59 protein-coding genes and 1 pseudogene (1 of these 60 running past the window's edge) are annotated in these 57,671 nt (G+C 40.6%); 30 read left to right on the top strand and 30 right to left on the bottom strand.

Features of this window, described 5'->3' with window-relative positions:
• The 12 genes from BP861_RS10325 to BP861_RS10270 all read left to right on the top strand — a co-directional run.
• Window positions 1-819, top strand: the end of a protein-coding gene (locus BP861_RS10325) for a uroporphyrinogen decarboxylase family protein (protein WP_292375473.1). Its footprint begins 1,083 nt before the window's first position; only the last 819 of its 1,902 coding nucleotides appear in the window; the start codon falls outside the window, past its left edge; the stop codon is at window positions 817-819.
• 266 nt (window positions 820-1,085) lie between these two features.
• The gene (locus BP861_RS10320; RefSeq protein WP_292375122.1) at window positions 1,086-1,901 is read left to right on the top strand and encodes a DUF1638 domain-containing protein; all 816 of its coding nucleotides are present in this window, start codon (window positions 1,086-1,088) and stop codon (window positions 1,899-1,901) included.
• Between the two features lie 361 nt (window positions 1,902-2,262).
• Entirely contained in the window at window positions 2,263-3,072 is an 810-nt protein-coding gene (cofE, locus tag BP861_RS10315; protein ID WP_292375119.1) for a coenzyme F420-0:L-glutamate ligase, read from the top strand.
• A gap of 297 nt (window positions 3,073-3,369) precedes the next feature.
• The gene (gene trxA / locus BP861_RS16120; protein WP_011307280.1) at window positions 3,370-3,636 is read left to right on the top strand and encodes a thioredoxin; all 267 of its coding nucleotides are present in this window, start codon (window positions 3,370-3,372) and stop codon (window positions 3,634-3,636) included.
• Window positions 3,637-4,327: 691 nt separating this feature from the next.
• The gene (locus tag BP861_RS10305) at window positions 4,328-4,735 is read left to right on the top strand and encodes a DUF1699 family protein (RefSeq protein ID WP_292375116.1); all 408 of its coding nucleotides are present in this window, start codon (window positions 4,328-4,330) and stop codon (window positions 4,733-4,735) included.
• Window positions 4,736-5,146: 411 nt separating this feature from the next.
• Entirely contained in the window at window positions 5,147-6,166 is a 1,020-nt protein-coding gene (locus BP861_RS10300; RefSeq protein WP_292375114.1) for an MBL fold metallo-hydrolase, read from the top strand.
• 219 nt (window positions 6,167-6,385) lie between these two features.
• On the top strand, window positions 6,386-6,799 hold the full coding sequence (locus BP861_RS10295) for a hypothetical protein (RefSeq protein WP_292375112.1): 414 nt from the start codon (window positions 6,386-6,388) through the stop codon (window positions 6,797-6,799).
• A 413-nt stretch (window positions 6,800-7,212) separates the two neighbouring features.
• Window positions 7,213-8,979 (top strand): ribosome biogenesis/translation initiation ATPase RLI, encoded by a 1,767-nt coding sequence (locus BP861_RS10290; RefSeq protein WP_292375109.1) that lies wholly within the window; start codon window positions 7,213-7,215, stop codon window positions 8,977-8,979.
• A gap of 119 nt (window positions 8,980-9,098) precedes the next feature.
• On the top strand, window positions 9,099-11,288 hold the full coding sequence (locus BP861_RS10285) for an ATP-dependent DNA helicase (protein ID WP_292375106.1): 2,190 nt from the start codon (window positions 9,099-9,101) through the stop codon (window positions 11,286-11,288).
• Between the two features lie 263 nt (window positions 11,289-11,551).
• Window positions 11,552-12,853: a histidinol dehydrogenase gene (hisD, locus tag BP861_RS10280; RefSeq protein ID WP_292375104.1), complete on the top strand. Its 1,302-nt coding sequence runs from the start codon at window positions 11,552-11,554 to the stop codon at window positions 12,851-12,853.
• Window positions 12,854-12,955: 102 nt separating this feature from the next.
• Entirely contained in the window at window positions 12,956-13,363 is a 408-nt protein-coding gene (locus tag BP861_RS10275; protein WP_292375101.1) for a DUF1699 family protein, read from the top strand.
• 698 nt (window positions 13,364-14,061) lie between these two features.
• On the top strand, window positions 14,062-14,469 hold the full coding sequence (locus BP861_RS10270; protein ID WP_292375099.1) for a DUF1699 family protein: 408 nt from the start codon (window positions 14,062-14,064) through the stop codon (window positions 14,467-14,469).
• Between the two features lie 547 nt (window positions 14,470-15,016).
• Here the strand turns inward: BP861_RS10270 and BP861_RS10265 are convergent.
• Both BP861_RS10265 and thiD read right to left on the bottom strand, forming a co-directional pair.
• Entirely contained in the window at window positions 15,017-16,315 is a 1,299-nt protein-coding gene (locus BP861_RS10265; protein WP_292375096.1) for a TrpB-like pyridoxal phosphate-dependent enzyme, read from the bottom strand.
• A 382-nt stretch (window positions 16,316-16,697) separates the two neighbouring features.
• On the bottom strand, window positions 16,698-18,044 hold the full coding sequence (gene thiD / locus BP861_RS10260; RefSeq protein ID WP_292375093.1) for a bifunctional hydroxymethylpyrimidine kinase/phosphomethylpyrimidine kinase: 1,347 nt from the start codon (window positions 18,042-18,044) through the stop codon (window positions 16,698-16,700).
• 423 nt (window positions 18,045-18,467) lie between these two features.
• On the opposite strand from thiD, the gene BP861_RS10255 reads away from it, so the two are divergent.
• The 3 genes from BP861_RS10255 (at window position 18,468) to purF (ending at window position 20,492) form a co-directional block, all read left to right on the top strand.
• Window positions 18,468-18,686 carry an LSm family protein gene (locus tag BP861_RS10255; RefSeq protein ID WP_011032293.1) on the top strand — a complete coding sequence of 73 codons (219 nt, stop codon included), beginning with the start codon at window positions 18,468-18,470 and terminating at the stop codon, window positions 18,684-18,686.
• A gap of 152 nt (window positions 18,687-18,838) precedes the next feature.
• Window positions 18,839-19,009 (top strand): 50S ribosomal protein L37e, encoded by a 171-nt coding sequence (locus tag BP861_RS10250; protein WP_080942245.1) that lies wholly within the window; start codon window positions 18,839-18,841, stop codon window positions 19,007-19,009.
• 49 nt (window positions 19,010-19,058) lie between these two features.
• Window positions 19,059-20,492 (top strand): amidophosphoribosyltransferase, encoded by a 1,434-nt coding sequence (gene purF / locus BP861_RS10245; protein ID WP_292375013.1) that lies wholly within the window; start codon window positions 19,059-19,061, stop codon window positions 20,490-20,492.
• 140 nt (window positions 20,493-20,632) lie between these two features.
• Here the strand turns inward: purF and BP861_RS10240 are convergent, their stop codons facing one another.
• The 5 genes and pseudogenes from BP861_RS10240 to BP861_RS10220 all read right to left on the bottom strand — a co-directional run.
• A complete protein-coding gene (locus BP861_RS10240) occupies window positions 20,633-21,028 on the bottom strand; it encodes a secondary thiamine-phosphate synthase enzyme YjbQ (RefSeq protein ID WP_292375010.1) in 396 nt (131 codons plus the stop codon).
• A 432-nt stretch (window positions 21,029-21,460) separates the two neighbouring features.
• Window positions 21,461-23,818: a PKD domain-containing protein gene (locus BP861_RS10235; protein ID WP_292375007.1), complete on the bottom strand. Its 2,358-nt coding sequence runs from the start codon at window positions 23,816-23,818 to the stop codon at window positions 21,461-21,463.
• 622 nt (window positions 23,819-24,440) lie between these two features.
• Window positions 24,441-24,773 carry a TrmB family transcriptional regulator gene (locus BP861_RS10230; RefSeq protein ID WP_292375005.1) on the bottom strand — a complete coding sequence of 111 codons (333 nt, stop codon included), beginning with the start codon at window positions 24,771-24,773 and terminating at the stop codon, window positions 24,441-24,443.
• 24 nt (window positions 24,774-24,797) lie between these two features.
• Window positions 24,798-25,256, bottom strand: coding sequence for a MarR family winged helix-turn-helix transcriptional regulator (locus BP861_RS10225; protein ID WP_292375002.1), 459 nt, complete (start codon window positions 25,254-25,256; stop codon window positions 24,798-24,800).
• Between the two features lie 377 nt (window positions 25,257-25,633).
• Window positions 25,634-25,884 (bottom strand): annotated as a pseudogene (locus BP861_RS10220) (MATE family efflux transporter); the annotation flags it as partial.
• A gap of 440 nt (window positions 25,885-26,324) precedes the next feature.
• On the opposite strand from BP861_RS10220, the gene BP861_RS10215 reads away from it, so the two are divergent.
• The gene (locus BP861_RS10215; RefSeq protein ID WP_292374999.1) at window positions 26,325-28,097 is read left to right on the top strand and encodes a KUP/HAK/KT family potassium transporter; all 1,773 of its coding nucleotides are present in this window, start codon (window positions 26,325-26,327) and stop codon (window positions 28,095-28,097) included.
• An 84-nt stretch (window positions 28,098-28,181) separates the two neighbouring features.
• Entirely contained in the window at window positions 28,182-28,391 is a 210-nt protein-coding gene (locus tag BP861_RS10210; protein ID WP_292374997.1) for a hypothetical protein, read from the top strand.
• Window positions 28,392-28,498: 107 nt separating this feature from the next.
• Here the strand turns inward: BP861_RS10210 and BP861_RS10205 are convergent, their stop codons facing one another.
• From BP861_RS10205 to BP861_RS10165, 9 genes are all read right to left on the bottom strand, one after another.
• On the bottom strand, window positions 28,499-28,621 hold the full coding sequence (locus tag BP861_RS10205; protein WP_292374994.1) for a hypothetical protein: 123 nt from the start codon (window positions 28,619-28,621) through the stop codon (window positions 28,499-28,501).
• Between the two features lie 344 nt (window positions 28,622-28,965).
• Window positions 28,966-29,133, bottom strand: coding sequence for a hypothetical protein (locus BP861_RS10200; protein WP_292374992.1), 168 nt, complete (start codon window positions 29,131-29,133; stop codon window positions 28,966-28,968).
• A gap of 124 nt (window positions 29,134-29,257) precedes the next feature.
• Window positions 29,258-29,860 carry a hypothetical protein gene (locus tag BP861_RS10195; RefSeq protein ID WP_292374990.1) on the bottom strand — a complete coding sequence of 201 codons (603 nt, stop codon included), beginning with the start codon at window positions 29,858-29,860 and terminating at the stop codon, window positions 29,258-29,260.
• Between the two features lie 597 nt (window positions 29,861-30,457).
• A complete protein-coding gene (locus tag BP861_RS10190) occupies window positions 30,458-31,174 on the bottom strand; it encodes a class I SAM-dependent methyltransferase (protein ID WP_292374988.1) in 717 nt (238 codons plus the stop codon).
• A 289-nt stretch (window positions 31,175-31,463) separates the two neighbouring features.
• The gene (locus BP861_RS10185; RefSeq protein ID WP_292374986.1) at window positions 31,464-31,634 is read right to left on the bottom strand and encodes a hypothetical protein; all 171 of its coding nucleotides are present in this window, start codon (window positions 31,632-31,634) and stop codon (window positions 31,464-31,466) included.
• 165 nt (window positions 31,635-31,799) lie between these two features.
• Entirely contained in the window at window positions 31,800-32,366 is a 567-nt protein-coding gene (locus BP861_RS10180) for a hypothetical protein (RefSeq protein ID WP_292374984.1), read from the bottom strand.
• A 41-nt stretch (window positions 32,367-32,407) separates the two neighbouring features.
• Complete coding sequence (locus BP861_RS10175) at window positions 32,408-32,653, bottom strand: hypothetical protein (protein ID WP_292374982.1); 246 nt, start codon at window positions 32,651-32,653, stop codon at window positions 32,408-32,410.
• A gap of 461 nt (window positions 32,654-33,114) precedes the next feature.
• Window positions 33,115-33,471 (bottom strand): winged helix-turn-helix transcriptional regulator, encoded by a 357-nt coding sequence (locus BP861_RS10170; RefSeq protein ID WP_292374981.1) that lies wholly within the window; start codon window positions 33,469-33,471, stop codon window positions 33,115-33,117.
• Window positions 33,472-33,685: 214 nt separating this feature from the next.
• Window positions 33,686-33,898, bottom strand: a complete 213-nt coding sequence (locus BP861_RS10165; protein ID WP_292374979.1) for a hypothetical protein — start codon at window positions 33,896-33,898, stop codon at window positions 33,686-33,688.
• 40 nt (window positions 33,899-33,938) lie between these two features.
• Between BP861_RS10165 and BP861_RS10160 the strand changes: the two genes are divergently transcribed.
• From BP861_RS10160 to BP861_RS10135, 6 genes are all read left to right on the top strand, one after another.
• Window positions 33,939-34,598, top strand: coding sequence for an NAD(P)/FAD-dependent oxidoreductase (locus BP861_RS10160; RefSeq protein ID WP_292374977.1), 660 nt, complete (start codon window positions 33,939-33,941; stop codon window positions 34,596-34,598).
• A 382-nt stretch (window positions 34,599-34,980) separates the two neighbouring features.
• Window positions 34,981-35,322, top strand: coding sequence for a cupin domain-containing protein (locus BP861_RS10155; RefSeq protein WP_292374975.1), 342 nt, complete (start codon window positions 34,981-34,983; stop codon window positions 35,320-35,322).
• A gap of 48 nt (window positions 35,323-35,370) precedes the next feature.
• Window positions 35,371-35,712: a CGGC domain-containing protein gene (locus BP861_RS10150; protein ID WP_292374973.1), complete on the top strand. Its 342-nt coding sequence runs from the start codon at window positions 35,371-35,373 to the stop codon at window positions 35,710-35,712.
• 77 nt (window positions 35,713-35,789) lie between these two features.
• Window positions 35,790-36,209: an ester cyclase gene (locus tag BP861_RS10145; protein ID WP_292374970.1), complete on the top strand. Its 420-nt coding sequence runs from the start codon at window positions 35,790-35,792 to the stop codon at window positions 36,207-36,209.
• 101 nt (window positions 36,210-36,310) lie between these two features.
• The gene (locus BP861_RS10140; RefSeq protein WP_292374967.1) at window positions 36,311-36,739 is read left to right on the top strand and encodes a hypothetical protein; all 429 of its coding nucleotides are present in this window, start codon (window positions 36,311-36,313) and stop codon (window positions 36,737-36,739) included.
• Window positions 36,740-36,831: 92 nt separating this feature from the next.
• Entirely contained in the window at window positions 36,832-37,200 is a 369-nt protein-coding gene (locus BP861_RS10135; protein ID WP_292374965.1) for an ATP-binding protein, read from the top strand.
• Between the two features lie 128 nt (window positions 37,201-37,328).
• Here BP861_RS10135 and BP861_RS10130 read toward each other — a convergent pair whose 3' ends face one another.
• Window positions 37,329-37,880, bottom strand: coding sequence for a hemerythrin domain-containing protein (locus tag BP861_RS10130; RefSeq protein WP_292374962.1), 552 nt, complete (start codon window positions 37,878-37,880; stop codon window positions 37,329-37,331).
• A 179-nt stretch (window positions 37,881-38,059) separates the two neighbouring features.
• Here BP861_RS10130 and BP861_RS10125 point away from each other — a divergent pair, with 179 nt between their 5' ends.
• Together BP861_RS10125 and BP861_RS10120 are read left to right on the top strand one after the other, a co-directional pair.
• Window positions 38,060-38,425: a DUF7436 family protein gene (locus tag BP861_RS10125; RefSeq protein ID WP_292374959.1), complete on the top strand. Its 366-nt coding sequence runs from the start codon at window positions 38,060-38,062 to the stop codon at window positions 38,423-38,425.
• A gap of 95 nt (window positions 38,426-38,520) precedes the next feature.
• Entirely contained in the window at window positions 38,521-38,916 is a 396-nt protein-coding gene (locus BP861_RS10120) for a carboxymuconolactone decarboxylase family protein (RefSeq protein WP_292375467.1), read from the top strand.
• A gap of 375 nt (window positions 38,917-39,291) precedes the next feature.
• On the opposite strand, the gene BP861_RS10115 is transcribed toward BP861_RS10120, so the two are convergent.
• The 4 genes from BP861_RS10115 to BP861_RS10100 are packed head-to-tail and all read right to left on the bottom strand — an operon-like array spanning window position 39,292 to window position 42,858.
• The gene (locus tag BP861_RS10115; protein ID WP_292374956.1) at window positions 39,292-40,209 is read right to left on the bottom strand and encodes an ABC transporter ATP-binding protein; all 918 of its coding nucleotides are present in this window, start codon (window positions 40,207-40,209) and stop codon (window positions 39,292-39,294) included.
• Window positions 40,202-41,140: an ABC transporter ATP-binding protein gene (locus BP861_RS10110; protein WP_292374953.1), complete on the bottom strand. Its 939-nt coding sequence runs from the start codon at window positions 41,138-41,140 to the stop codon at window positions 40,202-40,204. The genes BP861_RS10115 and BP861_RS10110 overlap by 8 nt, the downstream gene beginning before the upstream one ends.
• A gap of 1 nt (window position 41,141) precedes the next feature.
• Entirely contained in the window at window positions 41,142-41,981 is an 840-nt protein-coding gene (nikC, locus tag BP861_RS10105) for a nickel transporter permease (RefSeq protein ID WP_292374951.1), read from the bottom strand.
• Window positions 41,965-42,858 (bottom strand): ABC transporter permease, encoded by an 894-nt coding sequence (locus BP861_RS10100; RefSeq protein ID WP_292375466.1) that lies wholly within the window; start codon window positions 42,856-42,858, stop codon window positions 41,965-41,967. The genes nikC and BP861_RS10100 overlap by 17 nt, the downstream gene beginning before the upstream one ends.
• Here BP861_RS10100 and BP861_RS10095 point away from each other — a divergent pair.
• Entirely contained in the window at window positions 42,833-42,955 is a 123-nt protein-coding gene (locus tag BP861_RS10095; protein ID WP_292375496.1) for a hypothetical protein, read from the top strand. The two genes, BP861_RS10100 and BP861_RS10095, sit on opposite strands and share 26 nt — an antisense overlap.
• A 97-nt stretch (window positions 42,956-43,052) precedes the next feature.
• Here the strand turns inward: BP861_RS10095 and BP861_RS10090 are convergent, their stop codons facing one another.
• The 3 genes from BP861_RS10090 to BP861_RS10080 all read right to left on the bottom strand — a co-directional run bounded on the left by BP861_RS10090 (window position 43,053) and on the right by BP861_RS10080 (window position 47,223).
• Window positions 43,053-43,745, bottom strand: a complete 693-nt coding sequence (locus BP861_RS10090; protein ID WP_292374950.1) for a class I SAM-dependent methyltransferase — start codon at window positions 43,743-43,745, stop codon at window positions 43,053-43,055.
• 11 nt (window positions 43,746-43,756) lie between these two features.
• On the bottom strand, window positions 43,757-45,319 hold the full coding sequence (locus tag BP861_RS10085; protein WP_292374947.1) for an ABC transporter substrate-binding protein: 1,563 nt from the start codon (window positions 45,317-45,319) through the stop codon (window positions 43,757-43,759).
• A 329-nt stretch (window positions 45,320-45,648) separates the two neighbouring features.
• Window positions 45,649-47,223: an ABC transporter substrate-binding protein gene (locus BP861_RS10080; RefSeq protein WP_292374946.1), complete on the bottom strand. Its 1,575-nt coding sequence runs from the start codon at window positions 47,221-47,223 to the stop codon at window positions 45,649-45,651.
• 707 nt (window positions 47,224-47,930) lie between these two features.
• Here BP861_RS10080 and BP861_RS10075 point away from each other — a divergent pair.
• The 4 genes from BP861_RS10075 (at window position 47,931) to BP861_RS10060 (ending at window position 51,844) form a co-directional block, all read left to right on the top strand.
• Entirely contained in the window at window positions 47,931-48,668 is a 738-nt protein-coding gene (locus BP861_RS10075) for a class I SAM-dependent methyltransferase (RefSeq protein ID WP_292374944.1), read from the top strand.
• Between the two features lie 129 nt (window positions 48,669-48,797).
• Window positions 48,798-48,920, top strand: a complete 123-nt coding sequence (locus BP861_RS10070) for a hypothetical protein (protein WP_292374941.1) — start codon at window positions 48,798-48,800, stop codon at window positions 48,918-48,920.
• Between the two features lie 72 nt (window positions 48,921-48,992).
• Window positions 48,993-50,207: an MFS transporter gene (locus BP861_RS10065; RefSeq protein ID WP_349681016.1), complete on the top strand. Its 1,215-nt coding sequence runs from the start codon at window positions 48,993-48,995 to the stop codon at window positions 50,205-50,207.
• A gap of 143 nt (window positions 50,208-50,350) precedes the next feature.
• Entirely contained in the window at window positions 50,351-51,844 is a 1,494-nt protein-coding gene (locus tag BP861_RS10060; RefSeq protein ID WP_292374938.1) for a DUF4139 domain-containing protein, read from the top strand.
• Between the two features lie 203 nt (window positions 51,845-52,047).
• Here the strand turns inward: BP861_RS10060 and BP861_RS10055 are convergent, their stop codons facing one another.
• From BP861_RS10055 to rpsJ, 6 genes are all read right to left on the bottom strand, one after another.
• Entirely contained in the window at window positions 52,048-53,346 is a 1,299-nt protein-coding gene (locus tag BP861_RS10055) for a YncE family protein (RefSeq protein ID WP_292374935.1), read from the bottom strand.
• 92 nt (window positions 53,347-53,438) lie between these two features.
• On the bottom strand, window positions 53,439-54,776 hold the full coding sequence (locus tag BP861_RS10050; protein WP_292374932.1) for a YncE family protein: 1,338 nt from the start codon (window positions 54,774-54,776) through the stop codon (window positions 53,439-53,441).
• A gap of 403 nt (window positions 54,777-55,179) precedes the next feature.
• Window positions 55,180-55,551: a C39 family peptidase gene (locus tag BP861_RS16020; protein WP_349681014.1), complete on the bottom strand. Its 372-nt coding sequence runs from the start codon at window positions 55,549-55,551 to the stop codon at window positions 55,180-55,182.
• 240 nt (window positions 55,552-55,791) lie between these two features.
• The gene (locus tag BP861_RS16015) at window positions 55,792-55,917 is read right to left on the bottom strand and encodes a hypothetical protein (protein WP_349681013.1); all 126 of its coding nucleotides are present in this window, start codon (window positions 55,915-55,917) and stop codon (window positions 55,792-55,794) included.
• A 29-nt stretch (window positions 55,918-55,946) separates the two neighbouring features.
• On the bottom strand, window positions 55,947-56,399 hold the full coding sequence (locus BP861_RS16010) for a hypothetical protein (RefSeq protein ID WP_349681012.1): 453 nt from the start codon (window positions 56,397-56,399) through the stop codon (window positions 55,947-55,949).
• 881 nt (window positions 56,400-57,280) lie between these two features.
• The gene (gene rpsJ, locus BP861_RS10040) at window positions 57,281-57,589 is read right to left on the bottom strand and encodes a 30S ribosomal protein S10 (protein ID WP_011021276.1); all 309 of its coding nucleotides are present in this window, start codon (window positions 57,587-57,589) and stop codon (window positions 57,281-57,283) included.
• Window positions 57,590-57,671 lie beyond the last annotated feature (82 nt).

Raw genomic sequence — 57,671 nt, 5'->3', positions numbered from 1 at the left:
AAGGGACACCTTGAGGACTATGAGAAACTAGAGGTCCCGGAGCTTAAGGAAGGCACCCGTGCCTATAACCTGATTATGGGCAACAAGCTTGCGACCGAAAAGGCTCACAGCCTGAATGCCCCGATGACCGCACTCATCGAAGGCCCGATGATTGCCCTTACCCAGATCATGGGTGCATCTCGCGTCCTCGCCGATATCAAGACAAATCCAGATGTCGTGAAGAAGGGGCTTGAAAAGACTACCGAATATGTAGAGAACGTCATGAAAATGATGTTTGAAGAAGCCCAGCCTGACAACCTCTGTATGGTTACCCTCTGGACAAACAACTTCATCATGAGTGCCGATGAATACATGATGACCGAAGGTGAGATCATGCAAAACAGAATCGCGCCTCTCTATAAGCAATACAACAAGCCTGTAATTATCCACAACTGTGCTGATGCCCCGCACTGGGATCTTATCCACAAGTGGGAAGCTAAAGCGTACAGCTATACTTACTACCCCCATGAAGCTAACAAGGGGTCGAAGGACTACAGGTACCTCATCACCAACCATGGCAAGGAAACAATGTTTATGGGCCAGGCAAACCCTATAATATTCCTTGACAACTCTCCAGAGGGGCTCAAGAAAATTAAGGATGATACCATGGAGCTCATGGAAGGCGTCCTGAATACTCTGAAGGACAACGGAATGCAGTCCAGATACGTGATCTCTACGGGATGCGAAGTCCCGCCAGGTGCTGCATGCGATGCAGTTACTGCGGAAACATACCTGGTTGCTGAAAAAGGACCGGAACTACAGAAGAGGATTATTGGATAATAAGAACAAAAAAGCGAAGATCAAAAACAGCTCTGTAGAAAACCTATCAAAATACCCGCCCATAAATTAAAATCAAGAATAACTCTCGCTATTCAGTAGTACATCATCTAATATTTTCACTTCAATCATATCAGAATTTGGAGGGATTCTACAGAGCCTAAAAAGATTTTTGCTTTATGTTTGTACTTTATCTTCTTTTTTGACATCCCGATTTGATGGATTTTGATTTCTCCGCCAGATTGGAGAAACCCGAAAAGGAGGTAGCAATGAAGGTAATAAGCATCATTTCATGCAAAATCTTTGAAGATGAAATTGTTCATCTCCTGGAGCATGATAAAAAGGTGGACGAAATTTTAATACTTAATAATGGGAGTTCTGAGAATATTGTACGAAAGTTTGGAGAAGTAGGCGTCCCCTGCCGGGAAATTGCTCTTAAAGATCTCGAGACACACAGAAGTTTCAAGAGTTTACAGCAAAAAGGGAGTTCTGGGCTAATTCTTGTGCTTGACATTCTTGAAATTGTGGGCACAGGACAGAAACAACGTGCCAGGCTGAAAATGAACATATATGATGCTATTCTAAAAATGGCACTCTTCTCAGACGGGCTGCTTTTACTCTATGGACTTTGTGGTAACGTGCTTAAGGACGTTGAAAAAGATTTTAAGTATCTTAAATGTCCTCTCGTGTTGCTCAGGGACGCTGAAGGAGAAATCGCCGACGATTGCATCTGTGCGACTCTTGGGGGCAAAAAAGCATTTATGGAAGTAACAAAGGATTTAAGAGGGGAGAGGACTTTCATGCTTACTCCTATGTGGGCTGCCAACTGGGAAAAAATGGTATTAGCTAATGGATTTGCCCGTAGCCTGGAATCTCTTGAGGAGTCAAAGCTGGTATTCAAAGCTGCCAAGTATACTCAGGTGGCAAAAATCAATACTGGTTTAAAATACCAGCATAATTTTGAACTCAGAGTAAGGGAATTTGCAACCTTCTATGAATTTGGAATAACGGAAATCAAAGCTGAACAAGCTATCTTCGAAAGGTGTTATACTGAACTGAAACAATCACTTATGACCCATCTCTAATATTGATCTCATAAGAGAAAGTTTTCAAGTTAGATTTTAATCTATCTGGAAGGTTACTTTGAGTTTTCCAGTAAATTTTCGGATACGTTTTTATCTTCGGAGTTCTATATATAGAATACAATTTCCCAAAAATTTAAGGTAAGTATATAAATATTCATAGAAATTCATTAATATTCAAATATATTTATTTATACTTAAAAACAAGTGCGAATATTCTGATAAGTATATAAATAGTCTAATATATTTATTAATATTCGGATACATTTATCAATATCCTTCAGCATTCTACTGCTTGATGCCGTATCATCGATTCCTGGTTCAGGAAACTAAAGTAAATCATCGTTTTTAAAGGCAGTAAAACATGAGTTCAAAAAATATTTCCATTCAGATATTCGGAATTAAGACCCCTATTATCAGGGAAGGGGACGATATCGTACAGATTCTAGAAACGGCCCTGGAGGAAGCGGGTCTTGTCCCGGTTGAAGGGGATATTTTCGTGCTTGCCGAATCTGCTGTTGGCACGGCGGAAAGAAGAGTTGTCAAGCTTGAAAGCGTTACTCCAGGTGAAAGGGCAAAGGTGCTTGGGGAAAAGTACGAGATCGATCCCAGGGAAATGGAACTCGTGCTTCAGGAATGCGATGAGATTTTTGGAGGTGTGCCTGGAGCTGCCCTTACAATTACGAAAGGTGTTCTGGCTCCGAATGCAGGTATTGACGCTTCTAACGCCCCTGAAGGTCATGTGATCCTGCTCCCCGAAGACCCACGAAAAAGTTCGGAAAAGATCCGGAAAGAGCTTGAACAGCGTTATTCATGCAAGCTGGGGGTAATTATAGGGGATAGCAGGACCCAGCCTCTCAGGCTTGGATGCTCGGGAATTGCACTTGGAGTTTCAGGCTTTGTGCCTGTGGAAGACGCACGGGGAACCAACGATATCTATGGAAAACCTCTTCGTATTACATATAAGGCTGTAGCAGATAACCTTGTTTCTGCTGCCGAACTTCTTATGGGAGAAGCTGGAGAAAGAGTTCCCTGCGTGCTGATCCGTGGCGCTCCTGTAAATATGGTTAATGAGTCTCTAGATGTGCCAACGATCCCCATGGAAGGATGTATGTATTTTGGTAACATAATCAGAAGCATGACCGGGGATAAAGGTAGAGGGAAAAAGGAATAACTCTTTAGTTCAGTTAAAGTTACTCTTGCTTCTCTTATGAATACATTTCAGTAAAACCTATGAGTTTGAGATAAGCGTTATATATTCTCGAAGATAATATATACAATTAATTGAGTCCCGACCCTGTATTTGGTAAATCCAGCTTTTATGTCGCCTATCATCAGGATTGGGTTTCCGGCAGCTTTGTCGTACAGGCCTCTTCAGGTAGTATATGTACGACTCTTCTATATGCTTCCCGGAGTGGATCAAACAAAAACAGAGAAAGTCTCAGACCTTTCAAAATATAAAGGTGATTTTATGAAACCGATGTTATTGGACTTTTCCGCAACATGGTGTGGACCTTGCAGAATGCAAAAACCGATTCTTGAAGAGCTTGAGAAAAAGTACGGGGATAAGGTTGAGTTCAAAGTTGTCGATGTGGATGAAAACCAAGAAATGGCCTCCAAATACGGCATACACGCGGTCCCGACATTGATAATTCAGAAAGATGGGACTGAAGTAAAGCGCTTCATGGGAGTTACCCAGGGTAGTGTACTGGCGTCGGAACTCGATAAGATCCTCTGACCCTCAGTTTTTCTGACAAAGACCGCCCGGGGTTCCATAAACCTGGGGCTAATCTTTTTCTACATCTGTTATAGATAAACTTTGTTCTTGTAAGTAAGTTTTATTTATTCTATATGAAAGTGCTTCGATATTCTTTTCCGTTTTGTGCTGATTTTATAACTTGCTCATTCTTTAATTCTTAATTTAGGGCAGTAAAGTCTTACTGCTACATTCTGAAGTATTTTTCTCGAAAACCAATATTTTTTCCTGATTGTACATTTAAACTTTTCCAATTAATTGGGTACATAAATGGAAAATTGATGGAAATTGAGTAACTGCCTTTTTCTTGCTCCCAAACACGTTTTGTAGTTATTCTCAGCTCCTTCATAGAAGCTCAATAAATTGTTGTTAAATCGGAAATCAATAGCAGAATAATTACGTATTTTGGAAACTTTACTCTATAATGCGAATTATTAAAATTATCAGCTGAAAAGTTCTGAAATCCTATAAATATCATAATAATTACATAAGTTTTTGTAAAAAAATTTAGCAGTAAAATAAGATTATTTTGATTAATGAAATGCTTTGTGAATTAAAAACCTAGAATACTATCTAAATAATGTTAGTTGAATGGGATAAATATTTATAGTCAGTATAACCTAATTATATCAATGTAAAAACGTAAAAAAAATTATAATGAGATGAGAAAAACATGAAAATCCGAGTGGTTAGTTCAAGAGAAGAAATCTTTACACTGAATCCAAATGAGCGTGTTGTTCACTTGGCCTTTAGGCCTTCAAACAAGGATATTTTGGGACTGGTTGAGACCTGTCCGAAAATTGAGGTAATTCAGTTACCCAAATCTTATATGGCTACAGTTTCAAAGTCCATAGAAATGTTCCTTGATATGCAGAGAATCCAACTCATAGAAGGCGATGTCTGGGGTCACAGGAAGGACATTAACGAATACTACACTATTCCATCCTCAGTTACTGAAAAAATAAAGGAGATGAAAGCCGAAGGTAAATCCACTGAGGATATTGAAGCAAAGATCTCACGGGAAAACATGCTTAACCCTGAAATGGTTGCTTATATCATAACCAAGGAATCCTCTGCCTGAACTTGGACAGAGTAAGATACGCTACCAAGCGTTTCACTGGAGATTAAACCGCAAAAATGTCGAATTTTCGCGCTTCTGCGATCTGATCTCCGACTCAAATCTTTTATTTTAGAGAGCGCTTATCTGGAGAAAGCGGGAAAACCTGGAAGTATAATTGAGATCCCTTTTCAAGAGGATTTCCTATTTATTAGTTTCTTTTGCTATCTTTTTTAAGAAAATCATAATCTTGGGAGAAGTTTTGACTCCTATGGTTACTGTCTAAGTTACTGTCAATACTCACTGAAAAAATTGTGAAATTTTTTCAATTAGTATGTTCTTGTTTTTATACACTTATCTTATATAATACTCTATTAATCTACAGTTTTTCCCTAACCTTAAATACCTTAAGTATTATCTCCTCCAAGGATTTGCGTGATTTCTAAAAAACTGATTGATCTTGGTGTGCTGGCGCTCAGGCAGCGTAATTCTCGCGGGACCTTTAAACCGCATATTTCTCTCCGGTTCAGGGACAATGCCGGGGATCTGCGCACCTTTTCCATTGATACTACCAGGACACCGGGAAAGCAACTTCAGCCCGATGCTTATCTGATTACTCATGCCCATTCCGATCATCACGGAAAATCGGCTATGCTTTCCCCCAATTCCATTTGTTCGGAAAAAACCGCTATAGCACTTGAAATCAGGCATGATAGAAAATATGCGGGTAGCATGTGCAAGCTTGGGGATGAAATCGATATCGAAGGAACAAAGGTAAAGACATTCCCCACGGAGCATACTGCAGGTGCGACTGCTTTTTACTGGGAAAACGATGTAGGGACAAGGATTCTGGTAACAGGCGACGTTAAAAATGCAAGCAATCTTCCTCCCTGCGACGTCCTTATTACTGAAGCTAACTACGGAGACCCTGCCGACCCCTCCTGCCATTTTGCAGATGACCTTGAAGGCATGAAATCAGCTCTTTTTGAAAACGGGCCAGTCGCCTTTGGAGCATATGAGTTTGGAAAAGCCCAGCGCGCAGTCGAACTCATAAGAGGATTCGGATATGATGGCAATATTTGCATGGATGCTAGGACAAGGGCTCTTACCCGCAGCATGCTTGAGGATGCCGGGGAACTGACAGGGCTTGATTCCGAAGAAGATGATGGGGTTTTCATAGTTGCTCCCTGGGACCTTGACAAGTTGCCCTGGAACATGAAAAAATACGTATTGAGTTGCCGTATGGATTACCCTTACCCAACAATCAGGATAAGCGACCATCTTGATGCTTGCGGGCTTGAAAATATGGTCAGGAAACTTTCCCCTGAAATCACTCTTGTCTATCACCCAGGAGGGAATAGACCTTCTAAATTTTCAAAACATTTAAATTCAATAGGAATTGATTCGATATCTATAGATCAGATCGGTAATGTTTTAAGTAATGAATTTATTTAAAGCTGTAAAATCTAGCATTAATATTTTATCCAATAATTTAACTTTGAGAGTCTTATTAAATAATTTAATTCTAATAATTTAAATATAATGATTTTAATCTAATATCCCAAATATGCAAATTAAAATCTTATAATCCAGGTCTAATTTTTTAACTGAGATTAGATCCTGACTACAATTATATCCCGGGAATGTTAATTGCCGTTCAGGAGAGTATACAGGTTGAGTAAGCAAAATCCGAAGTCAAAGTCCAGAAAGGAACCTACAAAAATAAAAGAGGCTACTTCAGAAGTTCCTGCAACAAAGATCGAGACTCCAGAGAAAAAGACTCTTATTAAGGAAAGGACACCTGAGGAAAAGCAAAAGGAGTATAAAGACGGAATTATTAAGACGATAGTAGCTGCATTACTTGGCACAATTGCAGGAGTACTATGTTTCCGTCTATATGGGACAGGAGAAGATAGGATCTGGTATGTTATACTTACGATCGTTATCGGGTTTACATATTTCATACAGAAATTTCTTTATCCTCAACTCAAGATCAGCACAAATGAGTTCAAATTCAAGGACTGGTTCTACGTAGAGTTTATAGTGATTGATTTCTTCCTTGTTGTCTGGACTCTCCTCCTGAATTAAAATCCCCTTTCCTGAACTGCAAAAGGCTCTCTTAAATTTAAGGGCCTTTTATACAGTTTTTTATCACAGGCTTTTATCTTTTTGATTCACAAACATGTGTATTAATTTACAAGATTTTGCATAATTTGGCCGCATATCCAATTAAACTTCTACTTAACTGATGTTTTGTGCCTGCAATAGTCCAACAGTTCATATACCAGAGCAGGCATTTCATAACCGATGACTGCTGTATATATGCAATATTCTTTCAATATACTAACGTTACATTATCATATTGCCCTGCTGTGATAACAGCTTTCTACCATAGCAAAAACTTACATTGTTACTCTCAGGTTATGCTTAAAATCACAGCAAACATTCTGTTTAATATTGTTTACCAAATTAAAGAAAAAACGTAATTTTTGGGGACTATCATGAGAATAGCTATACTTAATAAAGATAGGTGTCAGCCCAGACGGTGCAGTAAGGAGTGCGAGAAATATTGCCCGAGGGTCCGAACAGGGGATGAGACGATTGTTTTTGAGGAGGATGGAAAACCTGTCATTTCCGAGGAACTCTGTGTAGGTTGCGGAATTTGCATTAACAAATGTCCTTTCAACGCCATCATGATCATAGGGCTTCCTGAAGCTCTAACGGAACCCACTCACAGGTACGGAGTAAATGGTTTTGCCCTTTTCGGGCTGCCTGTTCCCAGGGCAGGAAAAGTAACAGGGATTCTCGGTCCTAACGGGATCGGAAAAAGTACGTCCGTTCAGATTCTTTCAGGAGCTTTAATCCCTAACTTCGGACAGGAAAAAGGCGATTGGGACACTGTGCTTGAACATTATGCTGGAACTGCACTTTATGACTACTTTAAAGCTGTTGTAGACGGTAAGGTCCGAGTTTCCCAAAAACCCCAGTACGTAGACCTGATCCCTAAAGCTTTCAAAGGAAAAACATTCGAACTGCTCGAAAAAACCGATGAGAGAGGAGTCCTTGATGAGCTTGTCGACTATCTTGATTTAAAAAGCGTAGTCAACAGGAATATCTCGGAATTGAGTGGTGGAGAACTGCAGCGTGTGGCAATCGCAGCATGTGCGGCAAAGGATGCTCAGTTCTACTTCTTTGATGAAATTAGCCCTTATCTTGACATCTACCAGAGAATTAACGTCGCCCGTCTGATCCAGAATATATCAAAGGACAAAGCTGTGCTCGTGGTAGAGCACGATCTTGCAATCCTGGACATGCTCACAGATGTCATTCACATTGCTTACGGAGAGCCTGCAGCTTTTGGTGTGGTTACTCTTCCGAAGAGTGTACGGGTGGGGATTAACCAATACCTCAAAGGCTATCTCCCTGAAGAAAATATAAGGATACGACCTGAAGCCATAAAGTTTGAAGTCCATCCTCCGAGAGAAGACTACCAATTAAGGTCCGTAGTTACTTTTAACGGTTTCTCAAAGAAATTTGGAGATGGCTTCTCCCTAAAAGCTACAGGTGGCAGCCTTCGGGAAGGTGAGGTACTCGGAATAGTAGGCCCCAACGGGATAGGAAAGTCAACTTTTGTAAAGGTGCTTGCAGGGGAAATCAAGCCTGATGAGGGCGATCCAGGGATAGACGTCAAAATCTCTTACAAGCCTCAGTACATTAAAGCCGACATCCCTGTGCGCGTGCAGGATTTCCTGCGCGGTATTTCAAGACAGTTTGGAACTAGCTACTACGAGGTAGAGATTTCGAATCCACTCCAGCTTGAAAAAATCTATGACAGCCTTCTTACAGACCTAAGCGGTGGAGAATTGCAAAGAGTTGCGATTGCAGCCTGTCTCACCCAGGAAGCCGACCTTTATATTCTGGACGAACCCAGTGCCCATCTGGACGTTGAACAACGTTCTATGGTCACAAAAGTCCTCAATCGCTTTGCCGAAAATAACAATAAGACAGCCCTTGTCGTAGATCACGATATCTACATGATAGATATGTTGAGCCAGAGACTCGTGGTTTTTGAAGGCAAGCCTTCTGTATACGGTGAAGCGCATGGCCCATTCAGCATGGAAAACGGTATGAACAAATTCCTGAAAAACTTGGGCATAACTTTCCGCAGGGACGAGGAAACAAGGCGCCCGCGTGTGAATAATCTGGGCTCAAGGCTTGACCGGGAACAGAAAGAAAGTGGAAATTACTATTATTCGGCAGGTAATTAATTCGACATCAGTATTTTTGCAGAAACTTTTGAAGAGGTTTCTGCAGATACTAAATTTTTCGATACTGGCGTGCAATTCCAAAATAGTTTTTTATCCAATGTGTGAGTTTCTGATTTTCAATGAAGATAGAAAGTCTCGATCTGCCCGATGAAATAAAACGGTTTTATGTCGATTCCGGGATTCTGGAACTTTATCCCCCTCAGGCCGAAGCCGTGGAAAAAGGGCTGCTTGAAGGAAGAAACCTGCTTGCTGCAATCCCAACGGCTTCAGGGAAGACTCTCCTTGCCGAGCTTGCAATGTTGAAATCCATTCGCGCAGGAGGAAAGGCGCTCTATATCGTGCCTCTTAGAGCTCTTGCTTCCGAGAAATTCCGGCGGTTTCGGGAGTTTTCGGAACTTGGAATAAAGGTCGGCATCTCGACAGGGGATTATGACCTGCGTGATGAGGGGCTCGGAGTAAACGATATAATTGTTGCAACCTCTGAGAAAACCGATTCCCTGCTCAGGAATGAGACTGCCTGGATGCAGGAAATTTCTGTTGTTGTAGCAGACGAGGTCCATCTCATAGATTCCCCGGATAGGGGCCCAACGCTTGAAGTTACCCTTGCAAAGCTTCGGAAAATGAACCCTTCCTGCCAGATCCTAGCGCTCTCTGCAACTGTAGGAAACGCCGACGAACTCGCAGCCTGGCTGGAAGCCGAGCTTGTAGTAAGCGAATGGAGGCCTACTGAACTTCTTGAAGGGGTATTTTTTAATGGGACCTTCTATTGCAAAGATAGGGAAAAACCTGTTGAGCAATCCACAAAAGACGAAGCTGTGAACCTTGCGCTGGATACTCTCAGGAAAGACGGGCAGTGCCTGGTTTTCGAAAGCAGCAGAAAGAACTGTATGGCTTTTGCAAAAAAGGCGGCCTCAACCGTTAAAAAAACGCTCTCAGCAGAAGACAGGAAAGCACTTGCAGAAATTGCAGATAAGATTCTCGAAAACAGTGAAACTGATACTTCAACTAACCTTGCAGCCTGTATTCGTTCAGGGACGGCTTTTCACCATGCAGGCCTTACCACGCCTTTAAGGGAGCTTGTAGAAGACGGTTTCAGGGCTGGAAAAATCAAGTTGATTTCGAGCACTCCTACTCTAGCAGCCGGGCTTAACCTTCCTGCTCGACGCGTAATTATCCGAAGTTATCGGCGCTATTCCTCTGAAGGCGGAATGCAGCCTATTCCTGTGCTCGAGTACAAACAGATGGCAGGCAGGGCAGGCAGGCCGAGACTTGACCCGTACGGAGAAGCTGTACTTGTTGCAAAATCCTATAATGAGTTTGTTTTCCTTTTTGAGAACTATATCGAGGCCGATGCCGAAGATATCTGGTCCAAACTCGGAACTGAAAACGCTCTCAGGACACATGTGCTCTCTACTATCTCCAATGGTTTTGCGCGGACTTATGACGAACTAATGGACTTTCTGGAGGCAACATTTTTCGCTTTCCAGTACTCTAACTTCGGGCTTTCCACGGTTGTGAATGAATGCCTTAATTTTTTGCGTCAGGAAGAAATGCTTGAGAATACCGATGCTCTTATTCCTACAAACTTCGGAAAGCTTGTCTCAAGGCTATATATTGATCCACTATCGGCTGCCCGTATTGCAAAGGGCCTGAAAGAAGCAGAAACCCTGACCGAGCTTACTCTACTGCATCTGGTATGCAGCACGCCTGACATGCGTCTACTCTACATGAGGAACCAAGACTATCAGGATATCAACGATTATGTAATGGCTCATGTCAGCGAGTTTATAAAGGTGCCCAGTCCATTTGATACTACGGAATATGAATGGTTCCTCGGAGAAGTCAAAACTTCCCTTCTTCTACTTGACTGGATTCACGAAAAATCTGAAAACGAGATTTGCTTAAAGTTCGGTACCGGGGAAGGTGACATTCATGCAATTGCGGACATTGCAGAATGGGTAATGCATGTCGCTGCCCAGCTCGCCAGTCTCCTTGACCTTAAAGGGGCAAAAGAAGCCGCAGAACTTGAAAAGCGGATACATTACGGAGCAGCCCCCGAACTTATGGATCTACTCGACATCAGAGGTATAGGGCGCGTGAGATCAAGGAAACTTTATGAAGCAGGCTTCAAATCTTCAGCAGAGCTTGCAGGAGCCGACCCTGAAAAAGTGGTTACTCTTTTGGGGCCGAAAATTGCAGCCCGGATTTTTAAGCAGATCGGAAGCCGAGAGGAAGTTCCTGGAATTTTGGAGCCTAAACTTCCTGAGAAAAGCCCTTCCTCAGGGCAAAAAACAATCAGCGATTATTGATTTTACCTACCTCACTTCTTTTGTTTTTTATAGTAGGTTCGCTTTACGGTTTTTACTCTATATTATTAGGCTCAGTAAGGGATAAAATATTAAATGAGGGCAGGGATTTAATGGGATTGGATTCTCAAGTGAATCGATTATCTGGTTGCTCGGCTCTCAGATTGCCGATTGCTAATTTGTAGTAATTCATTTTATCTCGAGTTTAATTCGCCAATTTATATCAGATTTCAACCTGTATCAGGTTCTGTCAGGTTCTTTCAGAGATGGTTATGATGTTATTCAAAAAGTTGTCTGATGTTTCGGAAGCTGAAATGCAGAAATTGCTCTCCCGGGGATCCGGGCTTGAGGACGTAGCGAAAACTGTTTCAGCTGTGCTTTCCGATGTGCGTACCAAAGGAGATGCCGCACTCAGGGAATATACAGCTAAATTCGATAAAGTCGAACTTGCAAATTTTGAAGTGAGCGAGGAAGAGTTTGAGATGGCTCTTTCCGAAATAAGTCCTGAACTCCTGGATCACCTTAAAGCCGCAGCTGCAAACATACAAGCTTTCCATGAAGCTCAGCTTCCGGAAGCTACCTGGTTCATGGAACTCAAACCAGGAATCGTGCTGGGTCAAAAGGCAACACCTCTGGAAAGTGTGGGTGCATATGCTCCTGGAGGGCGGGCTTCCTATCCTTCAACCGTGCTAATGACTGTAATTCCTGCCAGGGTTGCAGGAGTAGAGCAGGTCATTGTTTGTACCCCTCCAAGGCCGGACGGTTCCGTACACCCGCTTACGCTTGCTGCCGCAAAGGTTGCAGGAGCGGATAAAGTTTTCAAACTAGGTGGAGTGCAGGCTATAGGGGCAATGGCCTATGGGACTGAAACCGTTCCCAAGGTGGACAAAATCGTAGGACCTGGAAATGTTTTTGTTACATCTGCCAAAATGCAGATCAGGGACGTTGCAGAGATAGATTTCCCGGCAGGTCCTAGCGAGGTGTTAATCATTGCAGATGAATCAGCAGATGTCGTTATGGCCGCTTCGGATATTATAGCGCAGGCCGAGCACGATCCAAACTCAGTCTCAATACTCGTTACAGGCTCGGATACGCTGGCAGAGGCTGTAAAAAAAGAAGTTCTGGTTCAGGCTGAACAGACTGCGAGAAGCAGCATTGTAAAGGCTTCTCTTGAAAACGCTGCAATTCTTATTGCAGACTCCCTGGAACAATGTATTAGCTTTAGCAATAAATTTGCTCCCGAACATCTTGAGATTATGGTATCGGATCCGGATTTTGTACTTGACAGGATTAAAAACGCAGGATCAATTTTTGTAGGAAATTATTCACCTGTTCCTGCTGGAGATTATGCCTCCGGGACGAATCACGTGCTTCCCACATCCGGATACGCCAGAGTTTATTCTGGTCTGAATATAAACCATTTTATTAAATACTCAAGTATTCAGAGAATCAGCAAGAGTGGGCTTGAAATTCTGAAAGAAACTGTAATCGCATTAGCCGAGGAAGAAGGTCTACATGCACATGCTGATGCTATTAGAACTCGGTTTGGGTATAAACCCTCTAAATAATATTTCGGCTAATCGATATGTATTTAAAATGTAAATGCGTAAACAAAATTTGATTTTTAAATAAATGAAAATCTAATTCTTAAATAAGGAGTGGGGATACGTATGAAAATCAGAGTAGTTAGTTCACGGGAGGAAATTCCTACCCTCAATCCGAACGAGAAGGTTATTCACCTTGCTTTCAGGCCGTCTAACAAGGATGTATTTATGCTTGCGGAAACATGTCCGAAAATTGAAGCGATACAGCTTCCTAAATCTTACAGAAGGACGGTCTCCAAGTCAATTGAAATGTTTCTGGAGATGCAGAAGATTAATCTTCTAGAAGGGGATGTATGGGGACACAGGAAGGATATAAACGAGTATTATAATGTCTCTCAGAACATTCTGGAGAAAATACAGGAATTAAAAGCTGATCGTTTCACCAATGAGGTTATTGCCGAAAAGCTTTCGAGAGAAAGTAAATTAAACTCGGATATGATCCTTTATATCCTGAGCAAAAGAATCGTAGATTAATCTATTAATTCGCCATCTTTCTAGGATGCATTTCAGGATATATCCTTTTTCTAGGACAGATCCTTTTTTCGGGCTGTATTCTGTGAAGGAATAGCGAATGAATCCTTCTTTTCAGATGGAATTCCGGATTGGAATTTCCATCTAATGTTTACTTTTCTTAAATCTCTCTGAGCTTTTGCAGTTTCCAGAGCAATGCTTCACTTTCGTTAAGGTAGGGTCTTTGCTCTTTATTATACTTTATTATACTTTATTTTTCAATCTACTTCTCATACCTTGATTCCTAATTGTGCTTTATTTTTCGATCTACCTCTCATACTTTGATTCCTATTTGTGCTTTATTTTTCAATTTACCTCTCATACATTGATTCCTATCTCAAATCTCATTGGTTTTTTATTCTTCGATTTATTTTTTTATTTTTCCTGGATTATTCTCTGTTTTCTAGATCTAAAATTCTAAAATTGTTACATAACATTATTTTTATATTTAGTATGATTGCAATAACTGATTTATAAACATTTAAGATATGAAAACTCTTTTTTTTCTCAGCGTTTTTGTTTCTGCTTTTCCCACTTACTTTTTTTGAGATATTTTCAAATTAGCGGGACAAAACCAATGAGTATACATAGAAAATTATTTAAATAAAGTCGTGTAACTTATTTTATTGATTCTTTAATGAGTTTTGGGTCGGGGGATCTGTATGAAAATAAGAGTTATTAGTTCAAGAAATGAAATTCTATCACTAAATCCAAATGAAAAGGTTGTTCACTTTGCATTCAGGCCTTCAAATAAAGATATTTTTCTGCTTGTTGAGACATGTCCAAAACTGGAGGTAATTCAGCTTCCAAAATCATATAGACGGACAGTTTCAAGAGCCATAGAGATGTTTCTCGAAATGCAAAAGGTCCAGCTTCTGGAAGGAGATGTATGGGGGCACAGGAAAGATATCAACGAATACTATACTGTCCCCTCTTCCGTAATCTCAAAAATAAAAAGTATGAAAGCTGAAGGCATTCCTGGTGAAAAAATTGCTGAGGAAGTGGCACAGGAGAGCAAGCTTGATCCTCAAATGGTTTCTTATATTCTGGGCAGGAGAGATTTAGAGTAAAATCACCTGATTTCCATCTCGGCAAAGTTGTGGCTATTCAGCCTGGGCCCTGTTTCACCCTATTTCCGCCCAGGAGGATGGATCCCACTCCTTTCCGCTTTGCTTACGCCCAAAAGAGCTGATTTACATACAGAGCGGAGCTAAATTCAAAAAGGATTGATATCTAGAAAGATACTCTTAATTTTTGAAAATTAAGATAGTTTTTAAGAAAAACAGATTTTTTCATACCATTTTCTTGCTATATATCTCTATGCGAGAAAATCTGGAACTGTCATTCTGAAATTTAATCCGAATAATACATTCTTGAATGCTCTTAAATATCCTTGAGATCTTCGACTGTCTTTTCTGGACTATTATGGCGTTTTTAAGTATTCTAGGTAGTTTCCTATTATCTTTGGCTATGGGTGATGCATAAGCGCAGTTTTGATTAAGTTTTCTTTTCTGTGACAGTATCGGAATATTTGTGATTCTCTTGATTGTTAGGATGCTTTTAAAGCATCCTGTTTGAATTCTACTTTGATTTTTAGTTCTAATTTTTTCGGTTATTTCAGGTAAGTTCCTTGTTAAAATACTTGTCATAGGAGCTCATGTCGAAATGTCCGTGCCCGCTGAGGTTGAAGAGAATTGTTTTTTCTTCTCCGGTTTGTTTGCATTTGAGAGCTTCGTCGATTGCACAGCGGATAGCGTGAGAGGATTCCGGAGCAGGGACTATGCCTTCGGTCCGTGCGAACTGTATAGCGGCATCAAATACCGGGCACTGATCATATGAAACAGCTTCAATAAGCCCTTCAGCACAGAGTTTACTTATGATTGGGGAGTCTCCATGGTAGCGGAGCCCGCCTGCATGGATGGCAGGAGGCACATGTTCGTGGCCCAAGGTGTACATTTTAAGCAACGGGGTCATTTCCGCAGTGTCTCCGAAATCATACCTGTACTCACCTTTGGTAAGGGACGGGCAAGCCGAGGGTTCGACTGCGATTACTCTTGGACTATTCTTTCCTTCAAGCCTGTCTTTAATGAACTCAAGGGATATTCCTGCAAGGTTGCTTCCTCCTCCACAGCAGCCTATAACTATATCAGGGTAGGTTTCAACCTGTTCAAGCTGTTTCTTACATTCGGCCCCGATTACTGTCTGATGGAGCATAACATGGTTGAGGACGCTTCCCAGGGAATACTTCGTGCTATCATGCGCGATTGCATCCTCTACGGCTTCACTGATTGCGATTCCGAGGCTTCCCGGTGTATCAGGCTGCTCCTTCTGAATTTTTCTCCCGAATTCCGTATCCGAGCTTGGCGAGGGAACAACATTTCCTCCCCAGATTGTCATGAGGGACTTCCGATAAGGTTTCTGGTAATAGCTGGAACGGACCATATAGACTTTACACTCAAGATCAAAGTAGTTGCAGGCAAGAGCTAATGCACTTCCCCACTGTCCTGCACCTGTTTCGGTTGTGAGTCTCTCGTTTCCTTCTTTCATATTATAATAAGCCTGGGCAATCGAGGTGTTTGTCTTATGACTTCCAGCAGGGCTTACCCCTTCATTTTTATAGTATATCTTTGCAGGAGTTTTGAGAAGCTTTTCCAGCCTGTGTGCTCTATAAAGCGGGCTAGGTCTCCAGAGCTTGTAAATCTCAAGTATCTCCTCAGGGATATCAATAAACCTTTCACTACTCATTTCCTGTTTGATAAGGCCTTTTGCGAAAATAGGTTCAAGAGCCTCGGGGCTTATAGGCTCCCAGGTCCTCGGATCAAGAGGAGGCTCGATAGGAGAAGATAAGTCTGGTAGGATATTATACCACTGCCTGGGCATCTCATTCTCATCAAGGATAATTTTAGTCTTTTCCATAGATTTTCTCCGTCTTTATTGTATGCACAAAATCGTACTTCGATGTATTTAATTGTTACTTACTTTTCAGTTAAGGTATTTATATCTCACTTATGTACTTTATGGAAAAGAGGAATGTTTGAAGGAGTGTTACTAATCAAAAAACAGAAACTGGAAGGCTATATATATATAAATATAAATATAAATTAAAAAAATGAAGTCATTCAGAAACAGAGCAAAAAGTAAAAACGACCAGAACTAAAAGCTTGATCCCAAGAAAGAGCTTAATTCTGAGAAAAGCTCAATTCTAAGAAAAGGATTCTAAGAATTTCAATCGGCTTTAAAATGTCATGTGGATAAATGGCATGTAGATACCTGAAGCTTTTAATTTTTAGTCGGATTTTTAATCTATCTTTTCTGCAAGTTCCACAGCAAGTTTTGCCACTTCAGTCGCACTTGCACCCAGCAGGCGTATCATTGGTTCCTTTCCCGGTCCCCCTTTATCATATATGACTTTCGGCACGCTTCCGTATTTTTTGATTGCTTCGACTGTACCCCAGTCCATTGTACTGGTGTTTTCCGGTTCTTCAGCCCTGTCAAAGGAGGAAATTCCAAGTTTCATCTCTCTGCAGGCTGCAAGGGCTTCCCTGGAGTATTTTACGTTAATTGCTGCCCTTATTTCCGGATTCTTACGAAGGGACGCAAGAATAATCCTTGCTACATGTCGGCTGGCCCCGAAATCTACACAGCCTACAGAAACTGCCCTCCCCTTGTGCTTAACTATCCTGCCTTCGACAGCCGCAACGTCTTTGTATCCGTCAGCTTGAGGAATAGCCATTCCTATATTACAGCCTACTTCGGGGATAAGTTTCGAAAAATCAAAGCTGTTTTCTAGAATCGAAACTGCTTCTTTTAATTCTCTTAAGACCAGGTAGCGCTCTTTTTCGTCCAGAGTCGCTCCAAGCTGGTTTACAGGGCCTGTTCCCCTGCCTACAGGCTGGCTCATCAGGATCGCTTGCTCAACGAATTTCTTTGCTTTCCTAGCAGCCGATTCCAGGCTCTCTCCTGAGGCTAAAAAGGCAGTCACTGCCGCAGAGTAAGTGCAGCCCGAGCCGTGTGTTCCTCCTTTAACAAAAGTGCCCGGAATACGGGTGAAAGTATCAGAAGTAGCTTCATAAAGCAGATCAGTAGCGTCCAGATGTCCTCCTGTAACAATGACGGCTTCGACACCTATATCCGTGATTTTCTTGGCTGCAACTTTCGCATCCTCAGGGGTTTTGACAGCCATACCAGCAAGGTCGCCTGCCTCAAATGCATTTGGCGTAGCAACCTTGCACAAGGGCAGCAGTTCTTCAATAAGGACAGAGATAGCTTCTTTTCGCAGCAGGTTTCCTCCGGCTTCGGCAGCCATAACAGGGTCCAGCACAATGGAAAGCCCATGTTTCCTCACTTCTTTTGCAACTTCCCTTACGATTTCCGATGAGGCAAGCATGCCGGTTTTTGCCCACTTTACTTCCATATCGGTGCAGACAGCTTCAATTTGGCTAGCAATAGCCTCAGGAGTGAGGTCAAAGCTCTCTAGGACTCCGGTAGTGTTCTGTGCAGTAATCGATGTAATAGCGCAGGTTCCGTGCACTCCAAGGGCAGCAAAAGTCTTCAGATCCGCAGCAATTCCGGCTCCTCCCCCTGAATCCGAACCTGCAATAGTCATAACAATCTGGGGTTTTATTGTTAATGATTTTTCTATCATGTGCTTCTCTCTTTTTTTCGTTCGTTTTTACCATTTCGGAAACTTTTTTTCAGGAAATGAAATTAATTTATTTATCATTGTACCCTTTGGGAAGATTTTATAAGGTTTTGATGTATTATTTATAAAAAATCTTCTCAACAGGTTTACATGAGATTTTATTTTCTCCTGGAGTTTTGCTCCTGTCCTGATGAGAATTCTTGTCTATATCAGGTAATTCTTTAATATAATTCTGGATGGCATCAGGGTGTTTTTTACATGAAAACTTAATAAATGACATATTTCTTCGATACCTTTATATAGTGTATTTACGACTTTGATGCAAATAATCAAATTTAAGCGCGGCGATTAATTTAAATCTGGATTAACTATTTATATTGATATAGATAATGACTTGATTTATAATGTTTTAAGGGGACTGTAAGGATGGCAAACCGACCTCTGGATATTTTGAACAACGCATTAGACACACCTGTAATCGTTAGATTGAAAGGCGCACGCGAGTTTAGAGGCGAGCTGAAAGGATACGATATTCACATGAACCTCGTGCTTGACAATGCTGAAGAGCTAAGAGAAGGAGAAGTTGTAAGCAAGTTCAGCAGTGTCGTTATTCGCGGTGACAACGTGGTATACGTATCTCCGTAATCTATATCAAGCACTTCATCTATTATCGTTAAATCTCGGTGAGCAACAGGACTTATTGTGACTGGCCGCAGAGAGTAAATTCAGAATAATAGTATCGCTTCAGATTATAGAATATTGCTCTAACAAATTAATTTTTATCAGGAGATTTAGGAATGAGTAAAGGTACTGCATCAATGGGAAAAAGGCAGAAACGCACACACGCCAAATGCAGACGCTGTGGAAGTGTTTCTTTTAACGTGCATACAAAACAGTGTACTTCATGTGGTTTTGGAAAAACATCTCGCATAAGAGCTTACAAGTGGCAGGCAAAGTGCAAGTATTAAACCTGTCTGTTCCACTTTCTCTATTTTTTACCTGCATCGGAGGTCAAAATTGAAAGAAGAATGTGGCGTTGCAGGCATAATTTTACCAAGTGACAGGCCACAATCCAATACTGTCGCATTCAAGCTGTATTACGCCTTGTATGCCCTCCAGCACAGAGGACAAGAATCCACTGGCATAATGGTATATGATGGTACATCTTCTCATTCCATCAAAGGCATGGGTCTTGTTCCTGATGTGTATAATAAAGATTCTCTGGGACGCTTGATCGGGAATGTAGGAGTAGGACATGTCCGCTACTCAACAACCGGAGGATCAAGAATAGAAAACTGCCAGCCCTTTGTCCTGAATTTCAAAGGAGGAGCAGTTGCAATTGCCCATAACGGAAATTTAGTTAATGCCAAAGACCTCAAGGATGAACTGGAGTGCGAAGGACGTATCTTTATCAGCGACTCTGATACCGAAGTTATCGGCCACCTTCTTGTAAAAGAGCTAATAAGGCACGAGCCTGTAGAATCAATCCGGAATGTTATGCGCAAACTTGTAGGCTCTTATTCTCTGGTAATCCACATAGATGGCATTCTATATGCTGTGCGTGATCCTTTTGGATTCAAACCTCTCTGTTTCGGGGAAGTCGATGGTGGATACGCGGTTTTCTCGGAGAGTGTAGCTCTGGATACTCTTAATGGCACTCTTATCAGGGATGTGCGTCCAGGTGAAGTAGTAGTCCTTACAGGCGAGGGCTTTGAAAGCTACCAGATAGGAAACGAACCTCATCCTGCACATTGCGTTTTTGAGTTCATTTACTTTGCAAGGCCAGATTCCATTATTGATGGAAAACTGGTCTATAAGGTGCGGGAAAACATTGGGAGGGAGCTCGCCAGAGAACATCAGGTCGAAGCTGATATTGTTTCGCCTGTTCCTGACTCAGGGATTACTTCCGCAATCGGCTACGCCAGGGAATCAGGTATTAAATATCTGGAAGGCCTGATGAAGAACCGTTACATAGGGCGCACATTTATCCTGCCTGGCCAGGATTTGCGTGAAACCGCAGTCCGGCTCAAAATGAATGCCATCCAGGATAATGTCAAAGGCAAACGTGTTGTTCTGGTTGACGACAGCATTGTCCGGGGTACAACCTCAAGGCGGATTATAGATATGGTTCGCAGGGCAGGTGCATCAGAAATTCACGCAAGAGTTGGAAGTCCTGCAATTATCGCTCCCTGCTATCTGGGTATAGATATGGCTACTCGGCAGGAACTTATTGCCTCTTATAAGACCGTAAAAGAGGTTGAAAGCCTCATTAATGCGGATTCTCTCGGATACCTAAGTATTGACGGGCTTATGCGGGCTCTGGGGTGCGATAAGAACGATATGTGCATTGGCTGCCTAACAGGTGAGTACCCTGTGGAAATCCCAGGAGAAAACTGCATAAGGAAGCAGACACGTCTGGACGATTTCAATAATAACCCGGAAAGTTCCTGAGTGACTTTTCTCAGTCAATTTGTAAGGAATTTTCTCTATTATTCTTTTTGAGTTTTCACTATTTTTCTTGATCTCTTCTTTGTTTTTATCCGTTCTACGTTTATTCATCCGCTGTAGCTATTATGTTATTTTTATCTGTGTTAAGCCCTTAAAAGCATAATATTGACTGTCCTGCTTCTAGGTCCATCCATTTCGGCAAAAAAGATTCTCTGCCAGGTCCCAAGCTCAAGCTTTCCTTCTAAAATGGGAAGGGCTTCGCTTGCTCCAAGCAGTACTGTCCTTAGATGAGAGTCTGCATTGTCGTCTATGCGGTCGTGCTTATACCCTGCACCGGTAGGCACCAGTTTATTTAATAGATCCAAAATATCCTCCTTTAGCCCACCTTCGTTTTCGTTTATTATGATGCCTGCGGTAGTGTGACGTGTGCTGATAAGGCATATGCCTTGAGCTATTTCGCTTTTCCTTACTTCTTCCTGAACTTCTGAAGTGATATCTACCAGCTCAACGCGTTTAGATGTTTCAATTTTGAGTTGCAAAGTCTTTCCCTCTAAAGCTTTTCAGGTTTTACTCCAGATTTTTATGTATATGCAGGCTCTTGTACCCTGTGCATAATAACTAGTTATTTAGAGGAGATTAAAATCGTTAAAATTCTTATTTTCAGCTAATAAAGAAAAACCCTTATTTTCAGTTAAAATCAAAATTCAATAGACGAATTTATATATTATACTGATTGGTACAATTCTTTTCTTAAAAAACATTTCTTTAGCTTAATATCTTCAGTAAACTGGATTTAATACCGAAAAATGATATCCTGGAAGGTGTAATAATCCAGAAAGTAGTAATCCAAAAATAAAAATCAAGAAAATAGTAATCAGGAGGGAAATTCCCAATCTGACAATAAAGGAGAGTATACTCTATTGCCGGATTAGATCAATAACCCTCACTATCTTACTACAATTCACACTATTTTATCTTCTTTTTATCCCATATATGGACATGCACAAGAGGCATACAATGCCACTGATTATACTGAATCCAGGAGTCTTTTCACTTTCTTCAGTCATCTTATTTTCAATAGTGTTTGCATTACTTCCTTCATTACTGCCTTCAGTATTATTTATGGCTGCTTTAGCAGGTTCTGCAGTTATTGTATTGTTTTCATCTTTTACACCTGTTATTGCAAAGGAAGAGTAGCCAGGTACGTCTGCTGTGAAATGCAAGAACTGATCATCTTCACCTGTTAGACTTACTGGCAGTTCCACCCATTCTTTTTTCTCATCATCGTACCAGTCAAGTATAATTGAGGACTTGTTTATGTTATTCTCATCTACCCATGAGGTATTGACTTTAAAATTGACAGTTGGACTCTCAATATTCTTTGAGGTGCCATAACCACTGTTTCCAACCCATATATTGAATGATTTGTAGACGATACCTTCAGGAAGCTCGGAAACCAGGCTCGACTTGTTTTTCAGTTCCTCTACTATTGTAGTGGTCTTTCCTACGGTTTTTGTTGACCTGAACGTTATCGATTCAACACAGGTTGCATTATTTGTAAAATTAAAATTCACATCCTTTCCACTGGCAATAAAGTTCTGTAAAATCTCTTTTACCTGGACGTTCTTTGCTGGTTCAGGGGATCCACCACCGCCACCGCCACTACTGCTACCTCCGCTCTTGTGGCTGTGTCCTCCTCTACTGCCGCCACTGCCGCTGTTACTATCACTACTACTGATAGTGTCGGTGTTATTGTTACTGTCGCTGGAATTACTCTCTTCCAGTACGATTATCGTATTGATTTTTGAGGCGGTTTCGTTCTCATTAATAACTGTCAGATTAACATCATAGTTCCCTGCTGAGGAATATATGTGCTGCGGATTCGGCTCGCTTGAAGTATTTCCGTCTCCAAAGTTCCAGCTCCATTCTTTTGCATTCTGCGAGAGATCTGTAAATTGCACAGAAAGAGGAGCAGAGCCGCTAGTGATATCTGCATCAAAGTCCGCTACAGGAAGAACTTTTTCTTGACTTGGTTCTCCCTCCACAGCTATATTTAAGGTTTTCGAGCTCGATCCATTTTCATTATTTACTGTCAGGACAACGTTATAGTTTCCTGCTGAAAAATAAGTATATGCTGGGTTCTGCTCGATTGAAGTAGCTCCGTCTCCAAAGTTCCAGTTCCATCCGTTTGCGTTTTGCGATATATCTGTAAATTGCACAGAAAGAGGAGCAGAGCCACTGACAGTATTTGCATTAAAGTTTGCTACTGGATGAACTTTTTCTTGACTTGGTTCTCCCTCCACAGCTATATTTAGGGTTTTCGAGCTCGATCCATTTTCATTATTTACTGTCAGGACAACGTTATAGTTTCCTGCTGCAGAGTAAATATGCGTTGGGTTCTTCTCTGCTGAAGTAGCCCCGTCTCCAAAATTCCAGTTCCATCCGTTTCCGTTTTGCGATATATCTGTAAATTGCACAGAAAGAGGAGCAGGGCCGCTTACAGTATTTGCATTAAAGTTTGCTACAGGAAGAACTTTTTCTGGAATAGGTTCACTCTGAACAATTATATTTTGAGTCTTTGAACTTGAGCCCTTTTCATTATTTACTGTCAGGACAACGTTATAGTTTCCTGCTGCAGAGTAAATATGCGTTGGGTTCTTCTCTGCTGAAGTACTTCCGTCTCCAAAATCCCATGACCAGGAAGTTGCATCTGTACTCTTATCAGTAAGGGAAATAGTTAACGGGGCTTTTCCGGAGGTTGGCGATGCAGAGAATGCAGCAACTGGTGCTTTTAAATCGTTATTGTTAGGAGTTTCATCGTTTCCAGTGTTACTATTGCTTCCATCAGGGCTCCATCTTGCATAGTAAGGCATTCCCTCTTGATACACACCACTAATACTTTGTATAGCAACTTTTTTTGTATCAAAAGTTGTGTCTATAAACTGTCCGTTCCCAATATATATTCCAACATGGCTGAGAAGCCAGTAAGTTCTGTCATTTTTAACAACATCTTTTTTCCAGAAAATTAGATCTCCAGGCGTGGGAGAAGTTGTAGTAACATAATAGGGATTTTTTTTCATGTTAGGTACAGTTTGGAAAACTATGTCTTTGGCTCCAGCTTGCTTGTATACTTGAGATACCAAGTGAGAGCAATCAATGCCCGATCGGCTGTTGCCGCCATGCACTGATTTAACTCCGATCCAGCTTTTTGCGGCTTCTACTACTTTGGATTCGGATGTTCCTACAGGAGCTGCTGATACAAGGGGTATAAATGCTATTAAGATAGCTACAAGAAGTATGGCTATTAATTTTTGTTTGTTTCTATTCATTTTTACCCAATATCCATATTTTTACTAAGATAACTATTTCATCTTCACTTGTTAATTATAATAATTCAATGCTCAGTTTTACTTCTGGACCACATCTAGTTTAAATTAGATCGTATACCAAAATTCAGTTATGAAATTTTTAATATATTAACTTCTCATTTATAATCATCAAGTTGTATTTATTTTGTACTATGCTAACCAAATATCCAAGTTTTTATTTCAAGATATCAATTCCTTATTAAAAATAATATTTACTATCCCTATCTTTTTATCTTAAAATAAAGTTACTTCGTTACTGAAGTTTATTCCTGTATATTTAAATTTACGATAAAGCTCATTCCAAAACTCTGGATTAGGTCCTTATATCTCTGACTTTGAATAACCGATTGATCTTTCGATCATGAAACTAGTTCTAGAACTCTTATATATGTGCAAATAAGGTCGCTTTTGGGATGAACTTATAAACAGATATTAAACGAAGATGACAACAAGAAAATGTTAAAGCCTTTAGATTGAAAAAAGAATTTATCCATTATTAATAATTGTGGGATAGCCTCTTCAAAGTGATGTGGCTGCCAATAATTGGTTTTATAAAAAATGTAATATAAGAGTCTTTGAGGCTTTAAAAAAGAGACTTCGTAGATTTTCTCTTCTGTGTTGAATTAAGTTCTTTTAAGGTTTCATTAATAGAGTGGAGGAATTCAGCTTTGAGTCTTTCGATCAATTGCTCCGGAGCTATGATTCTGAAACAGGCAGGAGTTTCTTTTTTAACTTTCACATATCCTTTATTTTCCATTCTCTCCAGCACGGAATAGATCTTCGGTCTTGGCACATGGGTAAATTCATGGATTTCCCTTGCTGTAGCTTCATTCAAACTCAAGAGTCCAACATAAATTTTTGCCTCATTTTCTGTAAACCCCAGCTTCTTGAGTTTGCTTATGAGTTTGATATCCATTACATCCCTCCAGCACTTTTTTGTTCAGGCGGTGTCATCGAGCTTCCTCAGTGTTGCAAACACTATTTGCAGGCTCTCCTCATATGCAAGAATATCTTCTTCATCTAACTTTTTTAGTATCTTGTAGGCATTATGTTCAAGCTCTTTCATGAACCATTCCCTGTAAGCTTTTCCCTTTTCGGTGAGAGAAATAAGGGTTTTTCTCCGGTCATCAGGGTCTCCTTTCCTATAGACAAGCCCTTCTCTTTCCAGCGCATCGATCATGCTTGTTAGGCTTCCTTTCTGAAGATCGAGACACTTTCCCAGGGTTGTAGGCATAATATTATCTATTGCTCCTATAATCAGAATTGCCCGATTCTGATTTTTATTCAGGCTATATGGGCTGTCCCCTGATTTGTGAAATATTTCTGCAAAGTGTTTTTGAAACAGATTCATTATTTCAAACTGGAGTTTTACTGTTTCTTTTATCTTTTCTTCTTTCATTGGTATCACAGTCAGGGCTTTTTCCGAATTCGAATTACAAGCTGAAATCGTTTTTCCAGAATTTTTTGAATTTCGAAAGTTATGTTGAAAATATGTGAAGAACTTGGAGCCTAATTATTCCTAGCTCTATCCTCTAAACTACTTTGTCCATTATCTTACTATTCATAAATCTAATTGTTTGATTTCTTACTAAATCATTAGTTTCTATTTATACTTTATGACTTTAAATTTGGCAGTCAATAATATTAGCACTTTTTTATACTTTTATTTGTTCCCATCAGACATTTCAGGTACAACTGTGCCCAGATGAAAGTAATTATCGAACCTATAACCGTACCCGCAACAAGCCCCTACCATACACCAAGAAGTCCCCAGTCAAATCCGACAGCAGCCAGAGCATCAGCTTCCAAGGCCTGCAACCCAGAAGGTATCCAGTAAGGTTGTATATGGTCTGCACGGACATAGCGACTATTATAGGAATTGAAAGCTTGACAACAGCTTTCCTAGGGTCTCCGAGGAGAATATTCACTCCTTCTGTAGTTTCTTGAAGGCTTCTTTCTTTTTTGATCCTGTTTTCTCCTGAATATTCCTCAACCCTTTCGCTTCTGGTTAATGTTTCCCTATTCATTTCTCCAGCTGTTTTTCTCCGATTGCCTTTAAAATCCAGTATCTTCTGTCTGTTCCTTTCTGGTCTCTTCTGCCTTTAACATTTCCTTACTTACTAGATAATTTTTTATTTTTTATTCAAAAGGAGCCTAGAAAAGCAATTAATCGTGGGGAAACGTATATTTATAAGTAGAATTTATGGATACAAGTAAAAAATACGAAAATAGGTTGAGATATAAACTTAAAATAAAAATAATGACCTGATAACAGGTCAAAAGCTATATAAATCCGTTTGGGTTTCTACCTCTTTTTAAACGCAAAAAATTGCAATTTATATAATTTGCAGATTATATCTTGTATCTATTAGTTCAGAGCCTTTGTGAAAGCATTCATCCAATTGTTAATAAAACACAGAGAGTATCTATTATGTCTAACAGCAATTTTAGAGGAGTACTGAACTCTATGGGACTTGTTTTTGGAGATATCGGAACAAGTCCAATATATACCCTGACAGTTATCTTTCTTCTCACAAAACCTACATATTCTCACATAATAGGAGTTTTATCTTTAATTATTTGGACACTTATTATACTTGTAACTCTGGAATATGCCTGGCTTGCAATGAGCCTGGGTAAAAAAGGAGAAGGAGGTACAATAGTCTTAAAAGAGATACTCGTTCCTCTCCTCAAGTCGAGTAGAAATGTATCTCTAGTCACATTGTTAGCTTATGTAGGAACGTCTTTCCTCATGGGAGACGGAGTAATTACTCCTGCAATAAGTATTCTGAGCGCAGTCGAGGGATTGCGAATAGTTCCTCAGTTAGAAAACATAAACCAAGGCACTATCGTACTTATTTCTGGCCTAATTGCAATAGCACTTTTCACAGTTCAGAGCAAGGGAATTGAAAAAATTACATGGGTTTTTGGGCCTATAATGGTTATATGGTTTGCAGCCATGGGATCTGCAGGTATTGCTTCTATTTTCTATACGCCAGAAGTGATTAAAGCCATCAATCCTTATTATGCTATTAGATTCCTTCTGGACAATGGGATTATGGGATTTTTTGTACTATCGGAAGTTATCTTGTGTGCTACAGGAGGCGAAGCCTTATATGCTGATATGGGACACCTGGGAAGAGAGCCTATTTTAAAGGCCTGGAGATTCGTATTTATAGCATTGGTTTTTAATTATCTCGGGCAGGGCGCATTTCTTCTCCGAAATCCTGGTTCTACAAATTTTTTGTATGAAATGGTAAATCAGCAGGCACCCTTACTTTATATCCCATTCCTCCTCCTGAGCATTATGGCTACAATTATCGCTTCTCAGGCTATGATAAGTAGCATGTTCTCTATAGTATATCAGGGAATTACGACTCGAGCAATGCCAATGCTAAAGATCGATTATACTTCCGGGATATTAAAGTCGCAGATATACATAAGTACCGTAAACTGGTTACTCCTCATTTCGGTATTGTTTATGATGCTTATATTCAAAGAATCAAGCAGATTAGCAGCTGCATATGGACTGGCAGTTACAGGAACTATGTCTATTACAGGAATACTTATGACTTCTATATTTTATCACAGGAGAAATATATCCAAAGCCCTTATTTCGCTATTTATAACGTTTATTGACATAGTATTCCTTCTCTCAAATAGCTATAAAATACCTCATGGAGGTTACTGGTCCATTATCATAGCACTTTTTATTTTCTCTCTTATAATTATATACACTTCCGGACAAAAGAGGCTGTACGAACTGATGAAGCTCATGAAGGTTGAAAACTTCCTTGAAAAATATAAGCAACTATATGCTACTCAAAATAAAATAACTGGGACTGCCCTCTTCTTTACACGAGATATAGCTAACATTCCCCAGTATATTTCCCATGTAATGTTTAAAAATAATATTATCTACGAAAATAATATTTTTATTTCAATTATCAAGTCCGACAGTCCTTTTGGAATAGAAAGTTCGTTCACAAAAGAACTGGCAAAAGGGTTGAGAGTATTTGAAATAAAGACCGGATATATGGAAATTGTTGATGTCGAGCAAATCCTGAAAGACCAGGGCATTAGTGAAAAAACAATATTTTATGGAGTAGAAGATATATTCACTACTAATTTAATATGGAAAATCTTTTCCATAATTAAAAAATTGTCCCCCTCGTTTGTCCAGTTCTATAGACTCCCTACTGATGAATTACATGGAGTTATGACAAGGTATGAAATGTAAAATAGTTTCTCTGTTTGGGTAATTGTCCAGACCGGACGATTAACCCAAAACCCTTTCATTTTTAAACAAGGATAATTGAACAAAATGGAAGGACCGAATTGGAGAAATAATATTTACCTTGCCGTATCTTGCTGTAACTCTCTTTGCTTTTTTGTAGTCGCACCCGGTACTGCAGCAGCCGAGGAGAATATATACACAAATGTGAGTTTGAATAATGCTAAGAAAATGGTTGAAGAAGGTAATATCTTCATTCTTGATGTCCATACCCCGGACGAATTCATGCAGCTCATATAAAGAGGCATATATAAAGTGGCATTATTGATACCGTAGCAAGCCTTAAGAATCCACCCGGAGAACCTGTTTTACCTCCTGAAGATTTATTGGTAAATCGAACGGGTGAGTTAACAAGTTACTGTAATGCAAAGATACTTGTCCATTGCAAGACCGAAAGTCGAAGCACTAATGCGAGCAAGATTCTGGTAAATGTCGGCTACACTAATTCCATAACATGCAGGGCTAGTCAAAGTCTAGATACGCAGGATATTCTGTTGTAAGCAGTTTTGTGAATGAGCTTGAGTGTGCAGATAATTTAACCAAAACCGCTCTCAAAGCAAAAGTCAACAATATACTCTGTTCTTGAAAAAAGAAACAACTTAACAGCTATCAAAATTAGGCAAATTTACTTATATCGTTGATCAAGGAAGCTGAAGGCAGGCTGGATTCTTAGGAAGCCGATTACCTGATCCATGAATCCACAATCCATCTTAAATACCTGATCTGATTCAGCGCTTACAAGTTGCCTATCATACAGACAATTTTATTTTATATTCTCAGGATAACAAAGCCTGATTGCTATTTGGCGTATTATTTAATATCTTTTTACAATTGATACGGCTATTAATACAAATATCAGGCTAGCCAGTTTAAATCCTGGAAGGCTTTCTTCTATAGCGTACGATTTTTCTTCTACCTGTATAGGAAGGTTAAGCGTATAATCTTCTGCGTTTTCAGTATCTTCTCCAAAATAATAAACCACACTTCCTTCTTAAGTAAGAGGCTTCTCTGGATTAAGAGTACTTTTCTTAATTATTAAAACATAGAAATAGGAAAAATGTATGTATTTTTTCCTGAGGCTACGTTTAAATTCTTTTTAATCTTATTTACTTCCTCTTAATAGCATAAACTCCTAACAGGCATATACCTGCAACCAATATTCCAAATCCGAGAGCACTACCTGAGCCCCCTTCTTCGATTTCTTCTTCTCTGTTATTTTTGGTTTCTACATCTACGCTCTCATTTGAGCTGGGAGTCTTTTCGGGATTTGCTGAAACTTCCTCGACTACAAAGGGATGACTGAGTGAAATCGGGTTGTAATTGTCCTTATCATCTCCAGACCAATAGAGACCACTGAAGTGTACTGTAAAAGTACCTACTTTTTCTCCCTTAAGACCAATAGAGATTGTCTGGGTGCTTCCGGGGGGCACGGAAAATGTTCCGTAAGCCGTATCTGATGCACCTGTCTGAGCAAAATCCTTTCCATATACATGGATTCCAGAGGGTACGTTGATCCTTGCATCTACGTTTAGAGTCACATCATTAAGGGATGGATTATCAATATAAAGTTCAACAAGACCATCTTCATTTTTGGTTATAACATCATTAACCGGCCTAAGTACCACGGTCGGGTCCGCTCCGGGCTTCTGTCCAGCCGCAGAACCTTCTGTTGTGGTTTCAGTTAAGTTTGTAGTAGATGTTTCATTCATTGGTAGGGAGTTATTGACGTATTGATTAACGGATTTATTGAGAGATTGATTAACCGCTTTATTGACAGATTCGTTAGCCTTTAAAATCTTTGATGCCGTGTCACTTACTACTGGGTTATATGATGCATTTGCAGCACTTGATAATATGGCCCCAAAAATAAAGATAGACATCAGTAGTATGGGCAAACATTTTTTCAATTTTTATACCTCCTTCTAGGGGTATTGAATTAAATATACAATAGTTTTTTGAAAAATGTTTTTCAAAATTTTCAACGTTTGTTTCTACAAAGAATAGTTTATTTCGATCAACGTTTTCAGCGTGTATTGAGCATTTTGGTTTAATTTACTTTCGGGTTACTTCCATAAACTGAAATGATCAGGATCATGATGTATTATAATTCTAGCGAATAATATTTCCGCGAATTATAAGCATTTACATATAACCAAATACAAAATGAGTAGATTTAATAAATATGAATCTGGAAGAGAAAAATTCTGAAAAAGGTATTGAATATCTTTATAGCTGAATCGATTAAAATTAATAGATATCTTGGGTTTCTCTGCTTAAAACTTGAGTTATGACCCGGGAAGGCTTCATTAGTTTCTTGATAATATTGCGTGATATCTGTATTCATAATACATAGACTTTACATATTCCATTTTGAAGCCATTGTCTATGGCTATTTGTTCAATAAAGTAAGGGCTGTAAGCATCCCCTATTATATCTCTAGGACGGTTTTTCAGAATAGCTGATGTCTGCCGCAAGAGCCCAAAACCAGTTTTAGGTAAAGTCTTCCAAAGTTTAAAATTCTGTGAGAACCATCCCATTTTCCATAAAGAATACAATCTGGGATCAATTATATCAAAAAAGACTATTTTTCCGTCTTCATTGAGATATTCGGATGCATGACGTATAAAAGCATCTATCTGCTGAGGCGTCAGATACTGTACTACTGCTGTTGCAGTGATCCGATCAAATGGTAAACTCAACTTTTCCCAGATTGTTTCGTCATCGGCAAGGATTAAATCTATATTTTTATAGTTCTGCTGCCACATTTTCTTTTCAGCTTCAAAAAGCATTGAAGAAGAAAAGTCAGCCCCTACTATCCTTTCATAATTTGGCACATAATATATCAGAAGCTCCCCGGCACCGCATCCGAAATCTAGAAGAGATCTGCCTCCTCTTAAATGAAACAGTTTTTCCCTAGCTTCTTTAAAAAGGAACTCTTCTGTAGAATACCTGTGGCCTCCTTTCTTTTTATCCGAGAAATATTCTTGCCAAGAAAACTTCGGTTTATTAAATGCTGTTTCCATATTGAATGTCCCCCCCCGTTTCTCGGTCTTTTTAATTTCATTGATATACTGGTACATAGAGAAAATGAGCGATGATTGCATCTCTATGAAGTTTACATGAAAAAATCTGTTTGTTATTACAAATATCACATTATTTTATTTAGATATTGAAACGTTTGTCCTGAAAATAAGTCCCGATCTATTATCGGGAGTTTCTCTACTGATGCTTGATTTTTCGATATACTGATTCTTACGATGAACTAATTTTTCAATGAATACTATGTTGTCTGTATTAGCGGGTTAAAGTCTTTTATATTCCATCATGGTTCTCAACTAATTTCTTCCCTCCGCACAGTACCGCTGCAGCCCTGACTACGCTGTCCGGAGTAAAAAAGACCGGCATTCCGCTGGCTGTAAAAACCGAAGCACTTTCCCTGCTAAATTTTTCCTTCTGGGGAACAGATGAGAATTGGTTTTTCACAGTTACTGACAAAGGCTTTGATTTTTTCCGCAACCCCTCTAGAAAGAAGAGGCGGACCCCAGAGCAGGCTCACTATTGCAAGATCGTATTCTTCCCCAAAAGCCTCCTGTAGAGCATTAACGTAGTGTTCATCCTTTACACTGCCTGTCAGGTCTACAGGATTTCTTATAGAAGCAAAACAGGAAATTTCTTTCTCAGTTTGCTTACAGACTCTCTGGAGAGGTCCGGAACTCTGAGTCCAGCCTCCTCACATGCATCAGCGATGGAAATCCCGATTCCTCCTCCGTCAGTTATAATAAGAACTCTTTTACCTTTCACCAGCGGATAACTGTTCAGGACTTTGCAGGCATCTTTTAATTCTTCATAATTTGCAACTTCTATTATACCTGCTTTCCTGAAAGCAGCTTCATAAGCTTCATACCTGCCGCTAACAGCTCCTGTATGAGAACTTGCTGCTCTTGCGCCCGGCTCTCTTTTTCCGACTTTGAGGGCTACTACAGGCTTCTTTTTCACACATCTGGAAGCAGCAGCAATGAACCTGCGTCCATTTCCTACAGACTCAATGTAGAGAGCAACTGCTTTTGTTGCTTCGTCTCCTGCCAGAAATTCAAGGCAGTCGCTCTCATCCACACCTACTTTATTTCCATAGCTTACTACCCTTGCAACCCCTGAACTCTCGTTTGCCATTTCATTCATAATCATAACGGCAAAGGATCCACTTTGGGTAAGCACTGAAACCCCTCCTCTTGCAGGCCTTTCAACCTTATCGTTGCTTATAAAAAAGTATCCACTTTTGAGGCCGTGTCGTAAATCCCAAGGCAATTCGGCCCCATAACCCGGACTCCTTTCATCTCTAAAATTCCTTTCAGGAGAATCTCAATTTTCTTTCCTTCAGGTCCAATTTCCCGAAAACCGGAGCTGATAATTATTGCTCCTTTTATGTTTTCCACAGGGCCATTGAGAATTTCAAGAACAGTAGGAGCTGGAACTGCAAAAACCGCAATATCGATTTTGTCCACTATTTTACTTGGAGCAGAATAACATTTAAGCCCTCTGATTTTCCTTGTAGCTCGGATTTACGGGATATGTTTTTCCCTGAAATCCCGCTTCCAGGAGGCTTTCTAGGATTGTATAGAAAAGCTTTTCGGGATCTGGTGAGGCGCTCCTATCAGGGCTATGCTTTCAGGCTTGAAGAAAAAGTCAATACAATACTTCCCTCAGTGATCATTTATGCCCGTCCGAATAATCTGCAGATTATATCCAGATTCTAGCTTCGAACTTAAATATTTACACATAATAAACTCCGGCTTCCATAAATACCAAAACAAAAAAATCTGAAAAATGCCAGCAGATAAGAAAAAATTGACTACAAAATCTTTAACCCTACAATCATGGAAAAACCTAAAAGTATGGAAGTCCCCTTGCATTTGCTTTTTCTTCTATATTTTCCATTTTGGTTTTCTTCTTTCCCTTATACGATTCAGCGGTCACAGTACATGCAAATAGCCTTTTGACACTCTTCATTCTGGAATTTCCATTTCAACCCCCAGCGTTTAATTGCCTGTATTATTTTCACGAAATCTACTCCGCTCTCGGTCAGATAATACTCGGACTTTGGAGGATTTGCTGAATTATCAACCCTTTTTCCAATTAGGCCTTCCGTTTCCAGTTCTGTAAGCCTCTCTGAGAGGATTTTCGGGGTTATGTAGCCAAGTTTCCTTTTTAGCTCATTAAAGCGTTTTTCCTTTTTTTCCCCCTTATGCAGCTCCAGAAGGATATGGATTGTCCATCTTTTCCCGATGATATTCATGGTCTTGTAGACTGTGCAGTCTTTCATAGTATAAACATAGAAACTGTCTGATATATAAATTAGTATCTCTAATATACTGGTATCAAAAGCATACTATTATAAAATGTATTTTATAATACAAATTTGTATTAATTTCCAGTAAAAGTTTCCTGTATCTGGCAAAACAAAAAGAAAGCAGCTCTGACTGAAAAACTGGGTCTGAAGTGACGTCCATCGCTCTGCCAAAGCGAAATTCATGTCTTTATCTGGAATTATACCGCTTGAGCGAACGAAGTGAGCGGAACGGATCCGTCCCCCCGAGACGGGAATCGTGCAGGAGGGACTTGGGAGATGAAACCTGAGCTTTGTTCAGCCCTCTTGAGCGAAGCGAAAAGGGCTCCGTGCTCCCGAAGCGGAATTCGGGCGACGGAACTCGGACGATTTTATCAGGACTGCCAGGACTGCCAGAATCCAAATCTCTAAAAAATACTGAAAGTTTGGAGCGAATGATAAACATGAAAGACAACTTACCGGAAAAAGGTGCAATCGTTCAGAGAGACCGTGAAACCTATGCAATCGCCCCCCACCTCGCCGGAGGAATTGTGGATCCGACAACTCTCAGGAAAATCGCTGATGTTGCAGAAAAGTATGGGGCTGCTGCTCTCAAGATGACTTCTGCCCAGAGGATTGCAATCGTAGGCCTGAAAGAAGAAGACCTTGACAATGTGTGGGCTGAACTTGATATGAAACCCGGTGCAGCTATAGGGCTTTGCGTAAGGAGTGTGAAGTTCTGTCCTGGGACGACTTTCTGTAAGCAGGGAAAACAGGATGCAGTAAGCCTTGGTCTTAAACTGGATGAAAAATACCACGGAATGTCGATGCCTTCAAAACTAAAAATGGCTGTTTCCGGCTGTCCAAATTCCTGCTCTGAACCTGCCATCAAAGATATAGGTGTAATGGGCACTGCCAAAGGATATACTCTGATGGTGGGAGGCTCTGCGGCTGCTACTCCAAGACTTGCTAAGGTTGTTGCAAAAGAACTGTCTGAAGAAGAAATTCTTGAGGCAATCGAGAGGATCGTTAATTTCTATAAAAATTCTGGCACGAAAAAGAGGCTTGGAAGGTTTATTGAAGATATGGGTATTGAGAGTTTCAAATCCGAGATAGGCCTGTAAAACTAGGAAAGTTTGCATGTGATATCTACATGTTTAAATTAGCTTATACAATGTTGAATTCCTTCTGATATGCTCCCATTAATCATGTTTCTCTTGTAAACTCTTAACCCGAGATAAATACGGGTTTTAGGGATCAAATTCTAACGCTCTTCGATAGTAATAGAGAAATTTATACCGACCAGACGTATATGGGATGGATATCAGAATGGAATTTCGTAAATACATAAAACGTAATCAAAAACGGTCAAAAACATTAACACAAGATTGGTTCTAATAATAATCATAAGATGTATTTCAAAAATATTTAATATAAGGTCGGTTGGTATACTGTTAAGGCATAATACTAAGAAGTAAAAAACTATGGTCAAAAGGGGAGAATTATATGAAAGTTACTGAGATGAAATCCTCACCTGAAAAGCCGAACCCTCATAATGTGAGCGTCAGGATGCTCTACAATACCGAACACGCACAGGCGGTACATATAGAGCTTAAGCCAGGGGAGGCCCTAAAGAAGCACATCACTCCCACAGATGTCTTTTTCTACATTCTTGAGGGAAAAGGTATTGTTGAGATTGGCGACGAACAGCAGGAAGTCAGCCAGGATATGCTGATCGAGAGTCCTGCAAAGATTCCTCATCGTCTTCTGAATCCGGGAGACAGAATTTTCAGGGTGTTGGTCGTAAAGGCCCCAAGACAAACCGAGGCTACAGGCATGCTTGAGTAAAGCAAGTATAAGAGCGGTTATTAAAACGGTTCAAAAAGAGGGTCATTAATGGAAGAAACAAAACCTACAAAAATTGCGGTCGTGCGCTGCGATATAGTCTCAGAGGCCTGTCCGGGTGTAGGCTGCTTTAAGGCTTTTAACGAAAGAAAGTCCTATTTTGAGGGTTACGACGAAAATACTCAGATAATCGCCTTTTTCACGTGCGGAGGCTGTTCTGGCAGGAGAGTATACCGTCTGGTAAACATTCTCAAAAAGTATAGATTGGATGCCGCACATCTTAGTTCCTGTATGCTTATGGAAGACACTTATCCTAAATGCCCTAACCTGGAATATATAAAAAAGACGATTCGGGATGCAGGAATAAATGTTGTGGAAGGCACTCATCACTGAGTACAGATCTTAATAATAATACTTATAGGCAAGAAAGACATCAAAAGCCGACAGATAAAAATGCGAATGAGGGAAATATGTCTACAGAAGAAAACAAAGCAATAGTTCGACGATTTTTTGAAGAAGGCCCTTCTAAAGGAAATCTGAGTGCCGCCGACGAACTGCTGTCACCTGATTTTACAATACATGTTCCTCTTCCTTCTTCTCCAGGAGTCGAAGGAATTAATGAAGTAATTACTGCATGCAGGGCCGCTTTCGAGCACCTTAATGTTACAGTTGAGGATATGATTGCCGAGGGTAATACCGTGGCTGCTCGTTTCACAGCTCGCGGAATACACAAAGGCAGTTTCATGGATTTACCAGCTACAGGCAAGCCGATAACCATGACTGGTATAGAGATTTTCCGCATTAAGGATGGTAAAATTATTGAGTTGTGGGGTGAAGCTAACCTTCTTGGCCTGATGCAACAGCTAGGGATCATCCCTGCTGTGAGATAAGGTTAAACTCAATCAAGCGCACCATATTCTCTTTAATTTATTCTTCATGTAAAAGCCCTTGGTGAAAAGACAATTTAAGCTTTAAAAAACAGGGTAATAAAATGAGCCATGATACAAATTGGGATCGGAATTTCGAAGAGGATGAATATTACAAAGGTGTAGACCTTGAACTTCGGGATATTTCCCTTCCAAACACAGACAATATCCTTTACTCGATTTTAAATTCTTTGAACTACAATATTGCAAGCTTTTATGCTTATACGAAGTTCAAAGATTATATCTCTGAAAAGACCTTAGACATGGAACTGCTCCAGAGAAGCATGAGCATCCACAGGGATTTTTCAGCCCTGTTCCTGCACACCAAAGAAGAACTGGTATTCATTTATCCCGATCTTCTGGAAAAAGCTGAAAAACTGCTATTTAAAGGAGAAACAGGTACAAATTTTATAATTTATACACGTAAAATGTGCAAATTAATAAACGATTATAAAAAAATGTTGTACATGGAAGGATATTTGCCGGATCTTTGAATTAAACTATTGCTTAGCGATACCTGATTCCAAGATTTCACCGTAAGACATAAGCTACTTTTAACTGAGAACATTTGACGGGGGTTGGTTTTATGGTAAAACGAATGATAGTAAAAATTGACGAAAAGAAATGTACAGGCTGTGGAAAGTGTGTCGCACCCTGTGCCGAAGGTGCTATAAAAATCATTAACAGAAAGGCAAAAGTAGTATCTGAAGAACTCTGCGACGGCATGGGTTTTTGTGTTGGCATCTGTCCTGAAGGTGCACTTTCAGTCGAAGAAAGATACACTGTCGAATTTAACCGTGAAAAAGCAGAAGCCCAGCCCAAGCAAAAAGACATCTCTATTAAGTGCTTCTCCTGTGGGGCCAACGAAGCCACCAGCTATCTCATTCCTCTCAGGCATAACATGCAAAGCCTTTGGGTTTGTACACGCTGCCTTCCTAAACTGATTCATGGTTAAACGAGTTAAATATAGGTCTTGTGCCCCTAAATTAGCCCTCTTGAGCGTTAGCAAAGCGGAGAGAAGTGGGCTCCATCCTCCTAGATGGAACTTAAGTTGCAGAGTAACAAATCTGCCGACTCGGGCACTTATGCTGGTTTTGTATAAGTCTCTCCCATGGTGTTCAGCCAAATCTTGAGTTCTGCATACCTTTCAGAATCTATTTGAGTTTCCATATCTTCAAAAGATTTAAGCAAATCTTTCTGGACAGCCTGCGAGAGATAGGTATCAACCATCGGGAAAAGCTTATTCTCCTCTTTGTCAATATGCAGATTTAGAAGCCGAATATACGCTCTTAAGTATTCAACCATACTAGAGAGTTCCATATTTTCTTCTTTCTCAAAAACTATTTTTCCAATTTTACTGACAGATTGTCTTTCCTCTTCATGTTCATTTCTAAGGGAAGTTATCAGCTCTTCTGCCCCTGAAACTCCTGCTTTTTCCATTTCCGGGAAAAGGTAAGCCTCTTCTTTTGTATAGTGATGTTCTTCAATAAATTCTTTTATGAATTCTATGAGTCCTTCAAGATTATCCTGTTTAACACTTCTCCCAGATTCTATATCCACGCATACTCTGTCGAGGATTGGCAACACCGATTTAATTACTCTGTGCTCCTCTCTTAAGTCATCTGTCGGTTTCATTCGTCCCCCATTACCTTTTGAAAGTGACGTCACTATTATTTTATCCCACAAGCAGGGGAAGCCCTACTCCAGTAATAAAATGTTAGCAATTTACTTTGAAAGTGATTTAAATTCCACCATGTAACAATAGGTTCTCTAAGATAAAAAAGTCAATATACATAATTCCTCCTGCCTTTGGAATGCCCATCGTTTCTAGCCTGCTGCCTGAAATCTTAAAAGCTATTGACCGGGGGGTTAAAATCCGGCTGCTAATATCCCCTCGCTTTATATCTCTTGCTTCTATGCTTTCAATGCAGGGAGAGGAGAATCTCAACAAATTCAAAAGAGGTATAGAAATAAGGCTTGTCCAGAACTTTAATTCCTGTTTTGGTATCGTTGACGACAGTATTGTGATGTTGTTTCAGCTCCATCCCCAGGACAATGACCGCATCCTTTCGGTTGTGAAAATCTGGGATGCGGGGCTTGCAATAAATTTGGGTAAGGAATTCGAGCTTCTCTGGAATGGAGGAGAAAAGCTTGATCTTGAAAAAGTTACTGAAAGGTAATGTTTCCGGCTTCTTAGGAATAGATAAATAACATATATACAATACAATATTAATATTAATAACTAAACCAGTTGAATTGCATGGGGTTAACAAACATGGAAGAACGTCGGGAAGGATGTGAAGGGCATCAAGAAGAACATGGAGATCTTGAACACGAAGAGTTACTTGAGAGCATGAGTGATAAACTGGGTTTTACCCCGCATATTCTTGAGATCCTTGGAGAACTTGACAGTGAGTCACTTAAAAAGTATAACAGGTGTAATAAAAGGTTATTGTCTGATGGGGCCTTGCCTGCAAAGACAAAAATCCTGGTAGCACTTGCAGTCGTTGCATCCAAGCAGTGCGAAAGATGTACGGTTGTGCAGATGCAAAGTGCACTTAAGAATGGGGCTACCAAAGAAGAAATTATGGAACTTATGGATGTTATATTCATAACTTCAGGGGCACCTGCTGTAGCAGCTTGTAGGGATGCGTTAAAACTGCTAAAGTAAAATCCTTTAATTTTACGAAGAGTTATAACTCACTCTTGTAAATACATTTTTAAGTGCCGATAAACCTGAGTCTAACAGTTAAGTGTTAATGATACAGAAAAGCTGTAGAATTCTCTAACAATACCCTTTAAATTCCTTATATTAAACTTTTTTAAAGTAGGCTAGTTTAAGACACTTCTTGAAGAGTCTATTCTTAATTCCTGGTTTTCAGTCCGGTATTCAAGAATTTTCCCTCCTGATTATTACAGAGTTGTCCGGGCAATAAGCAGTCGAATGCGAACTTTTGCGCCCTTCATGCAGGATTGTCAGGTATCTCCAGCTATTACGGTTGCGCAGAGTTCCGTAGTGTTTATCAGATCAGTTGTTTGGACTGCTTCATTTTGATTTCCAGCACCTCACCAATCTTCCCGAAACATCCCGTAATTTCTGCGGCTTTTTACACGCGTCCGTTCTCTCCCGGCACAATCTGTAGTAGGGACAGCCCGAAAAACCATCAGGCAGCTCTCCAATCTCCTCCGGCACCACAACCTCAAGCGACATATACCGTGCTGCATCCAGAAGAGCACGCGTATAAGGATGCAGTGGCCGGTCAAATATATCCGTCCCTTCCTCAACGATCTCACCTGCATACATCACCAGTACCCGATCAGAAACAGCCTTCGCTGCCTCCAGATCGTGTGTAATAAACACCAGGCTGAGATCGCGTTTTATCTGAATCTCTTTGAGCATCATCACAATAAATGCCTGCACCGACACATCAAGCATCGAGGTCGCTTCATCACAGACCAGCAACTCAGGCTTCAGAGCAAGCGCCCTGGCAATTACAACCCGCTGCAGTTCCCCTCCTGACAGCTCATGCGGATATCGGGTCTTGTGCTCCACAGAAAGCCCTACCTCTGCAAACAGGGCATCTACATTTGCCGAAATTTCCTCTTTGGAAAAAACTCCGCAAATCACAAATGGCTCGGCAACCGATCGTTCAACCGTCCATCTAGGATCAACTACATCAGCTGGATTCTGGGGAATCAGCTGGATTTTTCCCATAAACTTCCGACGATTCTTCCAGCTCATCCCAGTCAGTTTCATCCCGTTGAAAAACACTTCCCCAGAAACCGGCACAAGTTGCTGGACAAGCATCTTTGCAAGCGTTGACTTACCACACCCCGACTCCCCGACAATAGCCACCGTCTCGCCCGGACAAAACTCGATATCAACGCCGCAGACAGCTGTCTTTTTGACTATTTTAATCAATCCTGAGGTGTAAACATAATGCAGATTATCTGCCTTAAGCATACATCCAGCACCTCACAAATCTTCCATTTATCTCCACGACCGGCGGATTCGTCAGGCACCTGTCCGTTTTATGCGGACATCGAGGATGAAACCTGCAACCTTCCGGCACTTCAATCATCGAAGGTGACGGGCCTGGAATCGGGTGCATGCCGCGCTCCGGCACCGCACCTAAAAGTGCCTGTGAATACGGATGCAAAGGTTCTTTGAAAAATGGTTCCTTCTCTGCAATCTCTATAATCTGCCCGCAATAGTTCACTGCGATTCTGTCTGACATCGCTCGGGCAAAACCTACATCATGAGTAATTAAAAGGAAAGCGCAGCCATCCGAGGCAACTTTCTGAAAAATTGCTGCAATATTGCGCTTCTTAAGCACATCAACGCCTTTTGTCGGTTCATCAGCGATAATCAGTTCAGGATCTGCAGCCGTTCCCATTGCAACCATTGCCCTTTGCAACATTCCGCCACTGTACTGAAATGGGTATTCCCTTTCCCGCACTTCAGGAGGTATGATATCAAAATACTTCAGAGCCCGGCATGTCCTGGACTTTGCATCTTCTTTACTTATTCCAAGATGTGCCTGCATTGGCTCTGCAACTTGAGTGCCAACCCTTATTCCGGGGTTCATTGCAAGATATGGGTTCTGAGCAATTGATGCAACCATTTTACCGCGGACTTTCTGCATTTCCTTCTCGGAAAGAGCTGAAATTTCCATACCTTCAAGTTCCACTTTTCCGGAAAACATCGCATTCGGGGGAAGAAGCCGCATTATTGCCTGGCCAAGAATTGACTTACCGCTACCTGACTCTCCAATCAATGAAAAAACCTCGCGTTTGTTAATCGAAAACGTCGCATCATCAACCGCGTGAACAGTTCCCTGCTCAGTCGGGATTGTTACAGAAACGTCGGATACTTTCAGCAATACATCAGACATGTCAGAACCTCCCTTCAAGCTCAATATTTTTCATCTTCTGGTCAAGTGCATCTCGCAACCCGTCGCCGAAGTAGTTGAATGCAAGAACAGTTATCATTATAAAAAGACCCGGGAAAAGCATCAGCCAGGGAGCAGTTGTGAAATATGTACGGCCTGCATTCAGCATTGCACCCCATTCCGGTGTTGACGGCTGCACTCCAAGTCCAAGGAAACTTAAACCAGCTGCTGCCAGAATCACATTCCCTATTCCAAGCGATGCCATGATCAAAACAGGAGAGATAATGTTAGGAAGAACATGCTTTACCATTACGTAAGCGTTTGAAGCACCAATCCACCTGGATGCCCGAACATAGCCTTTTGTCTTGACGTCAAGTGTTGAACCTCGTGCAACTCTTGCAAATACCGTCCACTCGACAGCAACTAAAGCAAGCATCATGTTTTCCATCCCCTGTCCAAGAAACGCGGTAATTGCAAGTGCCAGAAACATCGACGGAAAAGCAAGGAAACTGTCCGTTAGCCGCATGATAATCTCATCCAGCCACCCTCCGTAATACCCCGCCAGAACGCCAAGTGTCACTCCTATTGCAAGCGAAATGCTGACAACTACAAACCCGACTAAAAGTGATGCCCTTGAACCGTACATCACCATTGTCAGGATATCACGGCCAAGGTTATCAGTCCCGAATAGGTGGTGGGAAGACGGAGGCTGCAGACGGTTCTGCAGGTTTTTTTCCGTGTAGTCATAGGGGGCTAGAAAACCGGCAAATATGGCCATGAAGATAAGCCCGCCAAGAATTATCAGGGAAAGAGCAATCTGTCGGTTTTTAAGAAGTTTTATCATAGCGTATCTCCGGATTAGCCCAAACGTAGACCAGGTCTACAAAGAAGTTGATCAGAAGGAAAATGACGGCAACAAAGAGTACCGAGCCCTGTACCATCATATAATCGTGGGAAAGAATTGAGTCCACCACAAGATTTCCAATACCCGACCATCCGAAAATTGTCTCAACAACAACCGAGCCGTTTAAGAGAAAACCAATTGACAGACCGATCACCGTGATAACCGGAACAAGTGCGTTTTTCAATGCGTGCCTGATAATGACGATTTTTTCAGAAAGTCCTTTTCCACGGGCGGTCTGGATGTACTCCTTTCCCATGACGTCCAGCATGCTTGAACGGATCATCCGCATCATTACAGCTGCTGCCCCTGTCCCGAGAACAGCCGCAGGCAGAATCATGTATCTGATGTCTGTCCCGTGGCCGAATCCGGATGCTGGGAGCCAGTGAACGATTACCGAGAAGAAAATTATCATCAGATAGGCCTGCCAGAAGTTCGGCATGGATACCCCGAGAAGAGCGCCAAAGCGACAGGCGTCGTCAACAATGGTGTTATGTTTCAGAGCTGAAACTACGCCGAAAGGGATAGCAATAACAAGAGCAATTGCAAGGGCGAGAACGGAAAGTTTCAGCGTATTCTTGAATGCATTCAGAACAGTTTCAAATACCGACTGTTCGCTCATGTACGAGTAGCCAAAGTCTCCGACAGCCGCGTTTTTGAGCCAGTTAAAATACTGGATGTAAAACGGCTGGTCAAGACCGTGGGCTATGCGGAAAGCTTCAACAGCTGCTTCATCATATCCACCCGAGGGACTCGTCATCATAATCTCTGCCGGATCGCCCGGTGCGATATAGATGAGTGAAAAACTCATAAATGAGATAAATATGAGGACCGGGATGAGATACAGAACCCGACGGATGAAATACTCATTTAGCATTGCAGTACCTCTTGACAAGCTCAACGCTTCCTTGCAGTAAGGTATGGAGGTTCAGATGCTACAATCCCTTTGGACCATGTTTCAGCAAAAATGCGTTATATCTGTCATCTGCAATTTTGTCTTCCATTTTTTATTCCTCAATGTTTTATTCCGGTGGCAAGATACGGAATAGATAAATAGTCATAACCTTCCGGATCGCATCTTTTCATATACTCTGCATACTCGGGAAGAGATTTATAGGAGACCTCGGAAAACCCGTTATTTTCCATGATGGCTGCAACCATTTCAGGCGAGTTACTGTCATAAAGCGGAAGATATTCAATTAACTCATCATGATTTCTTTCTTCCTGGTTGTAATTTCTGTTTGGGACGTATCCTGGTTGGAACCATTGACCATCGATTGCAAGAATTCTGCCCCCATGTACCAGGACTCTCAGGCATTCACTGAAGAATCTGTCATGGTTCGTGAGCGTCCAGAGAAGGTGCATGTTTACGATAATATCGAACATACAATCTTCAAAAGGCAGGTTTTCTCCGTCACCTTCAACAAACTTAATTGACAAATTGCGGTCCTTTGCTCCTTCTTTTGCATGTGCAAGCATCTCTTCCGAGATGTCAAGAGCAGTGACATTGTGTCCCATTTCGGCAAAAACAAATGCCTGGATGCCAGGCCCTGTTCCAATATCGAGGACATTGAGTTTCTTACCGGCTGGCAGCTTCTCTGAAAAGAGGTTTTGCATCAGGAGAATCTCTTCATCAAGGTGGTCGCGATACATTTTCCGATAATTAGGACTAATCTTGTTCCAGTGTTCTGTAATTTTGTCTTTCATTTTTTAATCCCTCAGGCAAGTTCCATTTCCTTTGTAATGAATGTGTATTCGTTTGGATAAATTTCAAAACCTTTGAGGTTGGGGGAAAGTCCGTCAATTTCTTTCTTGTATGCGATACAGACCAGTACCGCATCATTCTGGACCTGTTCCTGAATCATGTCGTAGAGTTTTGTACGTTTTTCTTTGTCTGTTTCAGCCCTTGCTTCAAGAATCCACTCATCAACCTGAGGATTAGAATAGCGAAGCCATGTGGATGCATAGGTTCCGGTTGAAAGGAAGTGGCTTGATACGAAATAGTCAGGGTCTCCTACAGGTGCAACACCCCATGAATAGAGTGCAAGGCCATAATTTCCTGCTACCGCATCGGCACTAATTGAGTTTGCTTCGGCAATTTTTATTGTAGTAGTGATGCCAATTTTTTCAAACTGGGCGGCAATTACTTCTGCCATTGGCTGGTGTGCTGCTTGTTTTGTATAAGTCTGGATTTCAATTGTGAATGGCTCACCGTTGTAATAGAGTCTACTATCACTTCCTTGCTTGATTCCCGCTTCAGCAAAGAGTTCAAGAGCTTTTTCAGAGTTATATTCATAAGCTTCAATTTTGTCGTTCGCACTCCAGGGCATGATGTCTGGGAATATTCCAACTGCTGGAGAGCCGGCAACACCTTCAAGGGCTGTGTCAACGATTTCCTGGCGATCAATTGCATAATTAAGTGCCTGGCGAACCCTTACATCGTCGAACGGTGCTTTTCCTTCGTTAATGTACATGAAGTAGGTTCTAAGCGTTTCTTTGGATACGATATTAGTGCCAGGGTCAGCTTCAAAGGTTGCGTACTCGCTTTGCAGGACATCTCTTGTAATGTCAACGTCGCCTGATTTGAGCAGAAGAGTTCTTGCAGCGGCATCTTTGCTGTACTGGATAATTATTCTGTCAATTTTTGGCGCTTCACCCCAGTAATCAGGATTCTTTACCAGTTCTATACTGGCACCCGGTTCAAATGAGACAAACTTGTATGCTCCCGTTCCAACCGGTTCGGTGTCGAGGTTTTCTGTGTCAGGACTTACAATTGACATGATGGTGTCTGTGAACATGAGAATAGTTGGTGCATATGATTCATTTGTTTCCACGACGATTGTGTAGTCATCGGTTTTGTAGACGTTTTTGATAAAAGAGTATTCTGATGATCTGCTGTTTGAGGGGTCAAGAACTCGGTTGATGGAATAAATCACGGCATCTGCGTCCATTATAGTTCCGTCATGGAATGTTACATCCCTGCGGAGCTGAATTTCCCATTCGGTATCGTTTAACTGTTTATAACCTGTTGCAAGTTCAGGCTGGAGATTCATATTTTCGTCATAAGAGAAGAGAGTCTCATATATTCCGGTCCTTCGCATAGGCCAGCCTTCCCATGAAATGGAAGGATCAAGGCTTCCTCCTGTATCAGGGCCAGTCGTAAGAGCTACACGAAGAACTTTTTCTTCAGAATCCTCTGTCTGAACACAACCCGTACAGATAACGACTACAATAAAAAAAATTGCAGTACAGACAAATGATAACTTCGTCCTTAACGCCATGTCAATACCTCTTATTTTAAAAAATTGTAATTATCGGCCCGGGTAAAACCGCATATTGTAATTGTTCATCCTGGAGAAAAACATCAATATCCACTTCTACTTCACTGCTTTTTCCCGAAGGAAGAATCCTCAAAATATCCGTTTTCAGACATCGTCTAATTTCAGATATTGTTCACGGCATGTTGTTGTAAAAAGGGGGAGATCGTTAAGAACTTCGCTGCGTAAGCTTTATCCTTTACTGATCTCTCCCTCAGGAGCATACCTTTCTACAAATAACATCAAACCTGCTGTCTGCAAACGACAGGTTTTCCTCATTTCCTCCTGCAAGTTTATGCAAATCCAATGTCCTTGGTGATAATTGTATACTCGTTTGGATACATCTCAAAGCCTTTCACATTTGATGACAGTGCATAAATTTCGTTGGCATATAAAACGGGCAGTACTACTGCATCTTTCTGAATCTGTATCTGGATTTTATCATACAGCTCAGCACGTTTCTCTCCGTCAGTTTCGGTTCTTGCTTCAAGAGTCCACTTATCTACCTGAGGATTGGAATAGCGGAGCCATTTGGACGCGTAGTTGCCTGTTGAAAGGTAATGGCTTGAGAGGAAGTAGTCCGGGTCCCCTGTAGGTGCAGTGCTCCACGCGGCAAGTGAGAGATCATAAGTTCCTGCAACAGCATTTTCCGTAAGTGCAGCACTGTCCAGAATTGTCACAGTTGAGGTAATGCCAATTTTTTCTAGCTGTGAGGCGATGATTTCTGCACTCGGCTGAAGAGCTGCACGTTTTGTATAGGTCTGGATGTCAATCGTGAATGGTTTTCCGTTGTAGTACAGCTTACCATCCGCGCCTTTTTTTATTCCTGCTTCTTCAAAGAGTTTCAGAGCCTTTTCAGGGTTATAACCGTAGGATTCGATCTGATCGTTTGCGTTCCATGGCATGGTATTTGTGAATACTCCCTTTGCCGGGATACCGGAAACTCCTTCGAGTGCTGTATCAACGATTTCCTGGCGGTTGATCACATAAAAGAGAGCCTGGCGAACTCTGGTGTCATTGAATGGGGCTTTGCCGCCATTTATATACAGGAAATATGTACGCAGCGTTTCTTTGGAAGTGACGTTTATATCAGGGTTACTTTTAAGTGCTGAATACTCGCTCTGGAGAGGATCTCTGGCAATATCGACATCTCCTGATTTTATCAGCATTGTTCTTGCCGTACTGTCTTTGTTGTACTGAATGAGTATACGGTCAACTTTGGCCTCGCCATCCCAGTAATTAGGGCTCTTTTCGACTTCAAGGCTTGCACCTGGTTCGAAGGAAACAAACTTGAAAGGACCGGTTCCATCAGGCTGTTTGTCTGCATCAACAATGTTGGGACTGACTACAGACATGACAGGATCTACAAGAGATGAAATTAATGGGGCATAGACATCATTAGTTTCAATGGTAATAGTGTACTCACCAGTCTTTCGTACATCTTTGATGAAAGAGTACTCTGATGACCTGCTATTTGACGGATCAAGCACTCTGTTCAGCGAAAAGAGAACTGCATCTGCATTCATTTTTGTTCCGTCGTGGAAAGTTACATCCTTACGGAGCTGGATTTCCCACTCAGTACCGTTTAGCTGTTTGTAGCCAGATGCGAGTTTGGGCATAAGGTTCATGTGTGCATCGTAGTAGAACAATGTTTCATAGATGCCTGCCTGATGGACATACCACCCTGTCCAGCCGTTGGCAGGATCAAGACTGCCCCCAGTATCAGGACCTTCATTAAAAACTACGCGGAGGACTTTTTCTTTAGACGCCTCCCCAGTATCAACACATCCTGCACAGAGCAGTGCTACAATTAGAATTACAGCAACAGTAGGGATGGAAATTTTTGTTTTTTGTACATTAAATTTCATTATTATCACCAACACATAAATATTTAGTTTGTTAACATTGTTTTTAACTAAAGTATGCGGAGTATATTTAAAATGTGTGATTTTATTTTATATCTGTATATTTAAAGTATGTGATTTTATTCCATATCTGTCCGATAAGTGTGATTAAATACAAATTTTATTTGAATCAAAAAATTATTCAGTAAGCCGTATATGTGACTTGGCAGTATTGTGTTGCAGGTTTAATCAGACTACACCAATACCTCTGGGTTTGCTAACGCGCTTTCAATCTAAGAGAGCTTTTTCAAGACGCGGCATCCTCCATTTAGATCACTTTATTTATTTTTATCATCTATAATTATATTATGCAGAATAGATGTATGACTTTATTGTTATTCATCTCAGTTAAATTAGAAAATAAAATGCATAATTATTAATATATTGTTAATTATGATGAGTTAAGTAAATTATTATTATATATAGTAATACTAAATATTGTTTTATTCATACAAATGAAATGTAATTTTATGAAAAAAAGATACCAAAATCACAGGTTATCATACAGGCTTTCGGAATTCACTCATCGTTATGCAAATATAAAAGGGTTAAGGCAGTTATTCAGGATGAGATACCGTTAATCCCAATCATATTACAAACATTTTCGCTCTGGATAACAATGTTGTTCCGGATAGAAATGGTTTGGTGCCAACTTTGTTTGAGGAATAGAAATGACAGATGGAATATTAGAAATGAAGAATAAAATTTTAGAATACTGGGACTACAGAAGTTCTGATTATCATACAGAGTATGCCAAATGTATGGATGAAGAAATGGAAATTTGGAAATATATTTTTTATGAAACTCTGCTAACGGATAAAAAAATCCGTGCAGTAGAAGTTGGAACAGGTCCTGGAATTCTTGCAATCTCTCTTGCCGCCATGGGACATGATGTAACCGGTGTAGATTTGTCAGAAAATATGCTTGAAAAAGCAGCGGAAAATGCCAGAAAAAAGGGAGTAGATGTTTTGTTAGTACAGGGAGATGCAGAAGAAATTCCTCTAAGTGATGGAGAGTATGATTTCATTTTGAGCAAATATCTTCTCTGGACCCTACCTCAACCGGATAAGTTTATAAGTGAGTGCTCTCGGCTTTTGAAAGACGGTGGCCTTATGATGATAATTGATGGTTTGTGGTTCCAGAACCCTGATGGGACAGAGAAGAAAAGCAGTCTTAATGACAGGTTTAATGAGTTGTATTCTGGTGTTAAACCAAATCTGCCCCTTGCGAAAAACAATACACCTGAAAGGATAACCGCCCTTGCACAATCTCATGGGTTTGAAGCCGTTTCATGGAGGTTCTTGAAAGATTATGATGCTTTTTTGGAACGAAATGATCCGTCTGGTCATTCAGCAGGGTATATTCAGCCTCCACATATGATTCTTGCAAAGAAAAGAAGTCAGATTTGATTAATCTTTTTGACACTTCTTAGTTTTGTGTAATCAAGTTGTTGATTTAAAGCCTCAAACACCTGCAGGGGACTTTCTCGTTCACCCTGTTTTATCCTGAAGATTGCTATCATATGAAATTGCTATCATATGAAACCGCAGATTCCGGTTTTCTATAGTACAGATGTTTTTGCTCTCAGTTCCAGTGTAACCGGATTTGAGATATACCCAAATGAGCTGACGGTCCTGACATCAAAAATCGACCTTAAGTGAATGTTGTTCAAAGGGATAATTGCCCGGGCTCATTCCGTTAACCCAGGCAATTGTCTACGTTATTGAGATAATATATCAAAAGAATTACAATATTTCCAAGAAGGGATTACAATTACTGAAACCATTAACAAAAAACTCACCGGGGCAATCACCGGACATTTTCTCATAGACCTCTATACTCCGATACTTCCGATTATCCTCCCTCTCTTGATTGACACTATGGACCTGTCCTATTTTCTTGCCGGTTTTATTGTCACAGCATTTAATGTTGTATCCTCAGTAACCCAACCATTTGTCGGTCTCTACAGCGATAAAACCGGATGGCGTGCAAGTGTTCCTCTGTGCGTTTTAATTGGTAGTCTTGGCATCTGTCTTACTGTTTTCACAAAAAATTATCTGGTACTTCTTATGATGGTAATGGGAGCTGCAATCGGCCATGCGCTGTTCCACCCATCAGCAATGGATCTTGTTTACCGGTTAAGCACCCCTGCAAAACGGGGAATGTACAACTCAATATTCACAACCAGCGGCAGCATTAGCTACTCTCTTGGACCGTTTATTGCAGGAGTTTTGATTGAATTTGCCGGTCTTCCATCAATTGTATGGATGGTGATTCCGGGTATTATAGGGGCTGCATGGATTTACCGAAATGACCTTCGATATCTAAACGAAGAAGTTTTTGAAAAACCAGTCAAGATAGTTAAAAATCAGCCTGCGGAAAAGAAAAAATTCTGGTGGATTCCTGCAGGGCTGGTTGTGGTAATCTGTTCCCTTCGCGCCTGGGCATATGTGGGACTGATTACTTATCTTCCAACACTTTTAACTCTAGAGCACAAAGAATTTGATACGGTGACAACATCTTTGATTGTCACGATTATGCTGTTCTTCGGAGTCGCGGGCCAGATTGCAGGCGGGTATTTATCGGATCGTTACGGACGTAAACTGATGCTCGTTTTGGGCCTTTTATGCGCAGTGCCATTATTTGCCCTTATTTTTCTTGCTGACGGCTGGCTGATGTACTTTGGGATTATGATGTACTCGTTTTTTGCCTGTTTCTGCTATGTGACATCGGTTACAATGACGCAGGAACTTCTCCCCGGAAACATCGCATTCGCATCGGGACTTATTCTCGGGCTTTGTATGGGTATTGGAGGGGTAGGAGCTGCAATTATCGGGTGGGCTGCTGATATCATGGGGTCGCTTTCGGATGCAATGTTTCTGTTGATTATTCCTACGATATTATGTCCCATTCTTGCATTGTTTGTCCGGTATCCAGCAGGGAATTAAAAATTACAACTCACAATAATCAAAGTTGAGCTGACGCATCCCGCTGCGAACAACGGGTATGTTTACGCCACCGCTCCAAATTCGACTGAAATAAAAGAACACGCAAATTATGTATATATAAATTAGGCTCTAATTAATTATGCATGGGAGTGAAGAAACATTTTTTATGGCTTATTATAGTACTTATCGGGTCTGCATTACTTTTTTCAGCTTATATATCTCCAAATCCGGAAAGCATTGCTCAAGCAAATCTGTCCGGCGGCGAAAAGAATACAGTCGAGTCAAACTCAGTAATTTCTGTTGAAACTTCAGCTGCAGGCCCATTGAGGATTCCGGCTTCTGGAAATGTTGAAGCCGGAGAGGATCTTGAGCTAACTATTTATGAGCAGGGAATTGCCCTTGTTAAAGAAAAGCGAGAAATTAACCTCGAGAGTGGGGTAAATCAGGTAAAGTATACGGATATTGCTTCCGGAATTAATCCGGCTTCGGTTATAATCCAGGACCCTCAAAATAAGGACACCAGTTTACTTGAGCAAAACTACGAATACGATCTTCTGAATAGTTCTGGTTTGCTTGAGAAATACCTTGGCAGGGAAGTCAATGTAACAGACAGGAATGGTGAAACGTACACCGGTATATTGTTGAGCCATGCAGATAACAGCGTTGTCCTTAAGATCGAAGCAGGAAAAGTCGTGGTACTTGAGGATTTCTCAAAAATTGAACTTGAAGATTCTTCGGAGCTTTCGATAAAGCCTGCTCTCATCTGGCAGATTTATTCTCCTGTGTCTGGAACTCGGGAGCTTGTAATTTCCTACCTTACGGGCGGTATGAGCTGGGAAGCAGACTATGTCCTAATAAGCAATGCGGAGAATACGGAAGCAGACATTCGAGGCTGGGTGAACATCGACAATAAAGCAGGGATGACCTATGAAAACGCAGTCCTAAAACTTGTTTCAGGCCAGATTAACCGCTTTTCCCAGCCCGCGACTCCGCGTACTGAAGAAAAAGCCGTGGCTAATGAAGTAGCGGCCTCGCAGGCGCCTTTTACCGAAGAAGGTCTTTTTGAGTACCATCTTTATACCCTCAAAAACCCGGCGACCCTAAAGAATAACCAGGCAAAGCAAATTTCTTTGCTGTCCGCAAATTCCGTTCCCATAGAAAAGAAGCTCATCTATGATAGTTCTCTGAACGATAAAGTCCTGGCTTACCTTACTCTTAAAAACTCAAACGAAAGCGGACTTGGGATGCCTCTACCAGCAGGAGTCATAAGAGTTTACAGTGCTGATTCTTCAGGAGGACTTCAGTTCCTCGGGGAAGACAGGATAAAACATACTCCAGAAGCCGGGGAATTAAGAGTGGCTGTCGGCTCGGCTTTTGATCTTACTGCCAGGCGAAATGAAACCAACTACCAGCGTATAAGTGATAATGTGGAGAGGGTCACCTATCAGATCGAACTTAATGACAGTAAGTCTGAGGCTCAGGAGGTCACTGTCGTAGAACACCTTTTCGGACAATGGGATATTCTGGATAGCTCGGACAGCTATGAAAAAATTGATGCTTTTACGATCGAATTTAGACTAATGGTGCCTGCAAAAGGCACGAAGCCTATCTCTTACACCGTAGAACGCCGTTTTTAATAACTTTTCTGCAAAGACCATAAGTGACTACTCCCACGACTGAAATCGCGGGCATCTAAGCTTTCGCTACATGTAATCCCAGTCTGAGAATATTGATCGCAGCATTAAAACGACCGGGGGATTACCTTCTTTTTTCCTCAAGAGGCTGAAAACAAACAAAAAGACATTATGCCATTCAGCTGCCTGGTACTCCAAGCCCTGTATTACTTCTTAATGAACTTCCACACTCCATAAAGACAAATCAAACTTTCAAATAATCCAAAACCTGGAGTAGAGTTATTTTTACTCGATTCATTTCCACTTGAGCTACTCCCATTATCAGATTCAGAATTATTTTTTGAATTATTGAATTCGACAGCTTTTTTCTCTTCAGATGATGATAAGTTAGCTTCGTCAACGTCTGTACCTTCAGTTGCATTGGAAGCTACCCTTGTGCTTTGATCAGTCATATTAGAATCTATAAGAGGCCCTAAAGCAATTTCAATAGGAGGATTTTCTATATTTACAGTAGCTATAACATTGTTTGTGACTGTGTCAATTACAGATACATTATTGCTGTCGTAATTTGCCACATACACTTTTGTTCCATCCGAAGTTAATGCAACTCCTGAAGGATGCATTCCTACGGGAATTGTAGTTGTAACATTGTTTGTGAATGTATCAATTACAGAAACCGAATTGTCTTCCCGGTTAGCCACATAAATCTTTGTTCCATCTTGATTGATTGCAATTCCAAGAGGAAAACTTCCTACAGGAATTGTGGTTTTAACAGTGTTTGTTGTTGTGTCAATTACAGAGACATTATTGCTGCGAGCGTTCAACACATACACTTTTGTTCCATCTGGCGTGGCTGCAATTTCAACAGGAAGATTTCCCACATTTACAGTAGCTGTAATATTGTTTGTATCTGTGTCAACAACAGAGGTAGTGTTGTTATGACGGTTCGTAACATAGATTTTTTTTCCATCTAGATTGACTGCTACTGCCCAAGGATCAATTCCAGCATTTAATGTGCCTATTACGCTGTTCGTGGCTGTGCTAATTACTGAAACATCGTCACTCTCACTGTTCGTCACATATACCTTTGTTCCTGCCGGGTTTACCGCAACTCCAATAGGAAAATCTCCTACAGGAATTGTGGTAACTAAATTTGTCGCGGTGTCAATTACAAAGACAGTGGTGCTGAGTAAGGCTGAGTTCGCCACATATATTTTTGTTCCATCTGGTGTGGCTGCAAACCTACAAGGATCACCCCCTACAGGAATTGTAGCTGTAACCTTGTTAGTTGCTGTGTCAATTACAGAGATGATGCCACCATTTGAGTGGTTACCCGGACTCATCACATATGCAAACGGAGCTGCACTTGCTGCGCCAACCAGTATTAAAATCGCAAGTGCAGCTATTCCAAAAGCTCTTATACGAGTACCTTCTCCGCATGCTTTATTATACATTCTTACAGATGAGAATGGAATTGAAAAAGCGTCAATTGATATTCTTGACATGATTTTATCTTTCCTCTTTTATTCCCAGACGATGTTTGTCTTTAATGCTAGTTCATTCCGATAAGTAACGACACCAAGGCCTATTTTAGCACTTAATTCTTACTGAACTTCCATCCTCCAAAAAGGCAGACCAAACCACTCAATAATCCGAAGCCTTGAGTAGAGTTATTTTTGCTCGATTCATTTCCACTTGAGCTACTATCATTATCAAATTCAGAATTATTGTTTGAATTATTGAATTCAACAGCTTTTTTCTCTTCAGACGACGAGAATTTAGTTTCTTCAATCCCTATGTCTTCAGTTGCATTGGAAGCTGTCCTTGTGCTTTGACCAGTCATATTAGTATTTATAAAGGGCCCAATGGCAACTCCAGTAGGATAATTTATAGTATATTTTCCTGAATTTACAGTCGCTATAACTTTGTTTGTAGCTGTGTCAATTACGGAGACATTGTCGCTTTCAGCATTTGTCACATATACCTTTTTTCCATCCGGTGTGACTGCAATTCCCATAGGCTGTTTTCCTACAGACGCAGTGGCTGTGACAGTGTTTGTCGTTGCATCAATTACGGAAACGTTGTTGTTCTGCCAATCTGCCACATACACTTTCGTTCCATCCGGTGTGACTGCAATATCACCTGGGCCATTTTCTACAGGCACGGTGGCTGTAACGGTGTTTGTTTCTGTATCAATTACGGATACGTCGCTGCTGCCTGTATTGGTCACATACACCTTATTTCCGTCAGGGCTGACTGCAACATCAGTAGGATGGTCTCCTACAGGTACAGTGGCTGTAATTTTGTTTGTAGCCGCATCGATTACAGAAGTAGTGTTGTTGCGGCTGTTCGTAGCATAGATTTTTTTTCCATCTGGGGTGACTGCAGCGTTAACAGTACTTACCCCGATATTAATCGTGGCCACTACGCTGTTCGTTGCTGTGTCAATTACTGAGACATTATTGCTGTCATTATCTGCCACACTATAGCGATTAGTCACGTAAACCCTTGTTCCCGCAGGGTTGACTGCAACTCCCCAGGGATAACTTCTTTCTGCATTCACTGTGGCACTAACTGTATTTGTGGCTGTGTCAATTACAGAGATAGTGGGGTCAAATCCGGTTGCTACATATACCTTTGTTCCTGCAGAGTTGACTGCAATACCTTCGGGCCACCCTCCGACAGGCACTACTGCTGTAAGATTATCGGTTGCTGTATCAATTACAAAAACAGTTCCGGTATCAACTCCCAGACTCGCAACATATGCAAATGGAGCTGCATGTGCTACGCTCACCATTATTAAAATCGTAAGTGCCGTTATTCCAAAAGCTCTCAGAAAGGTATTTTCCCTGCGTACTTTATTAGACATTGTCGCAGATGATAGTGAAACCGAAAAATTGTCGATCAGTATTGTTGACATGGTTTTACTTTTCATATTTTTTCTCCAATAGTGTTTGTCTTTCATACCATTACCATTATCAAAAATTTGGACTTTGGATTTTTTTCTAAAATCCTCATTTATTCAAGTCAACTTCTGAATAAACAGATTAGTGGTGTGATTCCAAAATCAACTCCTTATTTCCTGTCAAAATTCGTGATTTTTGGATTTATTCAAATGTCGAGTATTATGAATCTATTTTGGAATCACAACACTAATTACAAGACAAAATAATTCAGAATAAACACATTTATACTGTTTAATTGGTATTTTTGTATGTAATTTTAAACAAATATATAAAAAATGTAGATGTTTCGATAAACTCACTTTTTGGCTAATTGTGTATAAAATATAATTCAACCTTTGAAATCAGAAGTTTATCGAAATCTCTAAGAATTTCTCAGCGTACGTATATACGTTTTTTTTCTTGACTGGTGGATACTTCAATTTTTGGTGTACCACTCGAACCAATAGGCATTGGATCATTAATATACATGTAGAAATACCCATTTTGAATTAAATATCCTTGACAAACTCGATAATGTTGTGGATCTAAAATTATACTGTAAAAAGGTCTACGCTTGTCAATCTCTGTAACAATTTCCGCATTAGTCAAAGTAGTATCTAGAGATCCCGTTTTTCCCCATTTAACTTCAGCCCATTCTTTCATGTTATTAATGCTGAGTCCAGAAGGTTTGTCTTTAGGGCCGAAGAAATAGTTATAGATAGATGTTTGTGTAGGGGTTGGTTGTCCATAGTATAAAGAAATCATTTGAATAGATGCTTCACCGCAGTAAATATCTTTTTCTTGTCCACGACGAGGAACGCCAAGTTTTACATCTGTTGAAGCCGTTATCGCTGCATCGCCACTGAGTTTTTTAATATTTTCTTCAGTAACTGCAGCATTAATATTAACTCCTTTATTAGCTGCTGCTTGTTCTATAGAGTTAGCAAGTTGATCACTTTTTTGTCATTCTTTTAAATTTTCTTCAACTCCATTCTCCAATTTCATCTAATACATTGACCAAACCCCAGGCTTGGTTTCAGTTGCAGGTTTATCTTCTACCTCTTCAAGGGTATATGCATCTACAAATATCCGATGTTCAACTCCAGTGGTCTTGTCTTTTACAACGGTCATTGCTCCTATACTCGGATAGCTGTATACAACTAAATTGGTTGATTTGATTTCTCCAGTTGGATAATTTTTGGATAATTTTTCTTGGCGATTTCTTTTGACTTTTTCATGGCTTCTGAGGCTTTATAAGGTGTAGGATCAAATGCAATGTCATTGAATGAATTTCCCAGTGTTTTATTAGCATAAATGTCAATTGTACCTATCAATTTTTTTTCTTTATATACCGAGAATTGATAAAATAATTTCTGACCATTTATGTCATAAAGCTCAATTGGTTTTGGATCAATAGATGCTCCTGCCCAGTTTTCAAAGTTTAGTGCTTTAGCTGCTATAAAACTTATCATATTCGCATTAGCATGCTTAAAGGCTTCTTCGGCAGTTACAGAGTAACTGTCCTCTTTCTGTGCACTTACGGATGGTATGAACACCATACTAACCAGCACTGCTAAAACAAGTATACCTATTCCAATTCTATTATGCTTCATTTACTTCAACTCCTAGTATTTACTCTAGGAGGCAGAATCAGGCAAGCTTAAATATGGTCAAAGCTAACATAACCACTGCCTCTTAGGGCACATTTTATGGAGCTCGGGGTATCTCGGAAATTACTTTTGAACTCCATAAACTACTTTTAATTAACTACTTATACGTTTTATGTCCAGGTTCTCTAACAATGCAATTTTCAAGCGGATTTTGAGTCTGGATTACTTTTTAATATTTTTACTGTTTAATGATTTGGCCATAAATTATTTATTTGAGTATATGTCTTAACTCATATTCAAAAATAAGTATAAAAGAAAATATAATTTAATATTAGTGTATAAAGGTCTTATTTAAGTTAACAAATAATAAATATAGACTTATTTGGTTACAAATTATCTAATTCTGACTATATGGTGTGATCAATTGAAGAGTTCGAAGGATGGGAACTTACCATTATTGTGCATGCACCTGAGTAAAATTGTTTTATCCTCTGAAATCCAAAAAATTTGGATTTGTTGTTTTGTTGAAGTTGACGGGCTGTATTCCACCATCAAAATGACGGGAATTGATCTTTCTTTTTTCCTAAAAAAGAGAGTAAAAAAGTGAAAAAGAGAAAATAAGACAAAAGAGGTAAAATAAGGCAAAAATGAGTAAAAAGGATGCCATTAAGGATAATATCTGCAAGCTCATACCTAAGCAAGATAAGCTTTACAAGAAGGCAAAATTTGCAGAAATGCTGGCGGAAAGAACGTCTGATTTGACGACCGCCGGCAGATTCCTCAAAAATTTGTATTGAGGTGTAAGCTATTCTGAAGTAAAGAAGTGAAAAAGAATTTTACAAGACCGGGTACAGAGTGATTCTGTAGCCTGTCTTTTTTCTCGTTTATCCTTCGAGGACGATCTCGATGTTGATATCTTTAGGAACCTGGATTCTCATAAGCTGGCGAAGTGCCCTTTCATCAGCTGCAATATCAATGAGACGCTTGTGTACACGCATCTCCCAGTGATCCCAGGTTGCAGTTCCGTCTCCGCTCGGGCTTTTTCTTGTGGGAACTACAAGTTTCTTTGTGGGAAGCGGAACAGGTCCTGATATATTAACTCCTGTCCTTTCCGCAATAGATTTTACCTGATTGCAGACTCCGTCCAGATCTTTGGGACTGATGCCTGACAGTCTTATTCTAGCTTTCTGCATACCTTTTTTCTCCTTAAAAAAATGAAAAAGGAGAGTGTTATTTCTGTTTAACACTCATGCACATGCCGGCGGCAATGGTCAT

This window comes from Methanosarcina sp. UBA411 (assembly GCF_002495725.1).
Taxonomy (GTDB): domain Archaea; phylum Halobacteriota; class Methanosarcinia; order Methanosarcinales; family Methanosarcinaceae; genus Methanosarcina.
This window is presented reverse-complemented; position numbering and strand designations above follow the sequence as displayed.

Excerpts from the sequence above, each read along its gene's own strand:
- BP861_RS10170 (WP_292374981.1), bottom strand. The coding sequence starts at position 33,471 with ATGAAAGACTGCACAGTCTACAAGACCATGAATATCATCGGGAAAAGA.
- BP861_RS10130 (WP_292374962.1), bottom strand. The coding sequence starts at position 37,880 with ATGAAACCGACAGATGACTTAAGAGAGGAGCACAGAGTAATTAAATCG.
- BP861_RS10090 (WP_292374950.1), bottom strand. The coding sequence starts at position 43,745 with ATGAAAGACAAAATTACAGAACACTGGAACAAGATTAGTCCTAATTAT.
- BP861_RS10140 (WP_292374967.1), top strand. The coding sequence starts at position 36,311 with ATGAGCCATGATACAAATTGGGATCGGAATTTCGAAGAGGATGAATAT.
- BP861_RS10050 (WP_292374932.1), bottom strand. The coding sequence starts at position 54,776 with ATGAAAAGTAAAACCATGTCAACAATACTGATCGACAATTTTTCGGTT.
- BP861_RS10110 (WP_292374953.1), bottom strand. The coding sequence starts at position 41,140 with ATGTCTGATGTATTGCTGAAAGTATCCGACGTTTCTGTAACAATCCCG.
- BP861_RS10075 (WP_292374944.1), top strand. The coding sequence starts at position 47,931 with ATGACAGATGGAATATTAGAAATGAAGAATAAAATTTTAGAATACTGG.
- thiD (WP_292375093.1), bottom strand. The coding sequence starts at position 18,044 with ATGATAGAAAAATCATTAACAATAAAACCCCAGATTGTTATGACTATT.
- BP861_RS10250 (WP_080942245.1), top strand. The coding sequence starts at position 18,839 with ATGAGTAAAGGTACTGCATCAATGGGAAAAAGGCAGAAACGCACACAC.
- BP861_RS10085 (WP_292374947.1), bottom strand. The coding sequence starts at position 45,319 with ATGGCGTTAAGGACGAAGTTATCATTTGTCTGTACTGCAATTTTTTTT.
- BP861_RS10070 (WP_292374941.1), top strand. The coding sequence starts at position 48,798 with ATGAAACCGCAGATTCCGGTTTTCTATAGTACAGATGTTTTTGCTCTC.
- rpsJ (WP_011021276.1), bottom strand. The coding sequence starts at position 57,589 with ATGCAGAAAGCTAGAATAAGACTGTCAGGCATCAGTCCCAAAGATCTG.
- BP861_RS10155 (WP_292374975.1), top strand. The coding sequence starts at position 34,981 with ATGAAAGTTACTGAGATGAAATCCTCACCTGAAAAGCCGAACCCTCAT.
- BP861_RS10190 (WP_292374988.1), bottom strand. The coding sequence starts at position 31,174 with ATGGAAACAGCATTTAATAAACCGAAGTTTTCTTGGCAAGAATATTTC.
- BP861_RS10265 (WP_292375096.1), bottom strand. The coding sequence starts at position 16,315 with ATGGAAAAGACTAAAATTATCCTTGATGAGAATGAGATGCCCAGGCAG.
- BP861_RS10290 (WP_292375109.1), top strand. The coding sequence starts at position 7,213 with ATGAGAATAGCTATACTTAATAAAGATAGGTGTCAGCCCAGACGGTGC.
- BP861_RS16010 (WP_349681012.1), bottom strand. The coding sequence starts at position 56,399 with ATGAAGCATAATAGAATTGGAATAGGTATACTTGTTTTAGCAGTGCTG.
- trxA (WP_011307280.1), top strand. The coding sequence starts at position 3,370 with ATGAAACCGATGTTATTGGACTTTTCCGCAACATGGTGTGGACCTTGC.
- BP861_RS10235 (WP_292375007.1), bottom strand. The coding sequence starts at position 23,818 with ATGAATAGAAACAAACAAAAATTAATAGCCATACTTCTTGTAGCTATC.
- BP861_RS10255 (WP_011032293.1), top strand. The coding sequence starts at position 18,468 with ATGGCAAACCGACCTCTGGATATTTTGAACAACGCATTAGACACACCT.
- BP861_RS10230 (WP_292375005.1), bottom strand. The coding sequence starts at position 24,773 with ATGGATATCAAACTCATAAGCAAACTCAAGAAGCTGGGGTTTACAGAA.
- BP861_RS10095 (WP_292375496.1), top strand. The coding sequence starts at position 42,833 with ATGAGTGAAAAACTCATAAATGAGATAAATATGAGGACCGGGATGAGA.
- BP861_RS10215 (WP_292374999.1), top strand. The coding sequence starts at position 26,325 with ATGGGACTTGTTTTTGGAGATATCGGAACAAGTCCAATATATACCCTG.
- BP861_RS10275 (WP_292375101.1), top strand. The coding sequence starts at position 12,956 with ATGAAAATCAGAGTAGTTAGTTCACGGGAGGAAATTCCTACCCTCAAT.
- nikC (WP_292374951.1), bottom strand. The coding sequence starts at position 41,981 with ATGATAAAACTTCTTAAAAACCGACAGATTGCTCTTTCCCTGATAATT.
- BP861_RS16020 (WP_349681014.1), bottom strand. The coding sequence starts at position 55,551 with ATGATTTCTTTATACTATGGACAACCAACCCCTACACAAACATCTATC.
- BP861_RS10210 (WP_292374997.1), top strand. The coding sequence starts at position 28,182 with ATGGAAGGACCGAATTGGAGAAATAATATTTACCTTGCCGTATCTTGC.
- BP861_RS10055 (WP_292374935.1), bottom strand. The coding sequence starts at position 53,346 with ATGTCAAGAATATCAATTGACGCTTTTTCAATTCCATTCTCATCTGTA.
- BP861_RS10160 (WP_292374977.1), top strand. The coding sequence starts at position 33,939 with ATGAAAGACAACTTACCGGAAAAAGGTGCAATCGTTCAGAGAGACCGT.
- BP861_RS16015 (WP_349681013.1), bottom strand. The coding sequence starts at position 55,917 with ATGACCGTTGTAAAAGACAAGACCACTGGAGTTGAACATCGGATATTT.
- BP861_RS10285 (WP_292375106.1), top strand. The coding sequence starts at position 9,099 with ATGAAGATAGAAAGTCTCGATCTGCCCGATGAAATAAAACGGTTTTAT.
- cofE (WP_292375119.1), top strand. The coding sequence starts at position 2,263 with ATGAGTTCAAAAAATATTTCCATTCAGATATTCGGAATTAAGACCCCT.
- BP861_RS10080 (WP_292374946.1), bottom strand. The coding sequence starts at position 47,223 with ATGAAATTTAATGTACAAAAAACAAAAATTTCCATCCCTACTGTTGCT.
- BP861_RS10225 (WP_292375002.1), bottom strand. The coding sequence starts at position 25,256 with ATGAAAGAAGAAAAGATAAAAGAAACAGTAAAACTCCAGTTTGAAATA.
- BP861_RS10270 (WP_292375099.1), top strand. The coding sequence starts at position 14,062 with ATGAAAATAAGAGTTATTAGTTCAAGAAATGAAATTCTATCACTAAAT.
- BP861_RS10060 (WP_292374938.1), top strand. The coding sequence starts at position 50,351 with ATGGGAGTGAAGAAACATTTTTTATGGCTTATTATAGTACTTATCGGG.
- BP861_RS10115 (WP_292374956.1), bottom strand. The coding sequence starts at position 40,209 with ATGCTTAAGGCAGATAATCTGCATTATGTTTACACCTCAGGATTGATT.
- BP861_RS10135 (WP_292374965.1), top strand. The coding sequence starts at position 36,832 with ATGGTAAAACGAATGATAGTAAAAATTGACGAAAAGAAATGTACAGGC.
- BP861_RS10145 (WP_292374970.1), top strand. The coding sequence starts at position 35,790 with ATGTCTACAGAAGAAAACAAAGCAATAGTTCGACGATTTTTTGAAGAA.
- BP861_RS10195 (WP_292374990.1), bottom strand. The coding sequence starts at position 29,860 with ATGAATGAAACATCTACTACAAACTTAACTGAAACCACAACAGAAGGT.
- BP861_RS10320 (WP_292375122.1), top strand. The coding sequence starts at position 1,086 with ATGAAGGTAATAAGCATCATTTCATGCAAAATCTTTGAAGATGAAATT.
- BP861_RS10305 (WP_292375116.1), top strand. The coding sequence starts at position 4,328 with ATGAAAATCCGAGTGGTTAGTTCAAGAGAAGAAATCTTTACACTGAAT.
- hisD (WP_292375104.1), top strand. The coding sequence starts at position 11,552 with ATGGTTATGATGTTATTCAAAAAGTTGTCTGATGTTTCGGAAGCTGAA.
- BP861_RS10125 (WP_292374959.1), top strand. The coding sequence starts at position 38,060 with ATGCCCATCGTTTCTAGCCTGCTGCCTGAAATCTTAAAAGCTATTGAC.
- BP861_RS10120 (WP_292375467.1), top strand. The coding sequence starts at position 38,521 with ATGGAAGAACGTCGGGAAGGATGTGAAGGGCATCAAGAAGAACATGGA.
- BP861_RS10150 (WP_292374973.1), top strand. The coding sequence starts at position 35,371 with ATGGAAGAAACAAAACCTACAAAAATTGCGGTCGTGCGCTGCGATATA.